The following is a 57,671-nucleotide window of genomic DNA, read 5'->3' as shown; positions in this document are numbered from 1 at the left end:
GATTTCCTCCTTCTCACCCGTGTCGGGGTCTTCGTATTGGTAGCGCAATCGGACACCCGACTCCACCTTATTCACGTTCTGTCCACCGGCGCCGGAACTGCGGAAGGTGTCCCAACTGACCTTGGCGGGATCGACATACACCTCGATGGTGTCGTCGACAAGCGGTGTGACGAAGACGCTGGCGAAGCTGGTCATGCGCTTGCCTTGGGCGTTATAGGGCGATACGCGCACCAAACGGTGCACACCATTCTCGCTCTTCAGGAAGCCGTAGGCATACTCGCCACCCTCGATGGTCATGGTCATGCTCTTCACGCCGACCTCTTCACCGGGCTGAAGGTCAGTGATGGTAACCTTGTAGCCATTGGCCTCGCACCAACGCATATACATGCGCATGAGCATCTGGGCCCAGTCTTGTGCCTCAGTGCCACCCGCACCAGAGTTGATTTTCATCACGGCGTCCATCGAATCTTCCTCCTGGCGGAGCATGTTCTTCAGCTCAAGCTCCTCGATGGCATGGATGGCCTTGGCGTAATCGGCGTCGACCTCTTCCTCGGTAACCATTTCCTCCTTATAGAAATCGAAAGCCAACTGCAACTCATCGGCGCTCTGACGAACGCTCTGGTAGCCTTTAATCCATTTCTCAATGTCCTTGACTTTCTTCATCTGGACCTGTGCCCGCTTGGGGTCGTCCCAGAAATCGGGAGCCTGGGTGCGCAACTGTTCCTCCTCAAACTCCACTTTCTTTTGGTCGATATTAAGATAATGATGGAGCTTTTCAGCGCGGTCCATCACATCTTTCAATTGATCTGCTGTTATCATCGTTTGTTATTCTTGCATAATGAGACAATGGGCGGGGTGTGGCTTGGGCACCATCGGCCTATTCCTCGTACATCTTATCGATTACGGCCTTGTAGTTCTTATAGATAATGGGGCGACGCATCTTCAGCGTATTGGTCAATTCGCCCGATTCCATCGAGAAATGATGGGGCAACAAGGTGAAACGTTTGATCTGCTCATAGCCCGCCAACGACTGCTGCAACGTGGCAATGCGCTCCATCATCATGTCGTGAACCTTCGGGTTGGCGCATAGCTCTTCGTTGTTCTCAAAGGCGATGCCATGCTCGCGTGCCCACTCTTCGATAAGATGGAACTCGGGTACAATGAGCGCCGAAACAAACTTACGCTGGTCGGCAATGACGGCCACCTGATCAACATACTTGTCGACCAACAGCATCGACTCGACCATCTGAGGTGCCACATACTTACCGTTGCTGGTCTTGAAGAGGTCCTTAATGCGCTCGCGAAGGAAGAGCTCACCATCCTTCATGTAGCCGGCGTCGCCAGTATGGAAGAAGCCATCCTTGTCGAATGATTGCGCATTGGCTTCATCGCGGTGGTAATAGCCGGGAGTGATGGTGGGACCCTTGAGCAGGATCTCATCGTTCTCGCCAATCTTCAGCTCAATGCCATCAATGAGTCTTCCCACAGAACCAATGGTGTATTTTTGCTTGGGGCGGTCGCACGAAACGGTGGCCAAACTCTCTGTGAGGCCATAGCCTACGATCATCGTTATGCCGATGGAATGGACAAATTGCTCCACTTCGGGCGAGACGTAAGCTCCAGCGGTTGGGAAGATATTGGGATGCTCCAGGCCCAGTTGCTTACGGACAATGCTGAGCACCGTGTTGTTAACCAACTTATACTCGAGAGCCAAGGCCAAAGGCGGACGTTTGCCATTGGCAAGATACTCGATGTTGTGGCGGCGACCAACACTAAGGGCGTGGTTGAAGAGCTTGCGCTGCACACCACTGGCCTCATCCATCTTGGCCTTCACGGCCTGATAAACCTTCTCCCAGAAGCGAGGCACGCTCGACATACATGTGGGATGGGTCTCACGCATGGAGTCTTGGATCTCCTTTGGATAAGTATTGATGATGAGTTGGGCACCCACGGAAAGACACAAATACGACCATCCACGCTCAAACACATGTGTGAAAGGCAAGAAATTGATAGCGCGGTCCTTGTCGGAGACGCCCACACACTTGCCGTTGGCAATTATGGCGGCATTGTATTGGCGATAGTTCAGGATAACGCCCTTGCTCGCTCCTGTGGTGCCACTGGTATAAAGGATGTTGCAAACGTCGTCCTCGTTGGCCTCGGCCCAACGCTTTTCGACCTCCGTCTGGCGCGGAAGGCCCTCGCCCAACCTCAGGAAGTCCTCGAAATAAATGGCGTTGGGATCGTGCGAACTAACGCGCACGCTCTCATCAAAGATGATGATTCGCTCCAACGAAGGGCACAAAGGGAATATGCGATGAGCCTTATCGTACTGATCTTGCTCGCCAACAAACAGGTACTTTACCTCGGCGTCGTTGATCATGTACTGTATTTGGCTCTCGGAACTGGTTGCATAAAAAGGAATGGACACAACCCTAATTCCGTACGCTCCAAAATCTGTGTAGAGATATTGGATGCAGTTTTGCGAGAACACCGCTATCTTCTCCTGGGGCTTAATGCCAAGATTCAACAAGGCATTGCTCACTTGCTTCACGCGCAAAGAAAACTGATTCCAGGAAACTGTCTTCCATTTCAGACTTCCAAAACTACGGAAAGTCAGAACGGGGCGCGAGCCATACTTCTTAGCCTGCTCATGGATGAGCACAGAGAGATGACTTAAATTCTGCATGATGGATAGGCTTTTAATTATTACGCAAAGTCCAAGCAGACGCTGAGCCGAGGACACGCGGTCTTCAATCAGCGCGCTACTCTTATTTCATGCAAAGTTAAAGAATATTCCTTAAAGTAGGAAATAATTTGGTGTTTTTTCTTAATTTTGCCTGCGTTATGAAACATCAGGATTATGTAACAGACGCCATCGATTTGCTGTGCGCCTTGATTAACACACCGAGCGTTAGCCGAGAGGAGAAAGATGCGGCCGACCTCATGGAGCAACGGATGAAGAGTTACGGTCTCGCACCTCATCGCGAGGCCAACAATCTGTGGCTGATGGCCGATGGATACGACGAGCAGAAACCGACCTTACTGCTCAACGCTCATATCGACACGGTGAAACCGGCCATTTCATGGACTCGCGACCCATTCAGGGCAAGCGTCGAGGACGACCGGATCTATGGCCTGGGAAGCAACGATTGCGGGGGCGGACTGACCACGCTCCTACAGGTTTTTCGATTCTTATCACTTAGACCGCAGCCCTACAACCTCATTTACTTGGCATCGGCCGAGGAAGAAATATCAGGCAAAGACGGCATCAGCCGCGTACTTCCATTATTGCCCCACATGGATGTGGCCATCGTGGGTGAGCCGACAGGCATGCAACCAGCCATCGCTGAGAAAGGGCTGATGGTACTCGACCTCATCGGACATGGCAAGAGTGGGCACGCTGCGCGCAACGAAGGTGTCAACGCCATCTACGAATCGCTCGACGACATGCGATGGATTCGCGACTATCAGTTCGACAAGGTAAGCCCATTCCTCGGCCCGACGAAGATGACGCTGACGGTGGTTCATGCGGGAACGCAGCACAATGTCATACCCGACACATGCCAAATGTTGGTGGATGTGAGAACCAACGAGTATTACGCAAACGAGGAAGTGTACGACATCATCCTACAAAACGTGAAGTGCGATGTCCAAGCACACTCATTCCGCCTTCACTCTTCGCACATCGACCCCGACCATCCGTTGGTGAGAGCGTGTGTCAACATGGGCATGACGCCCTACGGTTCGCCCACTCTGAGCGACCAAGCGCTCATGCCGTTCCCCTCGTTCAAGCTTGGTCCAGGCGAGTCTTCGCGCAGTCACAGCGCCGATGAATTCGTGAAAATTAGCGAAATGGAGCATGCCTTCGACACCTATACCAGCCTTCTCGACGGTCGCGACATCCGTCACACATCTTCCCAAGAATAGCCGTCATCGCAAAAACAAGAACCTCTCCACCGCCGACTTGGCACAAAAGCGATAATTCACCATCCTCTGCGCAAGACTCACAGACAACCTAAGTCTGTTTGGAACATAAGAAGTGCGAGGAGGATATATAAGACACGCAAGGGCAAATCCTAAGAAGCGAAAGTGGGAATCACAAGAAACGCAAGGACGAAACATAAGAAACGCAAGGACGAAACATAAGAAACGCAAGGGGCGCTCATCACAAATGCGATGAGCGCCCCTTGCGTTTTTAGATTCCGATTCCCCTTAAGGACATCCTTTTATCGCAGAAAAGAACGATGGAATCGTCAAAAATGAAGGGTTTGCGCCTTTTCACTATTGATGCTGTTTGGCCCTTTAGCGCCCAAGCCAAGACTCAGGATTCAGCTTGGCGCGTTCCTTACGCAACTGGAATTGGAGGATATGGTCGGGACCAACAGTACCCAATATTTGTCGGGTACTGACCTTTTGGCCACGGCTAACGCTAACCGACTTCAAGTTACAATAGACAGATATGTATGCGCCATGACGCACCATGACAACCATGTTGCCACCATAGCCAATGACCGCACTCACCTCGCCGTCATAGACAGCACGTGCCTGGCAACCCGCGCCACCCATGATGTTGATGCCCTTGTTGTCGAGCGTCACACCCTTCAGGCCGGCCACCTGATATTGTCCGAAGTGACTCACGATCTTATAACTACCCGTGATGGGCATGGGAAGGCGTCCACGGTTGGCCTCAAAGCCACTGTTCATCATACGGTCGACAGACGAGAACTTCACCATCTCTTCCGCATTTTCCTTCGCGTCGGCAATTTCCTCCCTGGCACGGGCGGCGTCGGCCTTCTGCTTACGTTCGGCAGCCAGTCGTGCCGACTCAGCCTCGCGGGCAGCCTGCTCAGCCCGTTGTTTACGGGCAGCAGCCTCGGCGGCCATTCGTTGGGCAGCAGCCTCCTTGTCGGCGGCGGCCTTTGCGGCAGCCTCGGCCTTTGCGGCGCTTCTCGCCAGCTCACGAGCCGTAGCCTTTTGGCGAGCCCTTTCCTCAGCCAGCGCTTGCTCACGAGCCCTTGCCTTGGCCGCTTCGGCAGCCTCAGCGCGTGCCCGACGTGCCTCCGCCTCAGCGGCGGCAGCCTTGCGAGCCTCCTCTTTCAGGCGTTCCTCACGTGCCTTTGCCTCAGCGATACGCCGCGCATTCTCCTCGGCGGCCCGCTTGGCCTCAGCCTGTTTGCGCGCAATCTCAGCCGCCCTTCGTTTGGCAGCCTCAGCCGCGGCGGCCTTACGCCTGGCCTCGGCGGCGGCACGCTCACGCACCTTTTGCACCTCAATCTCGACCAATCGGTCGATTTGGGCGTTCAAAACGGCGTCTTTCTTATGCTGCTCGGCTATGATAGCCTGAATGGTTTTCTGTTGTTTTTGCAATCCTTGGACAATCTGCTGCTGCTCGTTCTTGTTGCCCTCGAGTTTCTCCTTCTCCTGTTTACCCTGATAAAGGAGGTTGTTCTTTTGGCCTCGCACATTCTCCAGTTGCGTATTTTTATGCGTCACCTGGTTCTGTTTGGCCCTAACCGCCTCACCTTGCGCCCTCTGATACTGGGCATATTCGCGCACGAAGCGCAGACGCCGATACATCTGAGCGAAGTTCTTTGCGGAGAAAATAAACATCAATCGGTCTTGCACCGAGCGATGTCGAGCCATGTATCGCATCGACTTCACATATCGTGCCTGTCGGTCTTTCAGCTGCAACTGCAACGTGGCGAGCTGCGATTTCAGGATGCCGATGTTGCCTTCGATATGCTTAATGTCCGTTTGGATGTTGTCGATGTTCTTTTGCCGTTGGTCGATCTCACCATTGATGACCATCAGGTTCTTCAAACGCTGGGCCACATCCTCCTTGTTGGCCTTCAACGCCTTCTCCTGTTCTCGGATCTTCTTCCGAATGGCCGCGCGCTGGTTTTGCAGTCCGCGGATCGACGCATTGGAGTAACGCGCCGCGTTGTTTTGCTTTTTAGCAGTCGTGGCTTGCTTTGTCTGCGTCTTCTTTTTTACCGGTCGCGCCTTCTTGCGAACCGTTTGCGTCTGCTTTCGCTGCACCGTTGTGGTGCGCGTTTGCTTGCGGGCCGTATTCGTTTTCTTGGTCTGCGCCCCGGCAACCATCACCAAGGCCAGGCTCAACATGATGCACAAAAATCTTCTCATTCTATCTTTCTTCAAGCGGCAAAGATTACATTACTAAGACTTATCCCCTCAGGGCTTACATCTCCAACAGCTTACCGAGGATGTCTTGGGCCTCCACCTTCTTATATTTGCTCGACACCACGGTATTGGCCTCCCAGTCGTCGGAAGTCTTCAGGGCGTCTAACGCCAGTTTGACCGTAGCCTTTCGCGCCTGCTTAGTAGCGTTGGTGGCAAACGAGAACTCCTGCGTGGCCGGGAAGCTCTTGGCTCCCAATGCCTTGAAGTTATCGTATTTCCACGTAAGCGTCGAGTTGCCTTGCGAACGACTGGTATAAGCCACCACCGCCTGAGCTATCAATCCGCTGTTTCGATTGGCCTGCCAGGTGAAGGCAAAATTGCCATTTTTCAGCATGATAGGCACATTTTGTCCCATTCCATCGAGGTTAACGTCGAATTTCGCGAGGTCTCCCTCGCTCACGCGATTGGTTCCCGGCAACATCAGTTGGTTCCAGAACAAGGCTTGCAAGGAATAGAAACTCAAGCCATTGTTACGCAAGAAATCGAGCTGATTGTAGTCGCCCTTGACGTATTGCTTATGCAACCGGTCGACCACCAATACATAATCGGGTGTAAACTCGATGCGCGCGGCCTCCGTTCCGATATACGGAATGAAGATCTGTAAGCGTATCACCTGATCGCGGCGCATGCGGAGGGCACCCGGCAGGGTGATGCTCTTGCCATCCATGTTGGCCGTGAACGACAGACCACTGACGATGTTTTTGGCGTAAACCTTTTGGTCGCTTACCTTCTGCACGAACGCCAACTGCATCTCTTCGGCATGCTTATGCGTCGCCTGTGTTGTGGGTACAGTTGCGTTATCCTTCACCAACGATTTCTTTGCGCCACACGAAGCCAAAGCCAACGGTGCGCAAATCAGACATATTTTGAATAATGACGTTTTCATTTCTCTTTCCTATATAAGTTCATTTTACGTGTCAACGCATCCTTGTCGCCACCAGCCTCGATGGCCTTTTGCAAAAACTCCAATGCCTGCTCCTTCTCTCCCACCTTCATATAGATGTCGCCTGCATGCTCGAGCACGGCGGCGCTAACGGCAGAATCGGTATCGTTCTTCAATGTGGCGTCCATGTAAAACTTCGCCTCCGCATACCGTTCCTCGCAGAAGAGAATCCAAGCGTAAGTATCCAGGTAGGTGGCATTGGCCGGCTCAGCTTTCACCGCCTTGGCGCTCATCTCCTCCGCCTTCTTCAGGTTTCCACCCTCGGTACACAGGTAATAAGCGTAGTTGTTGAGCGTAGCGATATGATCGGGCTTCCACTGCAAGCAACTATCGTAAGCCGCATACGACTTTTCCTTCTCGCCTTGGCTATGATAGATATCGCCCATGATGGCATAGAAGTCGCTCACAATGTCGGGATTGCTCTTGTCGTTGATTTCTGCGGTTCCACGCTGGAAGGCATCCAACGCTCCCTTGTCGTCCTCCTGGTAAAACCTGGCGAGTCCGGTGAAATAATAAAAGGCCATTTCATCGGGGTTATACAGCATTCCCGGCTCCGCCAAAGAGGCCACCAGTTTCCAATCTTGTGTCGCCCATTTGCTTTGGACGAGTTGGAACCGTGCCCACGCATTGTCGGGGGCGATGTCGAGAAGTTGCATCAACGCCGAGTCGACCACGGCCGTCGGCATCTTCTTCATTTGGAAATAGGCCGCGCGCATCTCGGCCACCTGCGCATCCTTGGGCACCACTTGCCTCACCCGATCCAATAGATGGATGATCTGCATGGAGTCGCCACCCTGTTGCTCATTTTCCTGAATGGCCTGCTTGAGAAACTGCATGCGGCTATCAGCCGGCGTGTTTTTACCCAAGAGTATGCGGTCCATCATCTGCCGCGCCAGCGAGTCGTTGCCCGACGAGCGGTAATAATCGTACATGGAACTTTGCGCATAGGTGTTGTCGGGTTCCTCTTTCAAGGTCTGTGCAAAGAGCTTATAAGCCGCCTTTCGCATCTTATGCTGCATGAGCCAATTGCCCAACATGACGGCAAACGTCTTGTCGTTGGGGTGGCTATCTGCCAAACGCTTCAAGGTTAGGTAAGCTTTCCGCGTGTTGCCCATCATCTCATAGACGTTCATCTTGGCCATTTCAAACTGGTCGTCGACGCCCTCCAGCTCCTCCATCTTGTTGATGGCCTCGATCATCTTTCCATAATCCTTCTGCTGTTGGTAGAGTTGGACAAGCACATTGAGCACATCGCTCCGGTCGCGATTGTTGGCATAGAGCTGCTCATAGGCCTTGGTGGCCTTGTCGTAATTGCCCATTCCGATATAGAACTGCGCCACCTTCTCTTGGTAGATGGCGTTTCCCGGTTGCAGACTGGCCGCTTTCTCAAGATCGTTGAGCGCCAACGAGTCTTTGCGCAACATCGACAAGTAGCGCGCCCTGAGGAAGTAAGCCTCGGCCGCCTTGGGGTTGATGTCGAGACAATGGTTCAAGAGGTCGAATGCGGCAGCGTAATGCCCCGCCTCTTGTTGCCTTACAGCCTCCAAGAAGAAATAGTTGTACCTTCTACTGTTGTTGTAGCTCAGCGTGTCGGCAACGGTCAAAACGACCGGTTTCTTCGCTTTTTTCTTAGTTGCCGCCGACACAATTTGCCCACCCATCGCCACAACAGCGATGGCCAACAACAGGTAATATCTTGCTCGTTTACACATCAACGCCTATGCTCCTCCATTATTTCACACCCGTGTGGCCGTAGCCCCCTTCGCCGCGCTCCGTCTCATCGAGCACGCTTACAGTCTCAAACTGCACCTGCTCATAACGCGCCACCACCATCTGTGCGATGCGCTCGCCGTCGTTCACCACGAAGTCGTCGTTGGAGAAATTGACGAGCAACACCTTGAGCTCACCGCGATAATCGGCGTCGATGGTTCCCGGTGTGTTGAGCACGGTGATGCCATGCTTGAGGGCCAATCCGCTGCGCGGACGCACCTGAGCCTCGTAGCCATCGGGCAAGGCGATGTGCAAGCCCGTGGGAATGAGGGCTCGCTCCAAGGGGTGCAGCACGATGGGCTCTGACAGGTTGGCGCGAAGGTCGAGACCTGCGCTCTGATGGGTGGCGTAAGCCGGAAGCGGCTGGTGGCCAGTATTGACTACTTTGATATTCAACATAACAATTGCAAAATTACTAAATTCCGTCCACTTATATACTTTTTAATTATTAAAAAGGCGAAAAATGGAGAAATAAAACGTAACTTTGCCAAACCAACCCTCACAGTCTCAACACTTTGGCGTGCTGTGATTTGAAACAAGAACCAACATGAACTGGACCCAACTCATCTCCAACAAGCGTTTTGGGCAGGAGGAGCGCCATGCCCTTCGCCACGACGACCGCTCCGAATTTAAGCGCGACGGCGACCGTCTGATCTACTCAGCCCCTTTCCGTCGCTTGCAAAACAAGACGCAGGTGTTTCCCCTTCCGGGCAGCATCTTCGTCCACAACCGCCTTACCCACTCATTGGAAGTGTCGTCGCTGGGCAAGTCGCTGGGCGACGACGTGGCGCGCCGCCTGACGGACAAGCACCCGGAGCTTCGCGGCACGCTGTTTGAGGAGATAGGAACGATTGTGCAAACGGCGGGCCTCGCCCACGACATGGGTAACCCACCCTTCGGCCATTCGGGCGAGAAGGCCATCCAGACCTACTTCACCGAGGGTCCCGGCTCTACGTTGCGCAGCGAGGTGAGCGACGCCATTTGGCAAGACATCACCCACTTTGAGGGCAACGCCAATGCCTTCCGCCTGCTGGTCCACCAGTTTGTGGGGCGCCGCGCGGGCGGTTATGTCATGACCTACTCCACGTTGGCGTCGATCGTGAAATACCCCTTCTCGAGCCAGCACGCCGGCGCTCACGGCAAGTTTGGCTTCTTCGAGTCGGAGGCTTCGAGCTTCCAGAGAATTGCCGATGAATTGGGCCTTATTTGTCTCTCCGCCCCCGGCGAGCCTCTTCGCTACGCGCGCCATCCGCTGGTTTACCTGATGGAGGCCGCCGACGATATCTGCTACGAGATTATGGACATAGAGGACTCACACAAACTGAAGATCCTTTCGTTTGAGGAGACGCGCAACCTGCTGCTCGGCTTCTTCGACGCCGAGGGCCAAGCCAACATCCTGCGGCGTCTCGACGACGAGGGCGTGACCGACCGCAACGAGCAGGTGGTTTACATGCGAGCCTGTGTGGTGGGCGCCTTGGAGCGCGCCTGCGTCAACACGTTTGTAAATCACGAGGACGAGATTCTGCAAGGCACATTCACCGGAAGCCTCATCAAGCACATCGACACGCCCCTGCGCGAGGCTTACCAGCGTTGCGTCGAACTGTCGCGCGCCAAGATTTACCGCAGCAAACCGGTGCTCGACGTGGAGTTGAGCGGTTACAAAATCATGGAGACCCTGATGGAGACGCTTATCTCGGCGGCTGTCCACCCCGAGAAGTTCCACTCCCAACAACTCATCAGCAGGTTCAGCAGCCAGTACGACATCAACAGTCCGCACCTGGAGACCCGCATCATGGCCGTGCTCGACTACATCAGCGGCATGACCGACATCTACGCGCTCGACATTTACCAAAAGATAGAAGGCATCGCATTGCCTATCGTCTGATCACCCTTAACGACAAAAAACACGATGAAACGGCGCATTTTCTTCAATCACAAGGAAGAGTTATGGAACAGTTGGAGCCATGCCGGCGGCATAGCCTTAGGCATCGTCTTCGGCACCATCTTCCTCGTTTGGTGCTTCCAGGTGGGCAACGGTTGGGCCACGGCGGGCATCATTCTCTATCTCTTTGGCATGATCTGCTCGTACATCGCCTCCACAGTTTACCACGCCTTGAGCGCCTGGTCGCCTTGGAAGGAGCGTTTGCGCAAGTGGGACCACGCCGCCATCTACTGGCACATCGCCGGTTCCTACTCGCCCATCACGCTCATCTGCCTGCGCGACCAAGGCTATTGGGGTTGGACCCTGTTCATCTTCATCTGGTCGGCGGCCATCGCGGGCACCATCGTGAGCTTCCGCGGCCTGAAGGGCCACAGCAACGTAGAGACCATCTGCTTCGTGGTGATGGGCCTGAGTGTGCTCGTTGCCTTCAAGCCGCTCATCGACGCCCTGCCGCGCACATCGTTCTGGTGGATCATCGGCGAGGGCGTGAGCTACATCACGGGCGCGATCTTCTATAGTCTGAACCGGCGCCGCTTCATGCACACGGTGTTCCATTTCTTTGTGCTGATGGGCTCCGTTTGCCACATCATCGCCGTGTGGGACATCCTCATGGAGTTCCTATAAGCGCAAACCGCATCGCGAAACGCCCACGAGCACATTCCCCAAACAGCCGCAGGGCCATTCCCGTCATCGTGCCATGATCGCACAGACAGGAATGGCCCTGCGGTTGTTTATGTGTTATGCGTTAGGTTCTCAACCCAATCCCATCGGTCTCTGCTTAGAGCATCACCGTGTTGGGGCGGCCGGGGAAGTTGAGCGCCTCGGGGTGCTCCTCCACAAAACTATTGATGTGGCGCACACGCTTCTCCTCGAAAATCTCATCGACGGCAATGAGTATGCCACTTTCCTCCACCTCGCCAAACTCGTGGTTGATGGCCGTTCCGAAGAATTTCATGGTGGGCGAGAGGTTCATGTAAGCGTTCACCAGCGGCGGGATGTTGTAGCCCAACTGGCGCACGTTGCGATTGAGGATGCGGTAGTCGGCCCGGAAGTCGTCCTCGCAGAAGATAGCCTTCAGTTCCTCCTCGGGAGTCTCAAAAACCACCGGTTCGATCGGTGTTATGAGGCCATCCTTGTCGCCAAAGTGTTTGCGCAGGAAATAGAGTATCATGTCGCGCCCACGACGGTTGAACGAGGGGTACATGGTCATCTTTCCCAGGAAATATTTGCATCGTGGATTGATGACCGTCAGGGCTCCGAGGCCATCCCACAGGTTATCGAGTGCAAAAATCGACTTGGTGTTCTTGCGCACGTTCTGATAGTCGACCGCCACAAACGAGCGACCGAGCTCCACGGTGTTGGGCGCATAGTCGTTCATAAACTTATCGGAGAAATGGAACATGTGGGCCATGGCCACCTGCGGTTGCCCGTCGTTGTTGATCTGCCAATCATCGCAGAACAGATAGCGGTAACCACCGATGATTTCCTCGGCCTCCGGATTCCAAACGATGAGTTGTCGGCACCCGTCGTCCATGGTGTCGAACTCGTCGATGTCTGCCGCCTTTCCCGTTCCTCCGCCAGCTGTTCGGAAAGCAACCTCTCTGAGCCTTCCTATCTCCTGCATCACGTTGGGAGAGTTCTTGGCCGTAACCACATAAATCTCGTTGTGGCTCTTGTTTGTTGTCCTCAATTCACGCTCATGGGTCAACTCAGCCTTGAGCAGATCCTTGCCGACTGGTTGACAAATCTCTTCTTCCATCATAATCTCTTATACGGGCTTACTCGCCTCTTTCCGAGGCAGGCCCAGCTTGTTCGTATACCTTATCTTCTACAAATTTGGCCCATTCCATCGGTGTTCGACTCTTGTCGAACGTTTGCCAGGGTATGGGCTTACCTACCACCACACGGAAGTTTTTCCCCACGTTCTCATACATCTCGTCGACGAGGAAGAGCATGGCCAGGTTGATCTTCAACCCCAGCTTTTTCTGCCACTTGGCAATGCGGTAGAAGCGCTTCGAGTTGCGCCCGCTGAAATAGATGGGCACCACGTCGCGCTGATACTCCACACTCTTAGTGATAAACGTTTTCTTCCACGGCAGGTCGTGTATCTTGCCGTCGATCATGCGCGAGTTGAGTCCGGCGGGGAACATGAGCATGTGGTTGTCGCTCCGGAAGCCGGCCTCCACCATACGGGGGAAGTCGCGACTCTGCTTGCCGGTCTTGTTGATGCCAATGCTCACGGGGCGCAAGCCAGGGAGCGAGAGCAACAGGTCGTTGACCAGATAGCGGAACTTACCGTCGTAATGCCTGCCGATGATGGATCCCAGGCACACGCCGTCCTCACCACCCAATGGATGGTTCGACACGAAGGTGTAGAGCTTTCCGTCGTTTTTGTCGGGCAGATTCTCCTCGCCTTCGATGGTAACGTTCATCTTCAGGTATTTCACACATTCGGTAAGCCATTCGGTTCCTACCTTCTCGCGGCTCTCCCACAAGAATCGGTTCACCTCGTCCTCATGGACGATATGCTTCAGCCAGCTCACGAGGCAGCGAGGCACCCACTTGGCTTTCTCGCCCATCTTGCTCCGAAGTATCTTATCAATGTCGATGGTCTTTTCCATGCTTCCGCTTATCAAGCTATTCTACTAACAAGTTGCAAAAATAACACTTCTTTTTCTAAATTGGTTCCTTTTTGCTCAAAAAATCATCTTTTCTTCACATTTGCTCCCGAAAAGGCACCCCGCGCCACCCTTCCGCCCACCCCTCGACGCCTGGTTCGCGAGCGCCACCCACCACGCCCCACGCCATCCACAAGCAGCGGATGGGCACCATAAGCGCTCATTCGCCATCTGCCGAGTCGACCTTTTGTAATGCAATTTGACTCAAAAACGCATCACGGAGAGCCTCACAAATAGAAGCGGAAAAGGGACTTCCGAGAGCCTCCTGTGCCCAACGGGGATGGCTCGTGTGAGAGGAGTCGTTGCCATTAGGCATCTTTCGAGTTGCGAAAGGCCATCTTTCGAGACTCGAAAGGCAAGCTATCGCGCGTTGGTTAGGCATGTTTCGAAGCTCGGTTAGGCATGTTTCATCGTGCGGAATGTGGAGTTTGGAATACGGGGCAGGCCCCTCTGACGATAAGTTGTTAACTATCAGATTGTTGCGAAAACGCGCCGAGAATCGCGTATTTGCGGGCGAAGTGGGTGTTGGTGGATTTCGCGCCATTCTCAGCGAGCCATTTGTCGTATCGTTTCGCAACAGGCGTTCCCTTCCGCCCAAGGGGCTGCGGCCTGTCGGATGTCACAAAATGAGGGCAAAAAACAAAATTTGTGGAGAGAAGTGGGGTAAAGTGGGGAAATTTGTGTAACTTTGGAGCCAAATTATTATAAATTAGAACACATGCGGTTTTTAGGCAACATCGAGGCACGAACAGACACGAAGGGACGGGCATTCCTCCCCTCCGCGTTTCGCAAAGTGCTCCTAACTTCGGGCGAGGAGGGCCTGGTGTTGCGCCAAGACATCTTCGAGAAATGCCTCGTCATCTACCCCGAGAGCGTCTGGAACCGCGAGATGGACGAGATGCGCGCCCGCCTTTCGCGATGGGACCGTCGCCAGCAGATGGTCTACCGCAGCTTTGTGAGCGGCGTCATCAACCTCGCCGTAGACGGCAACGGCCGCATACTCATCCCCAAGAACTTCCTGGAAGCCGCAGGCATCAAGCAAGCCATACGCTTTGTGGGCATGGGCGACACCATCGAGGTGTGGGCCAACGAGACTGGCGGCGAGCCCTTCATGAACAACGACGAGTTTGGGCTGGCATTGGAGCAACTCATGGCCCCAAAAAGCGACGACACCCACAAGCCAACATCAACAAACGAATAGTGACAAGCATGGTCAAGACTGCTGAAACATATCATGTACCCGTGCTGCTGAAAGCCAGCGTGGACGGACTCGACATCACCCCCAACGGAACCTACGTGGACGTTACTTTTGGAGGAGGCGGGCACTCGCGTGAGATTCTCTCCCGACTGGGCCCCGGCGGCCGGCTGTTTGGTTTCGACCAAGACGCCGACGCGGAGAACAACGTCAGGACGCTCTTCCCGCAAGCCCCCGAGGCGGCCAACGGTGAGCAGCCAGGCGATGGCGAGGCAACCAACCGGCCGACGTTCACCTTCGTGAGGTCCAACTTCCGCTACCTGAAAAACTGGATGCGCTACCACAATGTGGACCACATCGACGGCCTGCTGGGCGACCTTGGCGTGTCGAGCCACCACTTCGACGACGAGAGCCGAGGCTTCTCGTTCCGCTTCGACGCACCACTCGACATGCGCATGAACAAACGGGCTGGAAAGACGGCAGCCGACATTGTCAACGAGTATGACGAGGGCCAACTGGCCGACGTGCTCTACCTCTACGGCGAGCTGCGCACCTCACGCCGCATAGCCTCCACGCTGGTCAAGGCGCGTCAACAGAAACCCATCGCCACCACACACGACCTGATGGAGGCCGTGGAACCGCTCTTCCGACGCGACCGCGAGAAGAAAGACCTGGCCCGACTCTTCCAGGCGCTACGCATCGAGGTGAACCACGAGATGGACGCCCTCCGGGAGATGCTGGCCGCGGCCACCGAACTGCTGGCGCCGGGCGGACGACTGAGCATCATCACCTACCACTCGCTCGAAGACCGTATCGTGAAGAACGTCATGAAGACCGGACGCGCCGACGGAAAGGTGGAGCAAGACTTCTTCGGACGGGTGGAGAGCCCGTTCCGCATGATCACGTCGAAAGTGATTGTTCCCACCGACGAGGAACAACAGAGCAACCCACGAAGCCGCAGCGCCAAACTTAGAATTGCAGAGAAGAAATGACAGAGAACAACCCCAACATACAAGACGACAAGGAAAAGCCCATCGACAGCAAGCCCTTGGAGGAGCTCACGCTGAAAGAGGTGATCGAGGAGACCGCCACGGAGGACGAGGCGCCACAATCGAGAATGTTCTCGCTGCGCAAGATCCTGGGCGGCGACATCCTCAGCGCAGCCATCATCCGCCGACAGGTGTGGCTCATCCTGCTCATCGTCTTCTTCATGATCATCTACGTGTCGAACCGATACAGCTGCCAGCAAGACATCATCGAAATCGACAAGCTCCACCAGCAGCTCACCGACGCCAAGTACAAGGCGCTCAGCAGCGAGAGCGAGCTCACCGAACTCAGCAGGGAGAGCAACGTGCTCGAGATGCTGAAAGACAACAAGGACAGCGTGCTGAAGATAGCCAGCCAACCTCCTTATTTTATAGAAATTCCCAATGGTCAATAATCCGTCATGAGTAAGTTTAACGAAAAAAAGGTCATGCCGCGCTACAGCCTCATCTGCATGCTGCTCACCCTGGTGGCCCTCGCTGTGCTCATCAAGGCAGGCTACATCATGACGGCGCAACGATCCTACTGGGAGCAGGTGGCCAAGCGCGAGACACGAGACAGCGTGCCGGTGCCCTCACAGCGTGGAAACATCCTCAGCGACGACGGCCAGCTGTTGGCCTCGTCGCTGCCCGAGTTTAAGCTCTACATGGATTTCGAACAGCTCCACGAGGCCAAGAACGACTCGCTCTGGGAAGCCAAGCTCGACAGCATCTGCATGGGACTGCACGACATATTCCCCGAGAAGAGCGCCCACGACTTCAAGGCGCACCTTGAGAAAGGGCGCCGCGAGGGCAAGCGCTACTACCCCATCTGGCCGAAGCGTGTGAACTACAACACCTATTCGGAGGTGAAGCAGCTGCCCGTCTTCTGCCTGAAGCGCTTCCAGAGCGGTTTCATCCCGCAGGAGTTGCAGTCGCGCACACGACCCTACGGCAACATGGCGGCACGCACCATCGGATCGATGTTCAACGAGAAGGACATGGGCCGCACGCCGCGTTGCGGCCTGGAGTTCTCCTACGACTCATTGCTGCGCGGAACCGACGGCCTGAAGAACCGCCGCAAGGTGCTCAGCAAATACATGGACATCATACAGCGCGAGCCCGTGGAGGGAGCCGACATCATGACCACCATCAACGTGAACATGCAAGACCTGGCCGAACGCGCCGTGCTGAAGAAATTGCAGGAGATCGACGCCGAGTTTGGCGTGGCCATCGTCATGGAGGTGAAAACCGGCGACATCAAGGCCATCGTCAACCTGGAGCGTTGCGTCGACGGCAAGTACCGAGAGATACAAAACCACGCCGTGACCGACCTCGTGGAACCGGGATCGGTGTTCAAGGCGGCCTCGGTGATGACCGCCCTGGAGGATGGCGTGTGCGACACCACATTCAAGATACCCACCGGCAACGGTGTGTGGCACGTCTACGGACGCGACATGAAGGACAGCCACTGGCGCTCGGGCGGATACGGCACCATCTCGCTGGGCAAGGCGATGGAGCTCAGCTCCAACATCGGCGTCAGCTACATGGTCGACCATTTCTACCACAACAACCCAGAGAGGTTTGTAAAGGGAATATGGCGCACCGGAATCAACGACCCCAACATCAGCATTCCTATAGAGGGACACGCGCGCCCGAGCATCAGAATGCCGGAGCGCTACCCCAACGGACAATGGAAAAACTGGAGCAAGACGGCCCTGCTATGGATGAGCATCGGCTACGAGACGCAGATTCCGCCCATCTACACGCTGACCTTCTACAACGCCATCGCCAACAACGGACGCATGATGCAGCCGCGCTTCGTCAAGGCCACCGTGAAGAACGGCGACACGCTGACGGCCTATCCGCCCCAAGTGGTGAAGGGCAGAGAGCAGATCGCCTCCGAGAAGACCATCAAGATCATGCAAGACCTGTTGCACCGTGTGGTGATCAACGGAACGGGAAAGAAGGCCAACAGTCCCAACTTCTGGGTGTGTGGCAAGACGGGTACAGCCATGATCGCCAAGAACGGATCCTACAAGGGAGCGCCCAACCACCTGCTCTCCTTCGCCGGATGGTTTGGCGAGAAGGACAAGCCCTACTACAGTTGCATCGTATGCATACAGAAACAAGGTCTGCCGGCCTACGGATGGATGAGCGGACAGGTGTTTAAGGACATCGCCGAAGGCATCATGGCCAAATATGTGAGGTACGACATCAGCGACGCGCGCGACTCGACCTCCCACCCGATTCCCGACGTGAAGAACGGCAACATCTTCTCGGCACAACGCGTGCTGTCGCTGCTGGGCATCAACACCACCACCAACTACGCCACACCGGCCACGCAAGCCGCCCTCGTATGGGGCGCAGCACAGCGCAACGCCGGAAGCGTGCTGCTCAAGAAGGAGGGCATGGCCAGCCGCAAATACATACCCAACGTGATGGGAATGGGAGCACGCGACGCCGTGTATCTCATCGAGAGCCGAGGTGTGAGGTGCATCGTCAGGGGGCGCGGAAAGGTGGTGGAGCAAAGTCTTGAGCCTGGCCACTACATCAAGAAAGGCGAAATTTGCACGCTGAAATTAGAATAACAATAAAGCATAAAGATATGAAACTGCAAGAGCTGTTGAAGAACACCAAGCCGCTGGCCATCGTCGGCGACGTGGACGTAGACATCACGGGAGTAAACATCGACTCCCGAAAAGTGAAGTCGGGACATCTGTTCGTGGCCATGAAGGGCACGCAGGTCGACGGGCACCAGTTCATCACCAAGGCCATAGAGCTCGGGGCGAAGGCCGTGTTGTGCCAGGACATGCCGGAGGCGAAGGCCGAGGGCGTGACCTATGTGCAGGTGGCCGACACCGAGGACGCCGCTGGCAAGGTGGCAACGCTCTTCCATGGCGACCCCTCGCACCACCTCACGCTGGTGGGTGTGACGGGAACGAACGGAAAGACGACCATCGCCACCTTATTATATAATATGTTCCGAAAGATGGGGCACAAGTGCGGACTGCTCTCTACCGTGTGCAACTACATCGAAGACGAGGCCATTCCGGCCGACCACACCACGCCCGACCCCATCGAGCTCAACGCCTTGCTCGGCCGCATGGTGCAGGCGGGGTGCGAGTATGCGTTCATGGAGTGCTCAAGCCACGCCATCGCACAGAAGCGCATCAGCGGACTGAAGTTTGCCGGCGGCATCTTCACCAACCTCACACGCGACCATCTCGACTACCACAAGACGTTCGAGAACTACCGCAACGCCAAGAAGGCGTTCTTCGACGGCCTGCCCAAGACGGCCTTCGCCATTACCAACGCCGACGACAAAAACGGCATGGTGATGGTGCAGAACACCAAGGCCACGGTGAAGACCTACTCCATCCGACAGATGGCCGACTTCCGCGCACGCATCATCGAGATGCACTTCGCTGGCATGTACCTCGACGTAGACGGCCATGAGGTGGGTGTGCAGTTTATCGGTAAGTTCAATGTGAGCAACCTGTTGGCGGTCTATGGCGCCGCACGCATGCTGGGCAAGGCTCCCGAGGACATCCTCGTGACGCTCTCTACCCTCCACAGCGTGAGTGGCCGACTGGAGCCGGTGCAGTCGCCCGACGGCTACACGGCCATCGTCGACTATGCCCACACGCCCGACGCGCTGGCCAACGTGCTGTCGTCGATCCATGAGGTGCTCAACGGAAAGGGACAGATCATCACCGTGTGTGGCGCAGGAGGCAACCGCGACCACGGCAAGCGACCCATCATGGCACAGGAGGCCGTGAAGCAGTCGGACCGGGTCATCATCACCAGCGACAACCCGCGCTTCGAGGACCCGCAGGCCATCATCGACGACATGCTGGCCGGACTCAACAAGGAGCAGATGAAGAAGGTGGTGGCCATCGTAGACCGCAAGGAGGCCATCAAGACCGCTTGCATGATGGCCCAAAAGGGCGATGTGATTCTCGTGGCTGGAAAGGGACACGAGAACTACCAGGAAATCAAGGGGGTGAAGCACCACTTCGACGACAAGGAGGTGCTGCACGAGATATTCAACGCATAAGGCACTACCCTTCTGCGGGCAACAGCCACGGCGGCCCACACAAGCGACCGCCACATCACAAATTAAAAACGACAACGCATGTTATACTATCTTTTCAGGTTCTTAGAACAGTTTGGCATCAGCGGATCGGGCATGTGGGGATACATTTCCTTCCGTGCATTGCTGGCGCTCATCCTCTCGCTGGTCATCTCAACGTGGTTTGGCGAGCGGTTCATCAAGTATCTTAAGAGCAAACAAATCACCGAGACGCAACGCGACGCTTCCATCGACCCGTTCGGCGTGAAGAAAATCGGAGTGCCGTCGATGGGTGGAATCATCCTCATCGTGGCCATCCTTATCCCCGTGCTGCTGCTCGGACGCTTGAGAAACATCTATCTCATCCTGATGATCGTCACCACCCTGTGGCTCGGATTCCTCGGCGGAATGGACGATTTCATCAAGATCTTCCGCCGCAACAAGGAGGGTCTGAAAGGCAAATACAAGATTGTGGGACAGGTGTCGATCGGCCTCATCGTAGGACTGGTGCTCTGGGCATCGCCCGATGTGAAGATGAACGAGAACCTGACCATGGAACGCCAAAACGGACAGGAGATGGTGGTGAGCCACAGCGCAGAGGCGGAGAAGTCGCTCAAGACGACCATCCCGTTTGTGAAAAACCATAACCTCGACTACTCGCAGATCATGTCGTTCTGCGGTAAGTACAAAACGGCGGCTGGATGGATCCTGTTTGTCATCATGACCATCTTCGTGGTGACGGCCGTGAGCAACGGCGCCAACCTCAACGACGGCATGGACGGCATGTGCGCCGGAAACTCGGCAATCATCGGCGTGGCCTTGGGCATACTGGCGTATGTGAGCTCCCACATCGAGTTTGCAGCCTACCTCAACATCATGTACATACCCGACACGCAAGAGCTGGTGGTGTTTATGTGTGCCTTCGTGGGCGCCCTCATCGGCTTCCTGTGGTACAACGCCTACCCCGCGCAGGTGTTCATGGGCGACACGGGATCGCTCACCATCGGCGGTATCATTGGTGTGGGCGCCATCATCATCCACAAGGAGCTGCTGCTACCCATTCTCTGCGGCGTGTTCTTCGTGGAGAGCCTCAGCGTCATCTGCCAAGTGTGGTACTACAAAATAGGTAAGCACAAGGGCGTGAAGCAGCGCATCTTTAAGCGCACTCCGATCCACGACAACTTCCGTGTGACCGACGAGCAGCTCGATCCCGAGTGCAAATACCTCATCAAGGCACCGCACGCACCCAAGCACGAGTCGAAAATCACCATCCGATTCTGGATCGTGACCATCATCCTCGCAGCCCTAACCATCATCACCCTGAAGATAAGGTAAGGCGCGAAAACGGCAAACAAAGGGGCGCGAACACCCCTATACAACAACCATCGACAAAATGAAAGCAATGAAGAGAATCGTAGTTTTAGGAGCTGGCGAGAGTGGTGCAGGAGCCGCCGTGCTGGCCAAGAAGGAGGGGTTCGACGTATTCGTGTCGGACATGTCGAAAATCAACGATAAATATAAGAAGGTGCTCGACGACCACGGCATTCAGTGGGAGGAGGGACATCATACGGAGGAACTCATCCTCAACGCCGACGAGATCATCAAGAGCCCAGGAATACCCGAGAAGGCACCCATGATCCAGAAGCTCATGGCGCAGGGTACGCACATCATCAGCGAGATTGAGTTTGCCGGACGCTACACCCACTCGAAGATGATTTGCATCACGGGATCGAACGGAAAGACCACTACGACGTCGCTCATCTACCATATCTTCAAGGCGGCGGGCTACGACGCTGGCTTGGCGGGCAACATTGGCCGAAGCCTGGCGTTGCAGGTGGCTGAGGATCCGCACGAGTATTACATCATCGAGTTGAGCTCGTTCCAGCTCGATAACATGTACGACTTCCGCGCCAACATCGCCATCCTGCTCAACATCACGCCCGACCATCTCGACCGTTACGACTTCAAGTTTGAGAACTATGCGGCTGCCAAGATGCGCATCACGCAGAACCAAACGGCCGAGGACAGCTTCATCTACTGGAACGACGACCCGGTGATCAAGGAGGAACTGAAGAAATACGACATCAAGGCCGTGGCCTGCCCATTCTCAGAACTGAAGGAGGAGGGTTCCATCGCTTACATCGAGGAGGGACAGTACAAGCTGGAGTTCCCCACCCCGTTCAACATGGAGCAAGAGGAACTGTCGCTCACGGGCAAGCACAACATTTACAACTCGCTGGCGGCCGGCCTGGCCTCCAACATCACGGGCATCAAGAAGGAGATTATCCGCAAGAGCCTCAGCGACTTCCCCGGGGTGGAACACCGACTGGAGAAGGTGTGCGACGTGAGGGGCGTGCACTATGTGAACGACTCGAAGGCCACCAATGTCGACGCCTGCTGGTACGCTTTGGAAAGCATGAAGACGCCTGTGGTGCTCATCCTCGGCGGCAAAGACAAGGGCAACGATTACAACGAGATCAAGGAGCTGGTGAAGCAGAAGTGCTCGGGACTGGTGTACCTCGGTGCCGACAACGCCAAACTGCACGCCAATTTCGACGAGCTCGGCATTCCCGTACGCGACACTCACAGCATGAAGGAGTGCGTGGAGGCATGCTACGAGATGGCCCGTCCCGGCGACACCGTACTGCTTTCGCCCTGCTGCGCAAGCTTCGACCTCTTTAAGAACATGGAGGATCGCGGCGAACAATTCAAGACACTCGTAAGAAGTTTATAGCCAATGGGCGGCACGAAAGCCGCGCATGAGCCCAACAAACGAAATGAACAAGAAGTTATCCAACCTATTCAAAGGCGACAAGGTCATCTGGATGGTCTTTTTCTTCCTTTGCATCATCAGCATCGTGGAGGTGTTCTCTGCCTCCTCGGAGCTGACCTACAAAGGCGGAAACTACCTCACGCCCATCATCAAGCACATGGCGCTCATCGTCGTGGGCTTCGGATTGATGGTGGTTACGCTCAACATCAACTGCAAGTACTTCAAGCTATTGACTCCCATCATGCTCCTCTTCGCAGGAATATTGCTATTGCTGGTGCTTGGCTTAGGACAATCGACCAACGGCGCAAGCCGATGGATTCCCATCATGGGCGTGCAGTTCCAACCCTCGGAGATGGCAAAGGGAGCGTTGGTTTTGATGACAGCGCAAATCCTAAGCGCCATGCAAACTGATAAGGGAGCGGACCGAAAGGCCATGAGATACATCATACAGATGGCCTTGCCATTCCTGGTTCTCATCGGATTGGAGAACCTGTCAACGGCCGCTCTGTTGGCCGCGGTCATCTTCTTCATGATGATCATCGGGCGCGTACCAGGCAAACAAATAGGAAAATTGGTGCTAACGGTCGTGCTGCTCATCGTCATGGTGGTAACGGCGGTCATGGCCATTGGTGAGGATACGGAAAAAGAGGGGCAACCACAAAACCTTACAGAACAGACCTTGGCCAACGGACAGACGGTAAGCACCGAGAATTCGAAGGGGCACAAGGGCGTATTGCACCGACTCGACACTTGGAAATCGCGTATCGACAAGTTCCTCAACTCGAAGGAAGTGCCGCCTGAGAAGGTCGACCTCGACAAGGGAGCGCAAGAAGCGCACGCCAAAATTGCCATCGCTACCAGCAACATCGTGGGACGAGGACCGGGCAATTCCGTGCAGCGCGACTTCCTGGCGCAGGCCTTCTCCGACTTCATCTATGCCATCATCATTGAGGAGACGGGCATCGAGGGGGCGTTTGTCGTGGCCATGCTCTATATCATATTGTTGTTCAGAACCGGACGTATCGCCAACCGATGCGAGAACAACTACCCGGCCTTCCTGGCCATGGGACTGGCGCTATTGCTCGTGGTGCAAGCGCTGTTCAACATGTGTGTGGCCGTGGGTCTGGTGCCGGTGACGGGTCAACCGTTGCCGCTGATCAGTAAAGGTGGCACGTCGACCATCGTCAACTGTGTCTACATCGGCATCATCCTGAGTGTGAGCCGAACGGCAAAGAAGGTGAAAGACGACACAACAAATAAGAGAACCGTGGCCACAGCCACAGCATAACACCTGCAGCTCTTCCCCCAAACCCACTCAAGGGATATCAGCAGGCATGCAAGAAAAAGGATTGAAAATGATCAGAAGTGGGAATTATTGATTACTTTTGCAAAAATAAGAGATTATGGACAAGGAGTTAAGAATCATCATCAGCGGAGGAGGAACAGGGGGCCATATCTTCCCGGCCATATCCATCGCCAACGCCATTAAGGCTAAGCACCCTAATGCCAAGATATTGTTTGTGGGAGCTCTCGGACGAATGGAGATGCATCGAGTGCCTGCGGCAGGCTACGAAATCAAGGGACTACCCATCTGCGGATTCGACCGCAAGCACCTGCTGAAGAACGTCGCGGTCCTGTTCAAGATCTGGAAGAGCCAATATATCGCCAAGAAGATTGTGAAGCAGTTCAAGCCCATGGCTGCTGTGGGAGTGGGCGGATACGCCAGCGGCCCAACGCTCAACGTGTGCGCAAGCAAGGGAATACCCTGTCTCATACAGGAGCAGAACAGCTACGCGGGCGTCACCAACAAGCTCTTGGCCAAGAAAGCCTCGAAGATTTGCGTGGCTTACGATGGAATGGAGCGCTTCTTCCCCGCCGAAAAGATTGTCAAGACAGGCAACCCCGTCAGACAAAACGTGCTCGACAACACCATGACAAAGGAGGAGGCTCGCAAGAGCTTTGGCCTGAATCCCGATAAGAAGACCGTCTTGCTCGTGGGCGGAAGCCTCGGAGCGCGCACGGTCAACGAAAGCATGAAGCAACACCTCGACATAGTAAAGAACGCCGATGTGCAGTTTATATGGCAAACCGGCAAGTATTACAATGAGGAGATGAACCAAGCCGTCAAGGCGTTTGGCGACATTCCCAACCTCAAGGTACTCGACTTCATCAGCGACATGGGCGCCGCCTACAAGGCCGCCGACCTCGTCATCAGCCGCGCCGGAGCAAGCTCCATCAGCGAGTTCTGCCTCATCGGAAAGCCTGTCATCCTCGTGCCCAGCCCCAATGTGGCAGAAGACCACCAGACGAAGAACGCCATGGCGCTCGTCAACAAGGACGCGGCCATCTACGTGAAAGACGCCGACGCACCCCACGAGCTGCTCCACACCGCGCTTCAAACAGTTGGAAACGACAGCAAACTGGCATCGCTCAGCGAAAACATCAAGGCGCTCGGACTGAAAAACTCGGCCGACGTCATCGCCGACGAGGTGGTGAAGTTGGCTTGGGGAGAATAATATTCGGAAACAAGGAGTGAAAGTGAGGACAATAAGACCTTAGCGGTCAACAAGGAGATAAATAAAAGACAATGGAACTGAAGGACATTAAAGCCGTGTATTTCATCGGCGCTGGTGGCATCGGCATGAGCGCCATCGCACGTTATTTCATACATAAGGGACTGGTAGTGGCCGGTTACGACCGCACGCCGTCTGACCTGACGCGCCACCTGGAGAAGGAAGGCATGCTCATTCACTATGAGGAAAACGTCGACGAAATACCACACGCTTGCCGCGACAACGCATCTTGCCTCGTGGTATACACACCGGCCATTCCGGCCGAACACAAGGAACTGCAATACTTCCGCGATGGCGGCTTCGTTATAGAGAAACGCGCTCAGGTGCTCGGAACGCTGACACGCACCCACAAGGGACTGTGTGTGGCGGGCACACACGGAAAGACTTCCACATCCACCATGTGCGCTCACATCATGCACCAAAGCCATATCGACTGCAATGCGTTCCTTGGAGGCATCTCAAAGAACTACGGCACCAACTATATCCTCTCCGACTCGAGCGACTTTGTGGTCATCGAGGCCGATGAGTTCGACCGCTCCTTCCACTGGCTGCGCCCATGGATGAGCGTCATCACCTCCACCGATCCCGACCACTTGGACATTTACGGAACCAAAGACGCCTACCTGGAGAGCTTCCGTCATTACTCGGAACTCATCCAGCCGGGTGGCGCACTCATCATCCATACCGACCTGGAGATGAAGGCTAACGTGCAGGAAGGCGTAAAGACTTATACCTACAGCCGCGACAAGGGCGACTTCCATGCCGAGAACATCAAGATTGAAGACGGTGAGATCTCGTTCGATTTCATCTCACCCGTCGGCAATGTCGAGAACGTGCACCTCGGTCAACCCATCCCCATCAACATCGAGAACGGCGTGGCTGCCATGGCCATGGCACAGCTCAACGGTTGCACTCCGCAGGAACTGCGCTATGGAATGGAGACCTATCACGGTGTGGATCGACGCTTCGACTTCAAGGTGAAGAACGCCCACCACGTGCTTCTCTCCGACTATGCGCACCACCCGAAGGAGATCCTGCAGAGCGCCAAGAGTCTCAAGGAGATCTATCCGAACCGAAAGATCACGGTCATCTTCCAGCCCCACCTGTACACTCGCACACGCGATTTCTACAAAGACTTCGCCGATGCGCTCAGCCATTTCGACGAGGTGATCCTCACTGAGATCTATCCCGCACGAGAGCTGCCCATCCCGGGAGTGACCTCCGATCTCATCTACGACAACCTGAAGCCAGGCGTGGAGAAGAGCAAGATAAAGAAGGACGACGTGCTCGAACTGGTGAAAAGCCGCGATTTCGACGTGCTCATCACCCTTGGAGCAGGCGACCTCGACAACTACGTGCCACAGATAGCCAAGCTCATTGAGGCCAAGGAGAAGGCCAACAACTAATCATCACCATGCGTTTCAACTGGAAGAAAACCCTACTCATCACACTCGATGTAGCGCTCGGAGCCTACATCGTGGTGGCCTTCGCCTCTTTCAACAAGCCGAAAGAGGAGGCGCCCGTATGCAAGAAGGTGAGCATCGACATCCAGGACGAGACGACCAACGGCTTCATCACGGCGGCGGAGATCAAGGCGCGACTGCAGAAAGGCAACATCTATCCGCTCAACAAGCGGATGCGCGACATCAACGCACGCACCATCGAGGAGACGCTGGGCCAGAGTCCGTTCGTCAAGACCACACAATGCTACAAGACACAGGACGGCACGGTGCATATCTACCTCACCCAACGAATGCCCACCCTGCGCATCAAGGCGGCCAACGGAGAGGACTATTACCTCGACGACGACAACCGAATCATGCCCAATTCCCACTATACCAGCGACCTCATCATCGCCACCGGGCACATCAACAAATGGTTTGCGCGCAACTATGTGGCGCACGTGGGAAGCACACTCATGGCGAGCGACTTCTGGAAAAACCAAATTGTGCAGATCAATGTGCTGCCCGACTACGGCATAGAACTGGTGCCGCGCGTGGGAAACCACATCATCTACATCGGCCAACTGCCACAAACCTCATACGTCAACGACCGAAAGAAACTGGTGACAGCCTACGTCAACACCAAGCTCGACAGGTTACAGAAGTTCTATAAGTACGGGTTGGCGCAGGCCGGATGGAACAAATACTCTTACATCAACGTGGAGTTTGACAATCAGATCATTTGCAAGAAACAAAAATTGAATTGATAATTATCATAGATCTATGGCAGAATTTATAGTAGCTATTGAACTGGGCTCATCGAAGATGACCGGTATTGCGGGCAAGAAAAACCTCGATGGCAGCATCAACGTGCTTGCCGTGGTCAAGGAAGACTCCACCTCTTGCATCCGTAAGGGCGTGGCCTACAATATCGACAAGACGGTTCAAACACTAACCAACATAGTCGCGAAACTTGAAAGAACGCTGAAAACAAACATAGCCCAAGTATATGTGGGCGTTGGAGGACAGTCGATCCGTAGCGTGAAAAACACCAACGTGGTAGACCTGCCCAACGACACCATCATCACGCAAGACGTGATCAACGAGCTGATGGATGCCAATCGCAGCATGCAATACCCTGAGCTGGAGATTCTCGACGCCGCCACACAGGAGTACAAGATCGACAACCAGTACCAACTCGACCCCGTGGGCATACAATGCTCACGCATCGAGGGCAACTTCATCAATATCCTTTGGCGCAAAGCATTCTACCGCAACATCAACAAATGCTTCGACAACGCTGGCATCGCCATCGCAGAGATGTACCTGTCGCCCTTGGCTTTGGCCGACAGCGTGCTCACCGAGGCCGAGAAGCGCAGCGGATGCGTATTGGTCGACTTGGGTGCCGACACCACAACAGTGGCCGTGTTCTACAAGAAGATTCTGCGCAACCTTACCGTCATTCCCTTGGGAGGCAACAACATCACCAAGGACATCGCATCACTGCAGATGGAGGAGAAGGATGCCGAGCAGATGAAGATCAACTACGCCTCGGCCTACACCGACGCCAACGAGATCGACCCTGGCAAGACCTATCCCATCGACAACGACCGCAGCGTGGAGGAGCGCAAGTTCGTCGACATCGTGGAAGCCCGCGTGCAGGAGATTGTGGAGAACGTATGGTGCCAAGTGCCCAACGAGTACTCCGACAAGCTTCTTGGCGGCATCATCCTCACAGGCGGCGGCGCCAACATGAAGAACATTGATCGCGCCTTCCGCAACCACACCCACGTCGACAAGATTCGCGTGGCCAAGTTTGTATCGCAAACCATCAACTCCAGCAATCCTTCGATCAACGCCAAGGACGGAACGATGTGCACCATCCTCGGCCTGCTGGCCAAGGGCGACATGAATTGCGCGGGCGCACCCATCACCAACGACCTATTTAGCGGCAACGGCGACAACAAGGCTCAGGCCGCAGCCGAGATCCGCAAGCCCAAGACCATCGAGGGAACAGGCACTGGCAAGGTGCTCACCGAGGCCGAGAAGGCCGCCGAGGAGGCCGCTCGCGAGGCCGCCCGCAAGGCCGCCGAGGAGAAGGAGCGTGCCGAGGCGCAGGCCAAGGCCGAGGCTGAGGAGGAAGAGCGCCGCAAGAAACGCGAGAACTCAGCTCCCAGAAAGGCATGGCGCGCCTTCAAGAAGTTTGTCGGAAACATGATCGAAGAGGAAGACGAGAAGTAAGCCTCCAACCAACATCACCACGAGAACAAGCAGCAACATTTAGACAACAAACAGCATGACCATTATGGCAGACAAAGATAACAACATGCAAATCATAGACAGCGGCAGACCCTCCATCCTCGATTTCGGATCGCCCGACAAGGAGAACAGCATCATCAAGGTGATTGGTGTTGGTGGAGGCGGCGGCAATGCGGTCAACCACATGTATCGCGAAGGCATACACGACGTGACCTTTGTGCTCTGTAACACCGACGCACAGGCACTCAACGACAGTCCCGTGCCCGTGCATCTGCAGCTCGGCAAGGAAGGCCTTGGAGCCGGCAACCGTCCCGAGCGCGCCCGTCAGGCAGCCACAGAGAGCGTCGACGACATACGCCGCATGCTCGACGACGGCACGAAGATGGCGTTCATCACCGCAGGTATGGGTGGCGGAACAGGCACCGGAGCCGCTCCCGTCATCGCTCAGGTGAGCAAGGAGATGGGCATCCTCACCGTGGGTATCGTAACCATTCCGTTCCGCTTTGAGGGCGCTCGCAAGATCGACCAGGCGCTCGACGGCGTGGAGGAGATGGCCAAGCACGTCGACGCATTGCTCGTTATCAACAACGAGCGTCTGCGTGAGATCTATCCGGAGCTCAACGTGCTCGACGCCTTCGGCAAGGCCGACGACACGCTCAGCGTGGCAGCGAAGAGCATTGCCGAGATCATCACCACCCACGGCCTCATCAACCTCGACTTCAACGACGTGAAGACGGTGCTCAAGGACGGTGGCGTGGCCATCATGAGCACGGGTTACGGCGAGGGCGAAGGCCGCGTAAAGAAGGCCATCGACGACGCGCTCAACTCACCGTTGCTCAACGACAACGATGTGTTCAACTCAAAGAAGATCCTTCTGAGCATCGCTTTCTCGAACGGCAAGAACAACGACCATTCGGGCCTCATGATGGAGGAGATGAACGATGTGAACGACTTCATGGCCCAGTTTGGCGGCAACTTCGAGATCAAATGGGGTATCGCCCTCGACCCGGAGTTGGGCAAGAAGGTGAAGGTAACCATCCTCGCCACGGGCTTCGGCATCGAAGACGTGGAGCCGGAGGACCGTCGCACCCGACGCACCATCGAGGAGTCGAACCGCATCGCTGAGATGGAGGAGAAGGAGGCCGAGCGCCAGGACCGTCGCAACCGCTACTATGGCAAGGACGCCAACAACCCACAGTACAAGCGCCGTCCGCACATCTTCATCTTCAACCAGAACGATCTCGACAACGAAGATGTGATTCTCGCCGTGGAGAACACGCCTACTTACAAGCGTACCCGCCAGATGCTCGAGGAAATTCGCAAACAAGCCAATGGCGACACAGTAGAGAAGGAGACCGACAACGGCAACAACACCGTGCAGGGAGTCATCAGTTTCGCCTAACCAACAAGGCTAACAGAACTTCCAAGAAATACGAAAGCAAAATGGCATGAACCACTTCGGTCCAACGACCGATAGCCTATAAAAGCGAAGCCATTGCATGAAACCTTCAAAAGGGAAGGCCACATGCAATGGCTTTTTTGCGTTAAAGCCCAATCACTAATTAGACTTCACCAACCTCCAAGCCCCTTAGGCGTGGTTACCAAAGATGAGGGTGGTCAGGTTTTCGGGCGCAAAGAGGTCGCGCGCCACCTCCATGAGGCTCTCGGCAGTTACGGCCTCCACACGCCGGCAGAGGGCTTCAATATCCTTCTCCAAGCCATAGTGCAGGTAGATGCGGCCGAAGTCGAGGGCAAAGCTCTCACGACTGTCGCACGCCACACCGATCTGCCCAATGAGCTGACGCTTGGCGGCGCGCAACTGACTCTCGCTGAGGGGCGCCTGCATGAAGCGGTTGAGCTCGTGGCGCACCAAACGGAGGCAACGCCGCGTGTCGTGATGGTCGCAACCAAAATAGGTGCACCACACCCCCGTGTCGCTATAGCTCACCATCGAGCTCTCAACGGTGTAGACCAGTCCGTGGCGTTCGCGGAGCGCAACATTCAAGCGGGCGTTCATGCCAGGGCCACCCAGCATGTTGTTGAGCAGATAGAGGGTCGTGCGGCGAGGGTCGTGGGCGTCGTAGGATCGGCATCCCAGCACCACATGGGCCTGATGGGTGTCGCGGTCGCTCAGGATGACACGTCCCCACAAAGGCGATGCAATCTCCTTCGTCGGCACCGCTTTCGAGGGCTCCGCACGATGGGCAGAGGGTTCGGCTGCAGCCCCTAAAGGTAGCAGGTTGGGTTCCGCTGCGCCCACCTCTATTCCTTCCGTTGCCCGCTTCAACATTCTCACTAGTTGGGCGAAGTTGATGTCGCCGTAGGCAAAAAACACGGCGTTGTCGGTGCGGTAGTGTTTACGGGCGAAGCGCAAGGCATCGGCGGTGGTGAACGCATGCACCCTCTCGGTCGATCCAAGGATGTTATGGCCCAGCGGATGGCCGTCGAAGAGGATGTTTTCAAACTCGTCGAAGATGAGCTCGGCGGGCGAGTCGTTGTAGCTATCTATCTCGTCGCCGATCACCTCCACCTCCTTGTCGATCTCCGCCTGCGGATAGGTGGAGTGGAACACAATGTCGGTGAGCAATGCCACGGCACGCGTGAGGTGCTCCTTGAGGATGGCGGCGTAGTAGCACGTGTCCTCCTTGTTGGTATATGCGTTAAGACTTCCGCCCACCTGCTCCAAGCTGTTGAGGATGCTCCAGGCGCTGCGCCGCTCCGTTCCCTTGAAGGTAACGTGCTCGCAGAAGTGGGCCAGGCCCTCGTCGCCGCGATCCTCGTGGCGCGATCCAGCGCCCACCTGATAGCCACAGTAGACCACGGGCGAGGCCGATGGCAGATGTATGACGCGAAGGCCATTGCTGAGTGTGCAAGTATTATATTTCATTTCGGGTGCAAAAATACCCAATTTTACTTTGAAATGTGCTTGAAAATATGGAAATTTGCAGCGGCTAAGGTCATTCGGGCGCAAGCCAAGAGGCAACGCCAACAACACACCATGTTTTTTTAAGGAACAAAGATTATGCGAAAAGTTATAGGTATAGGCGAGACAGTGCTCGACATCATCTTCAAGAACGAACAACCCATTGGCGCCTACCCCGGCGGGTCGGCCTTCAACGCGCTTATCTCATTGGGCCGTTGCGGCGTCGACGCCACGTTTATTGGCGAGGCCGGCCACGACCGCGTGGGCGAGCATATCATCAGGTTTTTGCGCGAAAACGGTGTCAACGCCGACCACGTGAACGTGTTCGCCGACTCGAAGTCGCCCATCTCCCTGGCGTTTCTCGATGAGCGCAACGACGCCGAATACATCTTCTATAAGGACCATCCCCACGACCAGCTCGACTTTGTTTACCCCGACATCCAGCCCGACGACATCGTGCTGTTCAGCTCGTTCTATGCCGTCAACCCCGTCATCCGACCGCAAATCGTGGGACTGCTGGAGTACGCCCGGGCCCATGGCGCCATCATCTATTACGACGTGAACTACCGTTCGTCGCATCGCAACGAGGTGATGAAGATCACCCCCAATTACCTGGAGAACCTGGAGTATGCCGACATTGTGCGCGGCAGCCGTGAGGACTTCGACGTGCTTTACAAGATGCGCGACCCCGACAAGGTCTACACGGCCGAGGTGTCGTTCTATTGCAAGAAGTTTATCTGCACACAAGGCGCCGACACGGTGGAGCTTCGCGCCGACCAGGGCCTGAAGCGCAGCTACCCGGTGCCGCCCACCAGCACCGTGAGCACCGTGGGAGCGGGCGACAACTTCAACGCGGGATTCATCTATGGCCTACTCAAATACGGCATCACACGCAACGACCTCGCCCAAGGGCTCACGCCCGAGCAATGGGACAAGGTGGTGGCATGCGGCATGGAGTTCTCGGCCGACTGCTGCAAGAGTCTCTTCAACTACGTGTCGAAGGAGTTTGGCGAGCAGATCAAGGCGCAGCGCTAAACCGAAGGCTTGCGGCCACATCGGTCGCAAGCCCTCGTTGCCCCGCGCACAATTATCGCAACAATCTATAGCAAAATCTACACATTTCTTTTCCACGAAAGAAATGTTGGGCGCAAATACGCCATTCCCAGCGCATCTATGTAACACACTAACCGTCAGTGTGTTACATTCGCAATTCATCATTCCACACTTCGCATCCTCCATTCCGCCTCACGGTTGGGCATGTATCGCACCTCGATAAACGCCAAACCGCAAGACGATAGCTTACCTTTCGAGTCTCGGTTAGGCGTCTTTCGCAACTCGAAAGATGCCCAATCGCAAACGCTTCTGCCATTTTCCGCGATGAAATCGGGCAAAAACGGTCATTTCGATCGCTGGTTCATTCAAAATCGCGACACAACTTTTTAACCAAAAAGTCTGACACGACGAAGGAGGGAATCGGCAAACGAAACCACGCTTGGGGGAACGCCCCACGCCCTCCCAAGCCGCATCGTTTGCGAGTTGCGATCTGATGAATAAAACACTTCGAAAGAAAAATTATTGTATTTTATACCTCATTATTAAACTTTTATAAGTACCTTTGTCCCTGTGAAACAGGGCGTTTACCCACGCCTGAACGTCAACCCCACGAACGCCGAGCGGTTTGTATATCAGAACGTTGCGTTTGTTGACATAACCTACTGATTTGTTGAAATTAAAATTTTTTAAATACCAACCACTGTGATGGGATCCCCCACCCTTAAGTCATGCCGCGGCATGCGGCAAGGCGCTCATGTGCCTGTTGCTCGCTGGGCCAACACGCTCAGCGGGGGCACGTTGCATGTGCCTACGAGCGCCCAGGCCACAATACGGCCTAACGCACCTTCCTTCCCATCCCATGTGGACAAGCATCCACTTAACACCTAACTATTTTTTATGAGCAAAAAAAGAACCTATGAGAGACCTGTCTCCGAGATGTTCCAAATCAACGCAGGCTGCAGTCTCATGGCGGCGTCAGGCGGCAAAGACCTAACCGTTAACGGGACCGAAAGTATGGGCCCCACCACAGAAGGCAACCCCGACGAAATCGACGCCAAGGATAACAACAATGTCTGGGGCGACAATGTTTGGGAAGATTAACAAGTAAACTATCTATAAGCATGAAGAAACTTTTCACACTTACGCTTGCACTTCTCTGCTCGTGCCTGACGGCCGTCTATGCCGCCAACTACGTAGGCAGCAAGCCCGAGGCAGGAAAGAGCTATTACCTGCTCAATGTGGCAGAGGGCAAGTTTCTCAGCGCGGCTGATAACGGTACGCTCACCCTGGGCGGCGCCAAACTGGCCGTAACGGTGACCACCAACGCCAACGGCTTCCAGGTCCTCACTACAAACAAAGGCGACCTGGCGGGCGTGCTCCACGGCAAGGCGCGATGCAACGGCCAAGGCGCTTACAACGAGTGGGCGCTGAGCCTGCTCAACACCACCAGCAACGGCTATGCGCTGGGCTGCCGAAGCAAGGAAGCGTCTAACACCGAATGGCTCTACTATAGCTCCGTCTTGCAAGATGTTCGCACGCAACCTTACAAGCCAAGCAACATCCTCACCATCGCCCAATGGCAATTCATTTCGGAGGAACAGCTGAAGGATCCTGTTGTAATTCTCGACGAGAAATCAGAATCTTATTCCACCCCATCCATCGGCACCACCGGCAGCGCCGAGGTGCACCTCACGCGTACCTTCTCAGCTAACAGCTGGAACTCGCTTTGTGTGCCATTCGCCATCAGCGACGATGAGGTGAAGACCCAGTTTGGCAACGACGCCAAGGTGGCTGAGTTCACCGGAGCCACGGCAACCACGCTCGAGTTCAGCACATGCACAGGCATCGAGGCAGGCAAACCCTACCTGGTGTATATCCCCGAGGGTGCGACCCAACCCGAGTACTTCACTTTCAAGGGCGTCACTGCTTTCGTCGGCCAACCAACCGACGTGGTGCTGCAGGGCTCTACCAACGAGAACACCACCTTCCACGGCTACTTCCACAAGAGCACCGCGCCCAAGGGCTCATACGTGCTGCGCAAGAACCAGGTGTATCATCTGGTAAGCGACATGGACATCAAGGGCTTCCGCGCCGTGCTCATCGACGGAACCAATGCCACGCGCGTGTTCACCCAGTGGTCGCTCGACGGAACCACAACGGGCATCGGAAACATCGACGCCAACGACATCCAGCGATTCAACGTTTACAACACCAACGGACAGATGGTGCGCCACGCTGCCACATCGCTCGACGACCTGCCACACGGCGTGTATATCGTCAATGGAAAGAAAGTAATCAAATAATCCCAACGACCTTATGAAAACATACATAAAGCAACATCTCGTCGCACTGTTAGCCCTGCTCGCACTCGCTGCCACGCAGGCTTTTGCGGCAGACACGAAGACAGCTCTTTGGACGAACTACTCGCCCAACGGCAGCTCGTTCTCTCAGACCCAAACTATCGACTTTAACACACAGAGCATCGAGGCGGAGATCGACCTGTCGTCTTGCGAAAGCACATCAACAAACGAATGCATTCTGTCAATAGGTAGTGGCATTTCCAGTTGGTTTAGTGATAACACTTACCACATCCACTTGTACTACACTAAGTCAAGTTCAACCTTGAAAGTGAACTACCTCAAAGGGAAACAGAATCCTATCCGTGAAAATGTAACAAACACTTCGGGTACCATTAAGGTAAAATTGTCGATAGACGGTCTTACCATTAACGGCACAAGCTATGGCAGCCAAAGCGACCTTAGCGACCTGTTGGCTTTGTCGAGTGTGGAAATTGGCAGTACAGAAGGCAACAACCGCAGCTACGCCACCTACAAGAGCGTCAACATGGTTACGTCAGGAAGTTTTGTCACCCCCATTGCTGGCAACGACTATTACATCTGCCTCGCATCCGACGCAACCCAATGCCTGGGTGTGGCAAGCCAATCGCAAAACGCAAGCTTAAGCGTAAGCACACTGGTTAAGGAAACGGCAAGCCAAACATGGACGGCATACACCAGCAAGAGCACTTCGTACCCCTTGCACTTCAAGAGCAAAGGCTCCATTTACGCAATAGACATGGCGGGAGCCAATAGCACCGCTCCGCTCATCTGGGACAGCGAATACGATTACAACAGCGGATCAGAATCCAACGCCAACCAGGAATGGAAACTTGTAGACGCAGGCAACAGCACCTACTATTTGGCATGCAGACCCCAAAACAGTTCATCTGATTATTATCTGGCAGTATCAGGCACAGGATTAACCAAGACCACCTCAAAGACGAAAGCCACAGCCTTCGGCTTCCTCAAGGCAAGCGCATCAGAAGGCGGTGGTGGAACCGAAGGTGGCGGTGGCAGCACCGAAGAAACACCGGGCGACCACGGCTCATTCGACGTGAGCATGGTTCACAACCCACAAAAGTTTGCCCAATACAAGGAGGACGCACACGCTACTTACATCCCCTACGCTTCTTCCGCCGACATGATGGCCGACGCCAACTACGAAAAGCCTTGGCTCGCTCCTACGAAAGCTATGACCATGAGCCTGAATGGCACATGGAAGTTTAAGTACATCAGCAACTACTACAACCAGGCTCCTTCGTCATCCTATTACGGCAACACCGCTTCCACAAGCGATTGGGACACCATCCGCGTTCCGCTGTCATGGGAAATGGCTGGCTACGACACCCCCGTCTACACCAACGAGGGCAATCCGGGTTATCCCTTCACACCAGTCAAAAATTCATGGACGACCCAAGCCAACTATCGAAGCAACTGCGACACGAACCCCTTGGGCTACTATCGTCGCACGTTCACCTTGCCTACCGACTGGAACGACAAGCGCGTCATGGTTCACTTCGATGGTGCCTACAGCGCTATCGCCGTTTATATCAACGGTAAATACGTGGGTTATTCACAGGGCGCCAACACCGATGCCGAGTTCGATATCACCGACTTTGTTAACCAAACCAACGAGAACAACATCACTGTGGCTTGTTTCCGTTGGAGCGACGGCAGCTACCTGGAGGGGCAGGACATGTGGCACCTCTCGGGCATCCATCGCGACGTGTATCTCGTGGCCACGCCGAAGGTGTTCATCTCCGACCACTATATCCACTCAAGCCTCAACAGCAATTACACCAGTGGCACCATGACCGTCGACATTACCATCGACAACCGCACGAAGAGCAACGTGGAGAAGAACATCAAGGTGGAGCTCCTCGACGCCACTGGAACCTCTAAGGGCTCACAGACCATCACCTATAGCGGCAGCAGCAACACCACCCACACGGTTACATTCAGCAACCTCAACGGCCTCTCTCCGTGGAGCGCCGAGAACCCTTACCTCTACACGGTTGTGGTGAGCCAGCTCGACGGCACATCCGAGGAAATGGTGTTCTCTACCAAGTATGGCTTCCGCAAGGTGGAGGTTGTCAACAATAACAACCAGAGGCAGGTGCTTGTCAACGGCAAGCGTGTGTTCTTCAAGGGTGTCAACACCCAAGACACGCATCCGCTCTATGGCCGCGCCATCGACTTGGAGACCATGATGAAAGACGTTACGCTGATGAAGCAGGCCAACGTCAACACCGTTCGCACATCCCACTATCCCCGCCAGCCCAAGATGTACGCACTCTTCGACGCATACGGTCTCTACTGCATGGACGAGGCCGACATTGAATGCCACGGAGCTAACGCACAACAGTTCGAACTTTCGGCAAGTTCAACTTGGACATCCGCCTACGTAGACCGCACCGAGCGCATGGTGCGACGCGACCGCAACCACCCCAGCGTGGTGTTCTACTCGCTCGGCAACGAGTCGGGCTCAGGCTCCAACTTCGGCAGCACTTACCAAAAAGTAAAGGATCTGACCAACAACGAAGGCATCGTGCATTATGAGGCCGACGCCTCCCATTCCGATCTCGGTTCAAACATGTATCCTTCTGTTGACAATGTGAGCAGCAACTCAAGCGGTCTGAACAACAAGCCCTACTTCATCTGCGAGTATGCCCACGCCATGGGTAACGCCATGGGAAGACTCAAGGACTATTGGAACGTGATCGAGAACAGCACAGGCATCATCGGTGCTTGCGTCTGGGACTGGGTAGACCAGTCTATCTACGACCCACAGAAGGCGAAGAGCGTCATCAACGGCACAGCCTACGCAAGCACGCTCGTCTCCCCCAACGGCTTCAACTATTGGAAGCAGGGCTACGACTACCAGACCCCAAGCGGCATCAATGAAAGCACGTTCATGGGCGCATTCCTGGACAACGGTATCACTACCCCCGACCGCAAGTGGTCGTCGAAGCTCACTGAGGTGAGAAAGGTGTACCAATATGTTGACTTCACCCAGCTGTCAAACCAAAAGCTTACGGTTAAGAACAAGTACGCATTCACCAACCTCAACAACTTCAAGCTCATCTATCGCGTGCTGAAGAACGGCGAGTTGGCTGAGGAAGGCATGGTTGACATGCCCTCTGTAACACCAGGAAGCACCGGCACCGTGAGCCTCCCCTACAAATCAACCGCACAGAGCGGCGAAGAGATGGTGGTGAACGTTTACCTCGTCCTGAAAGACGGCACCCTGTGGGCGGACAATGGCTATGCTGTGGCCGACGAGCAGTTTGTGGTTCAAAACCGCAACAACTCACTCAGCTCACACACGGCAAGCGGTTCGCTCAGCGTGAGCGGCAACACCGTGAGCGGCAACGGCTGGTCGATGACGTTCAACAGCGACGGATCGCTGAAAAGCTGGACTTACAACGATCAGACCATCATGAACGCCGCACCCGCCTTCAGCCAGTTCTTCAGCATCGACAACTCACGCAACGGCACTCCTTATAACACGGGGTCGTCTAACTCTTACTCTGTGAGCAGCAGTTTGAAAAAGAACAACAACGGAACAGCGACACTCACTGTCTCTGGCAGTTCCGACCGCAGTTACACCATCGCCTACACCATCTATCCCGATGGCGTTGTCGACATGAACGTGAATTTCAAGAACGGTTATAACACGGCTTACCGCGTAGGCTTGGCCATGCAGTTCGGCGAAGGCTTCGAACAGGTGGAGTATTACGGGCGCGGTCCTTGGGCCAACTACCCCGACCGCATGACGGGCTCTTACCTCGGAAGATATGTAACCTGCGTGAACGACCTGTTTGAGGAATACACGCATCCCCAGACCAACGGCGACCATCAGAACCTTCGCGACCTCACGCTCACGTCATCGAAGGTGGCGCTGAAGATTGAAACGGTTGGCGATGTGTCGTTCTCTATGTCTCACTACCAGGAGAGCTATTGGTCAGCAAAGACTTGGATGACCAAGAAGCACAACGATGAAATGACACGCCAAGGCTCCATCTACGCCCACTTCGACGCAGCCATCAGCGGCGTGGGCAACGGCTCTTGCGGTGAAGGCACTCCGTCGCAGTACCTTCCCAATACCGGCAGCTACTCTTACACCCTGCGCTTCACTCCCACGAGTTTGAAGTAAGGGCGCGTTAAGCGCATCTATATCATTGAGGCGGAGACCTTTCGAGGTGCTCCGCCTCAATGCTTTTAACCGAATAGCCACAAGCCGCACACACAAACAAAGCGCCCGATGCAGGAATTGCACCGGGCGCTTCGTTTGTATGGGGATGAATGTTACTTGGCTACCTTCTTTCCATCGACAATGTAGATGCCATGCGACAGACCGTTGAGGTCGTTGGCGCTGCGGGCCACCTTACGACCGTCGAGGGTGTAGACGCCCTCGCGAGCCACAGCGGCGCCGTTCTGCTGCTTGTCGGTGATGCTCTCAATGCCCATGGCCGTGGTGGTCTTGGCGCGCATCTGTGCCTCATCGAGGATCACCCAGCGCTGACCCGTAGCCGTGTTGGCCAGGTTGAACGTGGTGCGCGTGAGCGTAGTGGCGTTCGAGGCGGCCAGTGTCATCGGGTTGCGGGCGGCATGGCGCGTAATCCAGAAGCCGCGTGTGCCATCCGCATCGACATCCACGCGACCCTTCATCAGCTGGAAGTCCTGCTGGTCAGCGGGCGTCACGTTCTTCGCACTGAAGACAGAGCCATTGAACGTGATGTAACGGCCCGTAGCGGCGTTACGGAACTGGAAGTACTGGTTGTCGGGCGTGAAGCTGATGTACCAAGCGCAACTGTCGTTGGCGGCCAGCTCATCGGCGCTCTTCTGGCAGAGCGTCAGCGTGCCGGCGGTGCCGCGCTCCGTAAGGTACGACAGGTAACGGCCATTCTCCTTCTTCTCATTGGTGATGTAGTATTTCACACCCTCCTGGTGTTCGAAGGCCCAGTAAGGCTCAGCGTAGTGGCTCGAGGTGTGCTCCAAGCCATCCTCGCCGAGTGCCTGGCACACCAGGCTGTTGCCATAATAGAGCACATCGCTATGGTTGTCCTCGTTGGCACCATTGATGCCATAGGGCCACATGTGCTGGTAGTCGCCATGGAGGAACGATCCCGTGGTGTTGTCCCAGAAATCGAGCACGGCCGACACACGCTCGCCCAACCAGTTGCCCGATCCTTTCTGTGAGCCACTGACGCTCTGGCTGCCTGAGCGCAGCACGCCCACTACGCTCCATTGCGTGTCGGCCCAAGGAATGACACCCACTCCATGCAACCACTCGTGCATGATGGTTCCGGCCGATTGGTAAGAGGCGTTGGATCCCACACGCACCCATCCGCCATACGAGCAGTCGGCAGTCGGTGTGCCGGGTTCGTAGCCCACGCTGGGTCGGAAGTCGCGCATCTCCGTGAGGTTGTTCCACAGGTCGGTGGCGGTGTTCACGGCATCGGTGATACGCTTGCGCACAGCCTCATCGCTGATGCTGCGAATGGTGGGCGTGATGGTTCCCATGGGGATGGTGTAGAAACGGATCTCGTCGCCATAAGCCACATTGCCCTTCTTGTTCTCCACATACGAGCGCATGAAATACTCAGTGGCGGGCTTCAGGTTCTTGAAGCAATAGATGGTGCCATTGTTCGAGAGCGTGGTGGTGTGCTTCGTATCGGCCACCGTAGGATGGGCCTGCGTGCTAATCACGAAGCCCTGCTCCTTGATGTCGGTAGCCTTGGCCGTGGTGCTCATGCGACCGAAGGCCATGGTGGCTCCGCGCAGATAGCGCTTGTCGGTCACCACCTTGATGGAGTTGCCCCACTTGAAGTTGGCGGTAGCTGCCTTGAGGCTGGTGGCACCCACCAAAAGGTCGGCCAGGTCGGCTTCCTCGTTGTTCAGCAGGCCCTCTGCCTGGGCCACGGCTGCCCGCAGCTCATCGGCGGCAGTGCCTTGGGCGTCGCCCAGAACCGCGTTGGCGGCAGCAATGGCGCTCTCCAGGTCGGCACGGCGCAACGCCAGGTCGGCGTCGCCGAGCGGTGTGGCGCGCAAAATCTTCACCCAGTCCACCACGGGCATGGCGTGGTCTTCCTTGCGAGCGCTAAAGCCCAGGCGCAAACGGCCTGCCACCTCTTGGTCGAGGGTGAACGAAATGGTATCGGTAGTCCATGCGTGGGCGGCAAACTTGGTGTTGGTAAACGGCACACGAGCGGACAGGCGGGTGTTGTAGGGATGCCAAGCCGATGAGTTGGTGCTCACCTCCTCATTGTCGGCGGCGTTGTAAACGGCCATCACCACCTCATAGTCGCCAGCGGGCAACTTCACCGAGTCTTGCAGCATGTTGATGCCGCTGGTGGTCACCAAGCCAAAGGCCAAGCCACCACCAGCCACGCCATCATAGCCCGTGGCGGGCACACTGAGGCCGCAGAAAGTCTTGGCCGATCCCCATTGCCACACGCCAAGCACACCGGCCTTCACCGATGTGACGTCCCAATAGTTGACGGAATTGATGTCGTTGGGCGCAGCATTGCCCTCGTCGCCAACGGCATAGGTGTAATTTGTGTCAAAACCAGCGTTGAGCAGATAGGCCGAAGTAATGTCGTGGTAGGCTTGCGCCGACGCGCCAAGCGAACCTCCTGCCATCGCTAAAGAAAGAAGTAATGTTTTGATTGTCATAGATATAAATTAGTTGTTTTGCGATTTCAGATTAGAACGATTGCTGCAAAGATACCACTTTTTTATGTTCATTTAGTCGCTCCTCAGGCAAAAAATAGGTAATTTTGCACCGTTTATCGTTCAACATACACCCTAAGGCTCAAGGGCCGAGGGCATTTAGAAAATAATACAACAACATATCCATTATGAAACTCAAACAATTTATCGCACTGGCGGCCCTAACCCTGAGCATGCCGGCTTCAGCCGACGAGGGAATGTGGACGCTCTACAACTTGCCCACTCAGGTCTACGACCAGATGTGCGGCTACGGTTTCCAGTTGCCTTACGGCAGTCTGTACCAAGGCGACCAGGCCGTTAAGAACGCCGTGGTCAACTTCTCGGGCTATTGCTCAGGTGTTGTGGTCAGCCCCGACGGCCTCGTGTTCACCAACCACCACTGTGGATTCGAGAGCATCCGCTCCCACTCCACCGTGGAGCACGACTACATGCTCAATGGCTTCTACGCCAAGAGCTATGCCGAGGAACTGCCCAACGAGGACATGTTCGTGGCTTTTATGGTGAAGCAGGAGGATGTGACCCCGGTTCTCGAGAAGGCCGGCTTCAGCAAGCTTAGCCGTGAGGGACAGGCCGCTGCCATCGACTCGCTGGAGAACATCATGACACAGCAGGTGAAGGCGCAGGACTCTACACTCTACGTGAGCATCGACGCCTTCTACGAGGGCAACCAGTGGATTGCCACCACCTACCAGCAGTTTGACGACCTCCGCCTGGTGTTCACCGTTCCCAAGAGCATGGGTAAGTTTGGCGGCGAGACCGACAACTGGATGTGGCCGCGCCAAACGTGCGACTTCAGCGTGTTCCGCATCTACGCCGACCCCAAGACCAATGGTCCGGCCCGCTACTCCAAGGACAACGTGCCCTATCATCCCAAGCACTGGGCTCCTGTGTCCATGCAGGGCTATAAGGAAGGCGACTTCGCCATGACCATGGGTTACCCCGGATCCACCGAGCGCTACCTGTCGAGCTATGGCATCGAGCAGATGCACATGCGCAACGCCACCCGCTCACAAGCCCGCGGCGTGAAGCAGGACGTGATGGTTCGCCACATGAGAGCCGACGAGGCCGTTCGCATCAAGTATGATTCGAAGTTTGCCACCAGTTCCAACTATTGGAAGAACTCCATCGGCATGAACAAGTGCATCGACTCCATCGGCCTCATCCAGCAGAAGCGCGACTATGAGTTCCGCATCAAGGCATACGTCGACTCGACAGGCTACCTGAAGGGCCAGCTCAACTTCGACACCCTGAAGGCGCTCTACGCCCAGAACAGCACAGCCTCGCACGACCTGCTGTTGCTCAGCGAGAGTTTCAGCCGCACCAACGAGCTCACCACACGCGCCATGATGGGCGCACAGGGTCCCAACGTGGTGCGCAACGAGAAGAAGCCGAGCAAGAGCTACCTGCTCTACGACGACGACCAGAAGACCTGGGACGAGGGCCTCGACAAGGAGGTGCTGGCCGTTTCGCTGAAAAACTACAAGGAGCACATTGCCGACGTGCGCAACCTGCCGGCCTTCTACACCACCATCGCCAACAAGTATGGCAACGACTATCGCCGCTTCGTGGACGACATCTGGAACAAGACCGTGCTGATGAAGAACAACAAGCGCATCTACTTCAACAACAAGGCCTTCGACAAGGATCCCGGCGTGCGCCTGGGCAAGGACCTCAAGGAGGTGGCTGAGCGCCTGAAGAAGGCCCTGGGCGCCAACACCGAGCGCATTGAGGACCAAGAGCGCATGCTCTGTGCAGCCAAGCTGCGCATGGAGGAGGACATGCCCCACTACTCTGACGCCAACTTCACCATGCGCCTGAGCTATGGCCGCGTGGGCGGATACAACATCGGCGGACAACCCTCGGGCTACTACACCACATCAGAAAGCATCGTGGAGAAGATGAAGGCCGGCGACAAGGGCGTGATCGACTATCAGGCCGAGCCTATCATGCACGACCTGATGAGCGCCTCCAACTACGGCCCTTATGCCGACAAGACGACGGGCAAGATGCAGCTCTGCCTGCTCACCAACAACGACATCACGGGTGGAAACAGTGGTTCGCCCCTCTTCGACGGTCAGGGCCGCCTCATCGGCTTGGCCTTCGACGGCAACTGGGATAGCCTGGCTTCCGACATCATGTTCGACAAGGTGCTGGCTCGCACCATCTCGGTCGACATTCGTTTCGTGCTCTACCTCATGGACCGCTGGGGTCATGCCGACCGCCTGCTCCAGGAGATCGGAGCCAAATAAGCCCGCAAAGCCCTAACATAGGCTTCTAACACAACGGGCCATTCCCTCGTGTGGGGAATGGCCCGTTGTTGCGTTTAACCCAATCGGCCGTTAGACCGAAACAAGAAGAATATAAGGATTATCAGATTCTGTTCACCTCTTGCCGTATCTCGTCGAGCGAATGGGCCACACGGATGAAGTCGGTCCAATGGCCACGGATGAAGCCACGCGCCTGCAAGTCGTCGAGCAGGGCTATGAGCGGAGCCCAAAAAGCCTTCATGTCGTAGAGGATCACCATCTTGCGATGATAGCCTATGGTGTGGCTTGCCGCCACGGTAAACACCTCGTCGAGCGTGCCAATGCCCCCCGGCAAGGCAATGAGCACGTCGCTCTGGGCCAACATCAGGTCCTTGCGATCGGAGAGGTTGTCGCAAGCCACATGCACATCCACATAGTCGGACACACGGCCACCTTGCTCCACCACACGCGGCACCATGCCAATGGTGGTGCCACCCGCCTCGTGCGTGGCGCGTGCCACACACTCCATCAGTCCCATATTGCAACCTCCGAAGACCAGCTGATGGCCTTCGCTGCCAATCCATTGGCCCAGCTCCTCCGTCGAACGGAAGAAATCGGGGTCGATATGCTCATTGGCTGAGCAGAACACTCCTATCTTCATAATAAATGTTTTTTGCGTTGTCAAAGTTAAGACATTTCATCGAGCCTATCAAAATTATTCTGTACTTTTGCAACAATAAGGCGTCAAGCCCACACATTTCAACCCACCATTCCCATGAAAAGAATTCATCAAGCCCTCTTACTCCTTATTATATCGGTAGGTATCGCCCCATCGGTCGTCGCCCAAACGCCCCACCGCAACCACGGCGCAAGCCTCTCGCTGGCCATCGGCCACCGCAACGCCGACTCCACCCGCACCAAAGCTGTGGATCTGGGCATCGTGGGAGCGGCCGACACCCTGCGGGGCGCATCGCTGCAAGCCATAACGTCGGGCTATGGTGTGGTGCGAGGTGTGCAGCTGTCGGCCATCAACAACTACGCCACATCGCTGCGCGGTGTGCAGGCGGCTGCGTTCTACAACGTCACCATGCAACCGTTCAGGGGATTGCAACTGTCGTTAGGGTCGAACATCGCCATGGGCGTTCGCCGCGGCACGCAGGTGGGCCTGCTGGCCAATGTGGCATCGGGAAGCATGCGCGGACTGCAGGTGGGCGGCTACAACTACGCCGACACGCTCACAGGATCGCAGGTGGGACTCATCAATGTGGCGCTCGAACATCCCCACGGCGTGCAGGTGGGACTGGTGAACTACACACGCGACACGCGCGCCAAGAAGATCGGACTGGTGAACATCAACCCCTCGACGCTCATCGACGTGATGGCGTTTGGCGGCAGCAACACGGCAGCCAACATGGCGCTGCGATTCCGCAACCGATCCACCTACAACATCATTGGTGTGGGATCGCCCTACGTGGGCTTCGACGGCCACTTCTCGGGCGCCCTCTATTATCGCTTGGGACAATATTTCAGGTTGAACGACCGGTGGTCGCTGAGCGGCGACATCGGCTACGCCCACATCGAGTCGTTTGAGGAGAGCTCGCAGCAGCGCCCCAACCGCCTGTTCTCCTTGCAGGCGCGCCTCAACGCCGACTACCAGATAAACCGCCACCTGGGAGTGTTCGCCTCGGTGGGCTACGCCAACACGCGCTACTACCATCACCAGCAACACTACAAGGACGAACTGATTGTGGAGGGTGGCTTGGCCATACGCTGGAACCATCGCCCTGACCCTTACACGCCGGGAACAAGGGCCACGACCGACACCACAGGCCACGTGCCATTGGGACAATGGAACGACGGGCGACGCAACTTTTGGAAGGCGGCTGCCGAAACGGCGGGCATCAATGTGTTGGTACACTGTTTCGACCGGTTTGTGATGAACGAAGACTTTGCCAAGGTCAACTTCAAGACCATCAAACACAACATCGACAACGGTTGGGTATGGGACAACGACCAGTTCTCCACCAACCTCTTCGCCCATCCCTACCACGGCAACCTCTATTTCAACGCGGCGCGATCGAGCGGCCTATCGTTCTGGCAGAGCGCACCCTATGCCTTCGCCGGATCGCTCATGTGGGAGACCTGCGGCGAGATTGAGCCGCCAGCCATCAACGATCTCATGGCCACCACGATGGGCGGCATCTGCATTGGCGAGGTGACCCATCGCATATCGGAGATCATCCTCAACGACAGCAGTCGGGGCTTCCGCCGGTTCCTGCGCGAGGCAGCCGCCACACTCATCAACCCCATGGGTGGGTTCAACCGCTTATTGACGGGAAGCGCATGGCGCGTGAGAAACGACCACAACAAGTATTACGACGCCAAGCGGACGCCCATCGACTTCAGCGTGGCGCTCGGAACACGTTACCTCTCCGACGACGGCGCGCTCTTCCGAGGCGAATGGAACCCCTACGTCAACCTCTTCCTGGAGTATGGCCACCCGTTTGAGGCCAACGACACGAAGCCCTTCGACTTCTTCTCGCTGGAGGCCACGGTGGGCATGTCGGCCAACCAACCGCTCATCAACCGGCTCCACATCGTGGGCCGCATCTGGGGAAAGAGCGTGGAGACCAACAGCGACATGGAAGCCGAGGTGGGACTCTTCCAACACTTCAACTACTACGACTCGAAACCGGTGAAAGACGGCACCCAACTAACCCCCTACCGCATATCGGAGGCCGCCGCACTGGGTCCCGGCATGCTGATGCGTTTCCCACAAGTGGGTGCGCTCAACCGTCTGGAACAACGCATCTACCTCAGCGGAATACTGTTGGGAGGAACCAAGAGCGACTATTACAACGTGATCGACCGCGACTACAACATGGGGTCGGGATTCTCGGTGAAGACCAAGACACAAATGGACTTCAGAAGCATCGGCCGCTTCATCCTGCACGCCAACTACTACCGCATCTTCACTTGGAAGGGATATGAGGGAAAGGACCTGGAGCACACCGACCCGCTCTATCTCAACGCCCAAGGCGACAAGAGCAACGCCGAACTGCTGGAGCTGTCGTCGATGTGGGAGTTTGACTTGCGCGGACCGCTCAGCATCAGTTGGGGGGCCAGCTACTTCGTCAGACAAACACGCTACGCCTATCACGACAACGTGAACGCACGCACCTTCGAGACACGCCTCGGGCTGACCTGGCACATATAACATTTGGGTTAAAACTGCGACAAAGCATAGACGGGAACGATGGTTACATGCCTTTGGGCTTCACCATCCTCCATGTCGACATACGTAAACTCACCAAAGTTTTCCAGTGAGCAACGGGTGGCTTCGGTGAGATGCTTCTCTCTCATAAAGGTCCATAGGCTCTTCATGCCTCCCTTCGTTCCCGATTTCACCTCAATAGGCATAATCTTTAAGTTGCGTATGTCGAGATAATCAATTTCGGCAATGCTCTTGCCGCTTTTTTCCCAATAATACATCTTTTGCCGTTGTATGGCAGGCTTATTACGTAGTATTTCCAAGCCCACCACCATTTCGATCACACCGCCCTTGTTGACCAATTCCTGCGCATTACCTGTCATGATGAACTGAACGAGTTGCTGCGACAATCCGCCCTCCAACTGCAAAACAGCCAATAACAATCCGGTATCGAGAAATAGCAACTTCATGTTCTTATCATTCGCCTCGGCTTCCAGCGGAATGCCATTGCCCGAAGTGGACACCACAGGCACCACAATACCCGCCAAGGCCAACAAACGCAACGCCTCCCGAATTTGAGAACTCCTATAGTCGGTCGATATCTGTTTGAACGACAACTTTTGCCCGGTCTGATGGCATACGCCACGCATGGTGGTGCGTAAAAGGTCGGGGTTGGCCTTTTTCTTGTATTTGGCGAAGTCGTCCTCGTACGACAACACAATGTCGCTTTGAATCTGTTGGCAACGGTTCATATCGCCCATGGTAACCCATGCGAGCACCACTTCAGGCATTCCGCCCACCAAGAGGTAGATTCGGAACAGGTCGATCAGTCGTTGGTGAAACGCATCATCAAGCGGAGAGAGGCTGCTGGCCTGTCGACGCATCGCCAAGAGCGCATCCTCGTGGCATGCGCCCAAAAACTCATCGAAGGTCATGGGGTACATAAATATAGAATGGATGCGCCCTACTCCATACGTGGGCAACTCTTCAAGGGCAAACTCGAGCAGCGAGCCTGCGGCCACCACATGCAACTCGGGATAGTCTTCTTTGAAGAACCTTAGTGCCATAATGGCTTCCGGACATTCCTGAACCTCATCCAGAAAGAGCAACGTCTTGCCATTCACGATGGGCACACCGAGGTAAGCGGCAATCTTTTGCGCAATGAGATGCACATCAATATCGCCTTGGAAAAAACTCTTAATGGCTTTGTTGCGCTCAAAATTCACTTCGGCAAAATGCTGAAAGGTTTCTCCCAAATGCCTGATGGCCGATGATTTTCCCACTTGTCGCGCTCCTCGTAGTAACAAGGGCTTACGCATGGGATCTGATTTCCACTCCATCAATTGGGCATCTATATTTCTCGCAATGTAATTCATGGGCCGATTAAAAAAGTTGTTGATAATCAGCCACAAATATAATAAAAGTGCTCAAATCCGACAAACAAATCACTATAAAAGTGCTCAAATCCGACTAAAAAACAGCTGTAAAAGTGCTCAAATCCGACTAAAAAAAAGCATTAGCTCTTAATACTTAAAACGCTTGCCACACCCTCTCTTAAGGCGTAGCAAGCGTAAGGCGTTATTCAGAATGTGCGGTGCGAGATGCGAATGATTGCCGCAACGAAACACGGGATGTTGCGATTCGAACCACAATAAGACCTCGCAAAATGGAATTGTCTTGGCAAACGCGAGGGTTATGGCTTCTTGTACGACTCCACGAATCGATAAAGACCATGGCGCACAGAGCGCAAACCGAAGAGTTCGGTGTGGATGTCGGTGATGGGAATCCACTGGAGGGCGGCCGCGTCGTCGCTGGCATGGAGCGTGGAGAAATCCTCCACCTGACAGATGAAGAAGCTGTCGAGCGTCTTCACCTCGAAGCCCGAATAGACGTAGACGTTAGGCAGGCTGAACACGTAACGCGCCTCGGTGACCGTCAGTCCGGTTTCTTCCTTCACCTCGCGCACCACTCCCTCCTCGGCAGTCTCGCCGATATCGGCAAAGCCTCCGGGCAGATCGAGCGTTCCCTTGGCGGGCTCTTTCTTGCGGGTGGCGACAAGCAACTCATCCTTGTCGTTGACAATCAGCGCCACGTTGGCCGCACTGGGATTTAAGTAGTACTCAAACCCACAATTTTCGCACTTCTTACTCTTCTCGTCTTGTATCTCGAAATGCTTGCTGCCGCATGCGGGGCAGTATCTGAATTTATCTAAAGGATGCATGGGCCTCGGTTTTTATGTTGGCGATGGGTTACCTTGGGTTACTTGGCGAGCAAGCCCTTGATCTCCGCGTCGAGATCCTTGATCTGTGCGTCGCGCTTCTGCAACACGTTGTTGCGGTCGATGGTGAAGAAGGTTGGGAGCGACTGCACATTATACTGCGTCAGGTAAACGGAGCCGGTGCTGTTGGCGTCGCGCACGCAAACCCAAGGCAGTGCGGCCACGCTCTCCTTCCAGAAATGCTCGTCGGGGTCGAGGCTGACCTGGTAGATCTCGAATCCCTGGGCGTGATACTTGTTGTAAAGGTCGCGCAGGTGCATGATGCGCTCGGTGCTTCCCTTAGATGCGAAGAGGTGGAAATCGAGCAACACCACCTTGCCTTTAAGGCTTGTGAGCTTGCAGGTCTTGCCGTTTCGGTCGGGCAGCGCCACCTCGATGACACCCGAATTGTTGATCTTGCTGGCGTCGATCGTCTGGTTTTGCTCTGCCTGCAGGATGCGCACGTTCTTCATGCCCTCAATGGCAATGTTATGAAGGTTGGTGCCACGTTCCGAACCTGGGTGGTAGGTGTCCCAACTGGTGGCGACGGCGGCATAGGCCTGCACATCCTCCTTCTTGCTCTGCGGGTCGAAGATGAGTCCCACCTGCTGGCCCAACGTGATGGTTTGGAACAAGGCAAAGTAGGCGTAAGCACGCCAAGGCTCCTTGAAGATGTAGTCGTTCTTTACCTTATACTTATAAACCTCCAGGATGGTGCGCACGCTGTCGGCCTCCTTCTCGTAGCTAACGTTGGGGTTCTGAACCACGGCGTTGAGCTGGGCTTGCAGGTTCAGCTGCATCAAAGCGAGCTCGCGGATCTTCGAACACTCGGTAGACCCTTCCACCTCATAACTGCCTGTCATGGTGGGGTACGAGGCTTTCACGGTGACATGCTCCGTGGAATCGACCGCCACATTGATAATTTGGCGGGCGATGCGCAGGCGATAAAACTCGGGAGCGGTGGGCGCCTCTCCCTCGAAGCTGAACGAGCCGTCGGCGCCAAGGCGCACTGAATCGACCACTACGGGGCCGTTAAGACTCATGTTCTCAAAGAGGAGGAGCGAATCGGAGGCGTCGGAGATGACGCCTGACACCTGAAACTTCTTGCCCGTGCATGAGGCAAGCGACAACGCCACCATCACAAGGGCGGCAACAACGGTAATCTTGAATATCTTCATTGTTATGACTGTTTGCTAACATTTCCCATCCAAGGCTCAGCGATCGAGTTGGGCCAATGGGCAAGGCGCTTCATTCCTGTGGGCGGACATCGGCTTTTCCACCATCGCACAACTGCCGTGAGGGGCATGGACGGGGCGCTTCGGGCAAGCCGTTAGGCGGCTGCGGCAAGGCGCATTATCGCTGCAAAGATAACACTTTTCATTGACAAAGTAGGGCGCAAGGCTTTCTTTTTGCCGATGGAACGAGCGTTTTTCGTTTCGCGTTGCAGTGGTTTCGCTCACCGCCAATGGCAAAAGCACACATCAAGGGGCCAAGAGCCGATATGCCTTCCTACTGGCGGCAACGTAAACCGAGCTTACAAGGACGCCCGTGATGACCCACGAGATGGGGTAGCAAAGCATGAGATGCTCGTAGCCATACCAATGGGGCAACACAAGGAATATCCAGCCCAAACGGATGAAACAGGTGCCAAAGATGGTAAGCAAGGCTGGCGCCAACGATTTTCCCAAGCCGCGCATGCACGCCGCCGGTATCTCATAACTGGTGGCAATCCACTGGAAGGCAAGCGCCACGTAGATGCGCGACGTGCAGTAATGGACAACTTGTGGGTCGGTGGTGAAGACGGAGGCGATGGGAGGACCAAACAACACAAACACCATGTTGGCCGTAAAAATCGACGCACCACCCAACAAGAAACAGAGGCGGAAGATGCGGCGGCAGCGGTCCACCTGGCCTGCGCCGTAGTTTTGGCCCGTGAAGGTGATGGCCGTGGCGCAGAACGCGGTGAGGACATAATAGCAATAGGTGTCGAAGGTGATGCTGAGCGACGCGCCAGCGATGGCCGCATAGCCAAACTTATTGATGGACGACTGCACAAAGACGTTGCTGAACGAGAACACGGTGGCCTGCAAGCCGGCGGGCAGACCGATGGCCAGAATGTCGCCCAACTCCTTGCGGTAGATGCGTATCTGTCGCAGGCGCACGCGGAACTCGCCCTTCTCGCGCCACAGCAGCGTGGTGATGACAACCGCCGAGAACATGTTCGACACAAAATAGGCACAGGCCACACCGGCCACGCTCATGTGGAAGACGATGACGGTGACCATGCTCACCACCACATTGATGACGCCTGCCACGGCAAGAATGTAAAGGGGCGTGCGAGTGTCGCCCTTGCTTCGGAAGATGGCTGCGCCGAAATTGTAGACCATGAAGAACGGGGCGCCAAGGAAACAGATGTTCAGATAAAGGGCCGAGTCGTGGATCACGTCGGCCGGCGTGCCCAACAAGCGCAACAGGGGGGTGGCCACCAACAGGCCCACCACCAAGAGTATGGCGCCGCCAATGAGCGAGAGGGCGACCGTTGTGCTCACGGCGCGATGCACAGCCTGAGGGTCTCGGCGCCCAATGTTGTTGGCTATAACCGCGTTGGCACCTACCGAAACACCCAGGAACAAGTTGATGATGAGGTTGATGAGGAACGTTGTGGCGCCTACGGCGGCCATGGCGTGGCTGCTGTCGAAGCGCCCCACCACAAACACATTGATGGAGTTGAACAGTTGTTGCAGGATGCCGGTGGCGGCATAAGGCAAGGCAAACATCACTATCTTGCCCAGCAACGGTCCATGGAGCATGTCGGTCTCTACTTTTGCCATAGCTTGAAGGGGATAAGACGCGGGCGGCGACAAAGGGTGGACGGGGGTCCGCTTTGTCGCCGCTCGTGATGAATGAGGTTTTGCTTACGCTGCCTTGCGACGACGAATGATGCCGCGGAAGTCTTTCCAAACCACCACGGCAAGGTAAAGGCCCAACAGCAAGGTGTTCACACCCAGCGACGACCATGTGCCGAGGTGGGCGTTGCCCCATGTCATGGCGGCAAAGAGGGCCACGGCCAACACCACATAGAAGGCGATGTCGCGCAGCGGATAGTTGATGGGGTAATACTTCTGGCCGAAGAAATAGCTGGTCACCATGCACACGCCATAGGCGGCAAAGCCGGCCCAGGCGCAAGCCATGTAGCTGTAGCGCGGAATGAAGAGCACATCGATGGCGATGAGCACCACGCAGCCCAACAGCGAGAACCATGCGCCCCAGATGGTGCGGTCGGTGAGCTTATACCAGAAGCTGAGGTTGAAATACACGCCAAACATGATTTCGGCGGCCATCACAATGGGAACCACGCGCAAGCCCTCCCAATAAGAGCGGGCCACAATGTGGCGCAAAATGTCCATGTAACCGATGACGGCCAAGTAGGCGAAGAGGGTGAAGACGATGTAAAACTTCATCACCTTGGCGTAGGTGGCCTTCTTGTCGGCGTCCTTGTTGCCAAAGACAAACGGCTCGTAGGCAAAGCGAAACGCCTGGGTAATGATAACCATGATCATGGCGATCTTGATGGTGGCGCCATAGATGCCCAACTGGGCGTGGGCCTCGGCGATGTCGCCATCGAAGAAATAGGGGAAGATGATGGTCGAGGCGCTCTGGTTGAGCTGGCCTGCAATGCCCAGGATCAGCATGGGCCAGGTGTAGGAGAGCATACGGCGGCAGAGCGCCTTGTCGAAGCCGTAGCTCACGCCTGTCATCTCCTTCGACAGCAAGAGCACGGTGACGACCGACACAAAAAGGTTCACGTAGAACACGATTCCCACGTCGGGGGTGCCGTTGGCGTCGTAGAGGCCGGGGATGAACAGGCCGAAATGGGGCAGCACGAAGAGGAACGCGCCCACCAACGCCACATTGATGAGGATATTGGCGAGCTTCAGCGCCATAAACTTCCAGGGTTTATGCTGATAGCGCAGGTAGTCGAACATGATGGCGGTCCAAGCGTCGACGGCCACGCAAACAGCCATGGTGCCGATGTACCACACGTGGTCGGCATAGCCCATGGCGGCGGCCAGCGGCTTGAGGCACGCCAGCACAAGCAGCGCGAAGACAAGGGCCACGGCACCCACCATGCGCAGGGCGGTGCTGTAGACCATGCGGGCGTTCTCGCCTTCCTTGTTGGCAAAGCGGAAGAACGTGGTCTCCATGCCGAAGGTGAGGGCGATGATGAGGATGCCTATGTAACTATAAACATTGGTGATGACACCAAACTGACCTCCGCCAGCCACCCAAGCGTAGGTCTCGATGGGCACGAGCAGATAGTTGACAAACCGTCCGGCGATGGAACTGATGCCGTAGATGGCTGTGTCTTTCAAGAGTGATTTTAAACTTGCCATAATGATATTCTAACTGGGGTGGTACGCCCACCTTAGGCGAAGAAGATGTATGCGATGGCGATGGCGGCCACAACGCCGGCCAGGTCGGCCAGCAAACCGGCCGCTACGGCATGGCGCGTGTATTTGACGCTGACCGATCCGAAATAAACGGCGAGCACATAGAACGTGGTGTCGGTGCTGCCTTGGAAGATGCAGGAGAGGCGCCCCACAAACGAGTCGGGGCCGTAGTTTTGCATGGCCTCGAGCATCAGGCCACGCGCTCCGCTGCCCGAGAGGGGCTTCATGAAGGCGGTGGGAAGGGCGCCCACAAAGTCGGTGTTCAGTCCACACTGGGCCACCAGCCATGAGATGCCATCAATCAGCCGGTCCATGGCGCCCGAGGCGCGAAACACGCCCACGGCCACAAGGATGGCCACAAGGTAGGGAATGATGCGCACGGCGGTCTGGAACCCTTCCTTGGCGCCCTCGATGAAGGCGTCGTACACGTTGACGCGGCGCACCATGCCTGCCACAATGAAGGTGACGATGACACCCAGCAGGATGACCGGACCGGCGATGGAGGTGACGGTGCCCATCGTTTCGGCGCTCATCTGGCCAAAGCCCCAGATAACCACCGCCACAAAGGCTATGATGCCCAAGAGGGCGGCAAGCAGCACAGGCTGCAACAGGTTGATGCGTTGCCAGGCGGCGGTGATGAGGATGCCGGCCAACGTGGCCACGGTGGTGGCAAGAAGTATGGGAATAAACACGTCGGTGGGCTGCGCCGCACCATACGAGGCGCGGAACGCCAAGATGGTGGTTGGGATGATGGTCAGGCCTGAGGTGTTGAGCACCAGGAACATAATCATCGGATTGGTGGCCGTGTCTTTCTTCGGGTTGAGCTCTTGCATCTGGGCCATGGCCTTCAAGCCGGTGGGCGTGGCGGCATTGTCGAGGCCCAGCATGTTGGAGGCGATGTTCATAAACACCGACCCCATGACGGGATGGTTCTTGGGAATGTCGGGGAAGAGCTTGGTGAACAAGGGGCTGAGCACACGCGCCAAGGCATTGACGGCGCCGGCCTTCTCGCCAATTTTCATGATGCCAAGCCAAAGGGCCAACACGCCCGTAAGGCCCAAGGAGGTCTCGAAGGCGGTCTTAGACGTGGCGAACGTGGAGTCGACCATCTTCTGGAAGATGGTGGTGTCGCCCATCAACAGTTGCACAAAGCCGAAGACAAAGGCAACGAGGAAAAACGCAATCCAAATGTAATTGAGTACCATACTGGTTGCAAAGTTAGTGTTTTTTACCGAACGAAGCATCGTTTCGACCGGCTTTTCTGTCGTTCCATGCACTGCTTGGGGCGTTCCACCCCTACCCCTCGACCACGCTCCCACCCCTTCCGCGAAGCCTCAGCGTTCTGCCAAAAGGTGGTAACCTATTGAAAATTGTGGCGTTACGATGGTGGGTTGTCAGGTTTTTGTTGTAACTTTGCACCCCGAAAGGGGACTCGTACGAAACGGTAGGGTGTTTTGAAGTAGTCCCTACGGTAACAATTAAACAATATTTTTTTGAAGACATTTGAAGAACTTGGCGTTAGCGAAGAGATTCGCCGCGCCATCGAAGAGCTGGGCTTTGAACATCCCATGCCCGTTCAGGAGGAAGTGATTCCCTATCTTTTGGGGAACGGTAACGACGTTATAGCATTGGCCCAGACGGGCACAGGAAAGACGGCGGCCTACGGTATACCCGTATTGCAGAAGACCGACGCAACCAACAAGGAAACACAAGCGCTCATCTTGAGCCCCACGCGTGAGCTCTGCCTGCAGATCGCCGACGACCTCAACGCGTTTGCCAAATACATGCCGGGCATGCACATCATCCCCGTGTACGGCGGTGCGTCGATACAGGGACAGATTCGCGAGCTGCGCCACGGCGTGCAGATCATCGTGGCCACACCCGGACGACTCATCGACCTGATGGAGCGCGGTGTGGTGAACCTCGAAAAGGTGAACAACGTGGTGCTCGACGAGGCCGACGAGATGCTCAACATGGGATTCTCGGAGAGCATCAACACCATCTTCGACAACGTGCCAGCCGACCGCAACACGCTGCTCTTCTCAGCAACGATGAGCAAGGAGGTGGAGCGCATTGCCAAAAACTACCTGCACGACTACAAGGAGATCGTTGTGGGATCGCGCAACGAGGGTGCGGAGAACGTGAACCACATCTGTTACGTGGTGAACGCCAAGGACAAGTATCTGGCGCTGAAGCGCATCGTGGACTTCTATCCCCACATCTACGCCATCATCTTCTGCCGCACAAAGATCGAGACGCAGGAGGTGGCCGACAAGCTCATACGCGACGGCTACAACGCCGAGTCGCTCCACGGAGACCTCTCGCAGCAGCAGCGCGACCTCACCATGCAGAAGTTCCGCCAGCACACCGTGCAACTGCTTGTGGCAACCGACGTGGCGGCGCGCGGACTTGACGTGGACGACCTGACGCACGTCATCAACTATGGTTTGCCCGACGATGTGGAGAACTACACGCACCGCTCAGGACGTACCGGACGCGCCGGAAAGAAGGGAACGAGCATCTGCATCATCCACACCCGTGAGCAATTCAAGGTGCGCAACATCGAAAAGATCATCGGAAAGGAGTTTGTGGAAGGCACGCTGCCCTCGCCCGAGGAGATCTGCAAGAAGCAGCTCTACAAGGTGATGGACGACATCATGAAGACCGATGTCGACGAGGAGCTCATCGCTCCCTACATGCCCGACATCATGCGCCAGTTTGAATACATCGACAAGGAGGACATCATGCAGAAGGTGGTGAGCATTACCTTCGGACGATTCCTCAACTACTATAAGAACGCGCCTGAGATTGTTCGACCCACTTCGAAGCGGGGCGAAAAGGGCGACCGCAAGTCGCAGCGCGACGGACGGGGTGGCGCCACACGCCAGCGCGGACCGCGCAAGGCCGAGGAGGGCTATCGCCGACTGTTCATCAACCTGGGTAAGCAAGACGGTTTCTACCCCGGCGAGATCATGCAGTTTATGAACCACCACATCCACGGCCCGAAGCAGACCATCGGTCACATCGACCTGCTGCAGAAATTTGCCTACATAGAGGTGCCCACCGACGACGCCGAGAAGGTGATGCGCGCGCTCAACGGTGTGAGCTACAAGGGTCGCGAGGTGCGATGCAACGATGCCGACGAGGGCGGACACGGACGCGCCGCTGAGGGTGGACGCGGACGCGGCGCTGCCGATGGCGACACACGCGGACGTGGCGACGCCCGCAAGGGACGCGAGCGCAACCGCCGCGACGACCGATACGACGATCGCCGAGGCGACCGTCGCGACACACGCCGTGGCCGCAAGCCCCAGAGCCCCTTTGGCGACGAAAACCAGCGCCACTCGCGCGACGACTGGAAGAGCCTGATGAACGGCCAGTCGTTCAAGTTGAAAGGCGAGGAGCCCGACTTCTCTGAGGAGGGATGGGCACGCCGCCGTCCGAAGAAGTAAGCAGCAAGATCCGCATATGCCAACGAGAGGGTGTGTCAAAACTCAATTATACGGGCTGAAAGCCCAATAAGCTCATAGGAGGGTGTGTCATAATTGACTATGGTCATTTATGGTGCACCCTCCTTTTGTAT

Annotated in this window: 40 protein-coding genes (1 of these 40 running past the window's edge); 23 read left to right on the top strand and 17 right to left on the bottom strand. The window is 55.7% G+C overall.

The features are described from left to right. Both prfB and WKK33_RS03020 read right to left on the bottom strand, forming a co-directional pair. Window positions 1-819: the 5' portion of a peptide chain release factor 2 gene (prfB, locus tag WKK33_RS03025; RefSeq protein ID WP_215759241.1), read on the bottom strand. 306 nt of this gene lie to the left of the window's left edge; 819 of the gene's 1,125 nt are visible here — the first part of the coding sequence; its start codon is at window positions 817-819; the stop codon falls past the left edge of the window. Between the two features lie 58 nt (window positions 820-877). Further along, window positions 878-2,686 carry a long-chain fatty acid--CoA ligase gene (locus WKK33_RS03020; RefSeq protein WP_309439098.1) on the bottom strand — a complete coding sequence of 603 codons (1,809 nt, stop codon included), beginning with the start codon at window positions 2,684-2,686 and terminating at the stop codon, window positions 878-880. Window positions 2,687-2,844: 158 nt separating this feature from the next. Here WKK33_RS03020 and WKK33_RS03015 point away from each other — a divergent pair, with 158 nt between their 5' ends. Further along, complete coding sequence (locus WKK33_RS03015; protein WP_337932417.1) at window positions 2,845-3,927, top strand: M20 family metallo-hydrolase; 1,083 nt, start codon at window positions 2,845-2,847, stop codon at window positions 3,925-3,927. A 375-nt stretch (window positions 3,928-4,302) separates the two neighbouring features. Here WKK33_RS03015 and WKK33_RS03010 read toward each other — a convergent pair whose 3' ends face one another. The 4 genes from WKK33_RS03010 to dut are packed head-to-tail and all read right to left on the bottom strand — an operon-like array spanning window position 4,303 to window position 9,313. Continuing rightward, on the bottom strand, window positions 4,303-6,144 hold the full coding sequence (locus tag WKK33_RS03010; RefSeq protein ID WP_337932415.1) for a peptidoglycan DD-metalloendopeptidase family protein: 1,842 nt from the start codon (window positions 6,142-6,144) through the stop codon (window positions 4,303-4,305). A gap of 55 nt (window positions 6,145-6,199) precedes the next feature. Next, entirely contained in the window at window positions 6,200-7,087 is an 888-nt protein-coding gene (locus WKK33_RS03005; RefSeq protein WP_337932413.1) for a DUF4292 domain-containing protein, read from the bottom strand. Then, entirely contained in the window at window positions 7,084-8,856 is a 1,773-nt protein-coding gene (locus WKK33_RS03000; protein ID WP_337932411.1) for a tetratricopeptide repeat protein, read from the bottom strand. The genes WKK33_RS03005 and WKK33_RS03000 overlap by 4 nt, the downstream gene beginning before the upstream one ends. A 19-nt stretch (window positions 8,857-8,875) precedes the next feature. Next, window positions 8,876-9,313, bottom strand: a complete 438-nt coding sequence (gene dut, locus WKK33_RS02995) for a dUTP diphosphatase (RefSeq protein WP_309439101.1) — start codon at window positions 9,311-9,313, stop codon at window positions 8,876-8,878. A 148-nt stretch (window positions 9,314-9,461) separates the two neighbouring features. Here dut and dgt point away from each other — a divergent pair, with 148 nt between their 5' ends. Together dgt and WKK33_RS02985 are read left to right on the top strand one after the other, a co-directional pair. After that, window positions 9,462-10,799, top strand: a complete 1,338-nt coding sequence (dgt, locus tag WKK33_RS02990; protein ID WP_309438300.1) for a dGTP triphosphohydrolase — start codon at window positions 9,462-9,464, stop codon at window positions 10,797-10,799. A 24-nt stretch (window positions 10,800-10,823) separates the two neighbouring features. Further along, the gene (locus WKK33_RS02985; protein WP_287767581.1) at window positions 10,824-11,480 is read left to right on the top strand and encodes a hemolysin III family protein; all 657 of its coding nucleotides are present in this window, start codon (window positions 10,824-10,826) and stop codon (window positions 11,478-11,480) included. Between the two features lie 154 nt (window positions 11,481-11,634). On the opposite strand, the gene WKK33_RS02980 is transcribed toward WKK33_RS02985, so the two are convergent. Both WKK33_RS02980 and WKK33_RS02975 read right to left on the bottom strand, forming a co-directional pair. Beyond that, complete coding sequence (locus WKK33_RS02980) at window positions 11,635-12,615, bottom strand: GNAT family N-acetyltransferase (protein WP_309438304.1); 981 nt, start codon at window positions 12,613-12,615, stop codon at window positions 11,635-11,637. A gap of 19 nt (window positions 12,616-12,634) precedes the next feature. Then, on the bottom strand, window positions 12,635-13,489 hold the full coding sequence (locus WKK33_RS02975; protein ID WP_215759266.1) for a glycerol acyltransferase: 855 nt from the start codon (window positions 13,487-13,489) through the stop codon (window positions 12,635-12,637). Window positions 13,490-14,252: 763 nt separating this feature from the next. Between WKK33_RS02975 and WKK33_RS02970 the strand changes: the two genes are divergently transcribed. From WKK33_RS02970 to ftsZ, 13 genes are all read left to right on the top strand, one after another. Beyond that, window positions 14,253-14,735, top strand: a complete 483-nt coding sequence (locus WKK33_RS02970) for a division/cell wall cluster transcriptional repressor MraZ (RefSeq protein ID WP_337932409.1) — start codon at window positions 14,253-14,255, stop codon at window positions 14,733-14,735. Between the two features lie 8 nt (window positions 14,736-14,743). Then, window positions 14,744-15,721 (top strand): 16S rRNA (cytosine(1402)-N(4))-methyltransferase RsmH, encoded by a 978-nt coding sequence (gene rsmH / locus WKK33_RS02965; protein ID WP_337932408.1) that lies wholly within the window; start codon window positions 14,744-14,746, stop codon window positions 15,719-15,721. Next, a complete protein-coding gene (locus tag WKK33_RS02960) occupies window positions 15,718-16,170 on the top strand; it encodes an FtsL-like putative cell division protein (RefSeq protein WP_252344876.1) in 453 nt (150 codons plus the stop codon). Before rsmH ends, WKK33_RS02960 begins: the two co-directional genes overlap by 4 nt. 6 nt (window positions 16,171-16,176) lie before the next feature. Beyond that, window positions 16,177-18,342: a penicillin-binding transpeptidase domain-containing protein gene (locus WKK33_RS02955; protein ID WP_337932407.1), complete on the top strand. Its 2,166-nt coding sequence runs from the start codon at window positions 16,177-16,179 to the stop codon at window positions 18,340-18,342. A 17-nt stretch (window positions 18,343-18,359) separates the two neighbouring features. Further along, a complete protein-coding gene (locus WKK33_RS02950) occupies window positions 18,360-19,811 on the top strand; it encodes a UDP-N-acetylmuramoyl-L-alanyl-D-glutamate--2,6-diaminopimelate ligase (RefSeq protein WP_337932405.1) in 1,452 nt (483 codons plus the stop codon). 78 nt (window positions 19,812-19,889) lie between these two features. After that, window positions 19,890-21,161, top strand: coding sequence for a phospho-N-acetylmuramoyl-pentapeptide-transferase (gene mraY / locus WKK33_RS02945; RefSeq protein ID WP_337568714.1), 1,272 nt, complete (start codon window positions 19,890-19,892; stop codon window positions 21,159-21,161). A gap of 67 nt (window positions 21,162-21,228) precedes the next feature. Next, entirely contained in the window at window positions 21,229-22,560 is a 1,332-nt protein-coding gene (murD, locus tag WKK33_RS02940; protein WP_215759255.1) for a UDP-N-acetylmuramoyl-L-alanine--D-glutamate ligase, read from the top strand. A 43-nt stretch (window positions 22,561-22,603) separates the two neighbouring features. Then, complete coding sequence (locus tag WKK33_RS02935) at window positions 22,604-23,887, top strand: FtsW/RodA/SpoVE family cell cycle protein (protein ID WP_215759256.1); 1,284 nt, start codon at window positions 22,604-22,606, stop codon at window positions 23,885-23,887. A 115-nt stretch (window positions 23,888-24,002) separates the two neighbouring features. Next, window positions 24,003-25,115, top strand: coding sequence for an undecaprenyldiphospho-muramoylpentapeptide beta-N-acetylglucosaminyltransferase (gene murG / locus WKK33_RS02930; protein WP_215759257.1), 1,113 nt, complete (start codon window positions 24,003-24,005; stop codon window positions 25,113-25,115). Between the two features lie 71 nt (window positions 25,116-25,186). Further along, window positions 25,187-26,578: a UDP-N-acetylmuramate--L-alanine ligase gene (murC, locus tag WKK33_RS02925; RefSeq protein WP_337932403.1), complete on the top strand. Its 1,392-nt coding sequence runs from the start codon at window positions 25,187-25,189 to the stop codon at window positions 26,576-26,578. An 8-nt stretch (window positions 26,579-26,586) separates the two neighbouring features. After that, entirely contained in the window at window positions 26,587-27,381 is a 795-nt protein-coding gene (locus tag WKK33_RS02920; RefSeq protein WP_215759259.1) for a cell division protein FtsQ, read from the top strand. 16 nt (window positions 27,382-27,397) lie between these two features. Continuing rightward, the gene (gene ftsA, locus WKK33_RS02915; RefSeq protein WP_309439092.1) at window positions 27,398-28,855 is read left to right on the top strand and encodes a cell division protein FtsA; all 1,458 of its coding nucleotides are present in this window, start codon (window positions 27,398-27,400) and stop codon (window positions 28,853-28,855) included. A gap of 64 nt (window positions 28,856-28,919) precedes the next feature. Continuing rightward, window positions 28,920-30,275, top strand: coding sequence for a cell division protein FtsZ (ftsZ, locus tag WKK33_RS02910; RefSeq protein ID WP_337568707.1), 1,356 nt, complete (start codon window positions 28,920-28,922; stop codon window positions 30,273-30,275). A 186-nt stretch (window positions 30,276-30,461) separates the two neighbouring features. Here ftsZ and WKK33_RS02905 read toward each other — a convergent pair whose 3' ends face one another. After that, window positions 30,462-31,760, bottom strand: coding sequence for a pitrilysin family protein (locus tag WKK33_RS02905; RefSeq protein WP_337932401.1), 1,299 nt, complete (start codon window positions 31,758-31,760; stop codon window positions 30,462-30,464). 135 nt (window positions 31,761-31,895) lie between these two features. Here WKK33_RS02905 and WKK33_RS02900 point away from each other — a divergent pair, with 135 nt between their 5' ends. The 4 genes from WKK33_RS02900 to WKK33_RS02885 all read left to right on the top strand — a co-directional run bounded on the left by WKK33_RS02900 (window position 31,896) and on the right by WKK33_RS02885 (window position 39,344). Beyond that, entirely contained in the window at window positions 31,896-32,831 is a 936-nt protein-coding gene (locus WKK33_RS02900; RefSeq protein WP_337468516.1) for a carbohydrate kinase, read from the top strand. A gap of 915 nt (window positions 32,832-33,746) precedes the next feature. Continuing rightward, on the top strand, window positions 33,747-33,950 hold the full coding sequence (locus tag WKK33_RS02895; RefSeq protein WP_337932400.1) for a hypothetical protein: 204 nt from the start codon (window positions 33,747-33,749) through the stop codon (window positions 33,948-33,950). 20 nt (window positions 33,951-33,970) lie between these two features. Further along, window positions 33,971-35,152, top strand: coding sequence for a hypothetical protein (locus WKK33_RS02890; protein ID WP_337932399.1), 1,182 nt, complete (start codon window positions 33,971-33,973; stop codon window positions 35,150-35,152). A gap of 13 nt (window positions 35,153-35,165) precedes the next feature. Continuing rightward, window positions 35,166-39,344: a glycoside hydrolase family 2 TIM barrel-domain containing protein gene (locus tag WKK33_RS02885; RefSeq protein WP_337932397.1), complete on the top strand. Its 4,179-nt coding sequence runs from the start codon at window positions 35,166-35,168 to the stop codon at window positions 39,342-39,344. Window positions 39,345-39,496: 152 nt separating this feature from the next. Here the strand turns inward: WKK33_RS02885 and WKK33_RS02880 are convergent, their stop codons facing one another. Then, window positions 39,497-41,866, bottom strand: coding sequence for a hypothetical protein (locus WKK33_RS02880; protein ID WP_337932395.1), 2,370 nt, complete (start codon window positions 41,864-41,866; stop codon window positions 39,497-39,499). A gap of 185 nt (window positions 41,867-42,051) precedes the next feature. Here WKK33_RS02880 and WKK33_RS02875 point away from each other — a divergent pair, with 185 nt between their 5' ends. Further along, entirely contained in the window at window positions 42,052-44,172 is a 2,121-nt protein-coding gene (locus WKK33_RS02875) for a S46 family peptidase (protein WP_337932394.1), read from the top strand. Window positions 44,173-44,293: 121 nt separating this feature from the next. On the opposite strand, the gene WKK33_RS02870 is transcribed toward WKK33_RS02875, so the two are convergent. Beyond that, window positions 44,294-44,830 carry a TIGR00730 family Rossman fold protein gene (locus tag WKK33_RS02870; RefSeq protein ID WP_215759612.1) on the bottom strand — a complete coding sequence of 179 codons (537 nt, stop codon included), beginning with the start codon at window positions 44,828-44,830 and terminating at the stop codon, window positions 44,294-44,296. A gap of 114 nt (window positions 44,831-44,944) precedes the next feature. Between WKK33_RS02870 and WKK33_RS02865 the strand changes: the two genes are divergently transcribed. Continuing rightward, complete coding sequence (locus WKK33_RS02865) at window positions 44,945-47,386, top strand: DUF3943 domain-containing protein (RefSeq protein ID WP_337932393.1); 2,442 nt, start codon at window positions 44,945-44,947, stop codon at window positions 47,384-47,386. A gap of 8 nt (window positions 47,387-47,394) precedes the next feature. On the opposite strand, the gene WKK33_RS02860 is transcribed toward WKK33_RS02865, so the two are convergent. From WKK33_RS02860 to WKK33_RS02835, 6 genes are all read right to left on the bottom strand, one after another. Further along, window positions 47,395-48,720, bottom strand: a complete 1,326-nt coding sequence (locus WKK33_RS02860; RefSeq protein ID WP_337932392.1) for an AAA family ATPase — start codon at window positions 48,718-48,720, stop codon at window positions 47,395-47,397. 353 nt (window positions 48,721-49,073) lie between these two features. Beyond that, on the bottom strand, window positions 49,074-49,601 hold the full coding sequence (locus WKK33_RS02855; RefSeq protein ID WP_337932391.1) for an NUDIX domain-containing protein: 528 nt from the start codon (window positions 49,599-49,601) through the stop codon (window positions 49,074-49,076). Between the two features lie 38 nt (window positions 49,602-49,639). Continuing rightward, window positions 49,640-50,815, bottom strand: a complete 1,176-nt coding sequence (locus tag WKK33_RS02850) for a TlpA disulfide reductase family protein (RefSeq protein WP_337932390.1) — start codon at window positions 50,813-50,815, stop codon at window positions 49,640-49,642. Window positions 50,816-51,118: 303 nt separating this feature from the next. After that, window positions 51,119-52,468: an MATE family efflux transporter gene (locus WKK33_RS02845; protein WP_337932387.1), complete on the bottom strand. Its 1,350-nt coding sequence runs from the start codon at window positions 52,466-52,468 to the stop codon at window positions 51,119-51,121. Between the two features lie 84 nt (window positions 52,469-52,552). Continuing rightward, window positions 52,553-54,031, bottom strand: a complete 1,479-nt coding sequence (locus tag WKK33_RS02840; RefSeq protein WP_330001675.1) for a lipopolysaccharide biosynthesis protein — start codon at window positions 54,029-54,031, stop codon at window positions 52,553-52,555. Between the two features lie 32 nt (window positions 54,032-54,063). Then, window positions 54,064-55,293 carry a nucleoside recognition domain-containing protein gene (locus tag WKK33_RS02835; RefSeq protein ID WP_337636693.1) on the bottom strand — a complete coding sequence of 410 codons (1,230 nt, stop codon included), beginning with the start codon at window positions 55,291-55,293 and terminating at the stop codon, window positions 54,064-54,066. Between the two features lie 288 nt (window positions 55,294-55,581). Between WKK33_RS02835 and WKK33_RS02830 the strand changes: the two genes are divergently transcribed. Continuing rightward, entirely contained in the window at window positions 55,582-57,540 is a 1,959-nt protein-coding gene (locus tag WKK33_RS02830; RefSeq protein WP_337932385.1) for a DEAD/DEAH box helicase, read from the top strand. Window positions 57,541-57,671 lie beyond the last annotated feature (131 nt).

It is taken from the genome of Hallella sp. (assembly GCF_037460745.1).
GTDB classification, from domain to species: Bacteria; Bacteroidota; Bacteroidia; order Bacteroidales; family Bacteroidaceae; genus Prevotella; species Prevotella faecis.
This window is presented reverse-complemented; position numbering and strand designations above follow the sequence as displayed.

Coding starts and splice junctions, on each gene's coding strand:
- WKK33_RS03020 (WP_309439098.1), bottom strand. CDS start 2,686: ATGCAGAATTTAAGTCATCTCTCTGTGCTCATCCATGAGCAGGCTAAG.
- WKK33_RS03015 (WP_337932417.1), top strand. CDS start 2,845: ATGAAACATCAGGATTATGTAACAGACGCCATCGATTTGCTGTGCGCC.
- WKK33_RS03010 (WP_337932415.1), bottom strand. CDS start 6,144: ATGAGAAGATTTTTGTGCATCATGTTGAGCCTGGCCTTGGTGATGGTT.
- WKK33_RS03005 (WP_337932413.1), bottom strand. CDS start 7,087: ATGAAAACGTCATTATTCAAAATATGTCTGATTTGCGCACCGTTGGCT.
- WKK33_RS03000 (WP_337932411.1), bottom strand. CDS start 8,856: ATGTGTAAACGAGCAAGATATTACCTGTTGTTGGCCATCGCTGTTGTG.
- dut (WP_309439101.1), bottom strand. CDS start 9,313: ATGTTGAATATCAAAGTAGTCAATACTGGCCACCAGCCGCTTCCGGCT.
- dgt (WP_309438300.1), top strand. CDS start 9,462: ATGAACTGGACCCAACTCATCTCCAACAAGCGTTTTGGGCAGGAGGAG.
- WKK33_RS02985 (WP_287767581.1), top strand. CDS start 10,824: ATGAAACGGCGCATTTTCTTCAATCACAAGGAAGAGTTATGGAACAGT.
- WKK33_RS02980 (WP_309438304.1), bottom strand. CDS start 12,615: ATGGAAGAAGAGATTTGTCAACCAGTCGGCAAGGATCTGCTCAAGGCT.
- WKK33_RS02970 (WP_337932409.1), top strand. CDS start 14,253: ATGCGGTTTTTAGGCAACATCGAGGCACGAACAGACACGAAGGGACGG.
- rsmH (WP_337932408.1), top strand. CDS start 14,744: ATGGTCAAGACTGCTGAAACATATCATGTACCCGTGCTGCTGAAAGCC.
- WKK33_RS02960 (WP_252344876.1), top strand. CDS start 15,718: ATGACAGAGAACAACCCCAACATACAAGACGACAAGGAAAAGCCCATC.
- WKK33_RS02955 (WP_337932407.1), top strand. CDS start 16,177: ATGAGTAAGTTTAACGAAAAAAAGGTCATGCCGCGCTACAGCCTCATC.
- WKK33_RS02950 (WP_337932405.1), top strand. CDS start 18,360: ATGAAACTGCAAGAGCTGTTGAAGAACACCAAGCCGCTGGCCATCGTC.
- mraY (WP_337568714.1), top strand. CDS start 19,890: ATGTTATACTATCTTTTCAGGTTCTTAGAACAGTTTGGCATCAGCGGA.
- murD (WP_215759255.1), top strand. CDS start 21,229: ATGAAGAGAATCGTAGTTTTAGGAGCTGGCGAGAGTGGTGCAGGAGCC.
- WKK33_RS02935 (WP_215759256.1), top strand. CDS start 22,604: ATGAACAAGAAGTTATCCAACCTATTCAAAGGCGACAAGGTCATCTGG.
- murG (WP_215759257.1), top strand. CDS start 24,003: ATGGACAAGGAGTTAAGAATCATCATCAGCGGAGGAGGAACAGGGGGC.
- murC (WP_337932403.1), top strand. CDS start 25,187: ATGGAACTGAAGGACATTAAAGCCGTGTATTTCATCGGCGCTGGTGGC.
- WKK33_RS02920 (WP_215759259.1), top strand. CDS start 26,587: ATGCGTTTCAACTGGAAGAAAACCCTACTCATCACACTCGATGTAGCG.
- ftsA (WP_309439092.1), top strand. CDS start 27,398: ATGGCAGAATTTATAGTAGCTATTGAACTGGGCTCATCGAAGATGACC.
- ftsZ (WP_337568707.1), top strand. CDS start 28,920: ATGGCAGACAAAGATAACAACATGCAAATCATAGACAGCGGCAGACCC.
- WKK33_RS02905 (WP_337932401.1), bottom strand. CDS start 31,760: ATGAAATATAATACTTGCACACTCAGCAATGGCCTTCGCGTCATACAT.
- WKK33_RS02900 (WP_337468516.1), top strand. CDS start 31,896: ATGCGAAAAGTTATAGGTATAGGCGAGACAGTGCTCGACATCATCTTC.
- WKK33_RS02895 (WP_337932400.1), top strand. CDS start 33,747: ATGAGCAAAAAAAGAACCTATGAGAGACCTGTCTCCGAGATGTTCCAA.
- WKK33_RS02890 (WP_337932399.1), top strand. CDS start 33,971: ATGAAGAAACTTTTCACACTTACGCTTGCACTTCTCTGCTCGTGCCTG.
- WKK33_RS02885 (WP_337932397.1), top strand. CDS start 35,166: ATGAAAACATACATAAAGCAACATCTCGTCGCACTGTTAGCCCTGCTC.
- WKK33_RS02880 (WP_337932395.1), bottom strand. CDS start 41,866: ATGACAATCAAAACATTACTTCTTTCTTTAGCGATGGCAGGAGGTTCG.
- WKK33_RS02875 (WP_337932394.1), top strand. CDS start 42,052: ATGAAACTCAAACAATTTATCGCACTGGCGGCCCTAACCCTGAGCATG.
- WKK33_RS02870 (WP_215759612.1), bottom strand. CDS start 44,830: ATGAAGATAGGAGTGTTCTGCTCAGCCAATGAGCATATCGACCCCGAT.
- WKK33_RS02865 (WP_337932393.1), top strand. CDS start 44,945: ATGAAAAGAATTCATCAAGCCCTCTTACTCCTTATTATATCGGTAGGT.
- WKK33_RS02860 (WP_337932392.1), bottom strand. CDS start 48,720: ATGGAGTGGAAATCAGATCCCATGCGTAAGCCCTTGTTACTACGAGGA.
- WKK33_RS02855 (WP_337932391.1), bottom strand. CDS start 49,601: ATGCATCCTTTAGATAAATTCAGATACTGCCCCGCATGCGGCAGCAAG.
- WKK33_RS02850 (WP_337932390.1), bottom strand. CDS start 50,815: ATGAAGATATTCAAGATTACCGTTGTTGCCGCCCTTGTGATGGTGGCG.
- WKK33_RS02845 (WP_337932387.1), bottom strand. CDS start 52,468: ATGGCAAAAGTAGAGACCGACATGCTCCATGGACCGTTGCTGGGCAAG.
- WKK33_RS02840 (WP_330001675.1), bottom strand. CDS start 54,031: ATGGCAAGTTTAAAATCACTCTTGAAAGACACAGCCATCTACGGCATC.
- WKK33_RS02835 (WP_337636693.1), bottom strand. CDS start 55,293: ATGGTACTCAATTACATTTGGATTGCGTTTTTCCTCGTTGCCTTTGTC.